This is a genomic window from Rhizobium sp. G187, assembly GCF_051549525.1.
GTDB lineage: Bacteria > Pseudomonadota > Alphaproteobacteria > Rhizobiales > Rhizobiaceae > Allorhizobium.
In genome coordinates this window covers 165,719-223,389 of the sequence record NZ_JBPUGM010000006.1, presented here as the reverse complement: position 1 = coordinate 223,389, position 57,671 = coordinate 165,719, and the positions used below count along the sequence as shown (strand labels likewise).

General features: G+C 59.6%; 50 protein-coding genes, 2 tRNA genes and 1 other annotated feature (2 of these 53 running past the window's edge). Of the genes, 18 read left to right on the top strand and 34 right to left on the bottom strand.

Annotation, left to right across the window (positions count from 1 at the left end; genetic code table 11):
- The 3 genes from ACSV9I_RS18005 to ACSV9I_RS17995 all read left to right on the top strand — a co-directional run.
- Nucleotides 1-48: the end of an O-succinylhomoserine sulfhydrylase gene (locus tag ACSV9I_RS18005; protein ID WP_054156176.1), read on the top strand. It extends 1,131 nt beyond the left edge of the window; only the last 48 of its 1,179 coding nucleotides appear in the window; its start codon lies off the left edge, out of view; its stop codon occupies nt 46-48.
- A 192-nt stretch (nt 49-240) separates the two neighbouring features.
- A complete protein-coding gene (gene apaG / locus ACSV9I_RS18000; RefSeq protein WP_054156177.1) occupies nt 241-633 on the top strand; it encodes a Co2+/Mg2+ efflux protein ApaG in 393 nt (130 codons plus the stop codon).
- 81 nt (nt 634-714) lie between these two features.
- Nucleotides 715-1,653, top strand: coding sequence for an MYG1 family protein (locus ACSV9I_RS17995; protein WP_438330177.1), 939 nt, complete (start codon nt 715-717; stop codon nt 1,651-1,653).
- Between the two features lie 86 nt (nt 1,654-1,739).
- Here ACSV9I_RS17995 and ACSV9I_RS17990 read toward each other — a convergent pair whose 3' ends face one another.
- From ACSV9I_RS17990 to ACSV9I_RS17970, 5 genes are all read right to left on the bottom strand, one after another.
- On the bottom strand, nt 1,740-3,209 hold the full coding sequence (locus ACSV9I_RS17990; RefSeq protein ID WP_438330176.1) for a SulP family inorganic anion transporter: 1,470 nt from the start codon (nt 3,207-3,209) through the stop codon (nt 1,740-1,742).
- A gap of 66 nt (nt 3,210-3,275) precedes the next feature.
- Nucleotides 3,276-3,331, bottom strand: a sequence feature (sul1 is cis-regulatory element that is thought to sense ions involved in sulfur or methionine metabolism; They are found in Alphaproteobacteria).
- Nucleotides 3,332-3,345: 14 nt separating this feature from the next.
- Nucleotides 3,346-5,361: a putative bifunctional diguanylate cyclase/phosphodiesterase gene (locus tag ACSV9I_RS17985; protein WP_438330175.1), complete on the bottom strand. Its 2,016-nt coding sequence runs from the start codon at nt 5,359-5,361 to the stop codon at nt 3,346-3,348.
- A gap of 191 nt (nt 5,362-5,552) precedes the next feature.
- Entirely contained in the window at nt 5,553-6,542 is a 990-nt protein-coding gene (locus ACSV9I_RS17980) for an Hsp33 family molecular chaperone (RefSeq protein ID WP_054156180.1), read from the bottom strand.
- 132 nt (nt 6,543-6,674) lie between these two features.
- The gene (argF, locus tag ACSV9I_RS17975; RefSeq protein ID WP_054156181.1) at nt 6,675-7,592 is read right to left on the bottom strand and encodes an ornithine carbamoyltransferase; all 918 of its coding nucleotides are present in this window, start codon (nt 7,590-7,592) and stop codon (nt 6,675-6,677) included.
- A gap of 46 nt (nt 7,593-7,638) precedes the next feature.
- Nucleotides 7,639-8,835, bottom strand: coding sequence for an aspartate aminotransferase family protein (locus tag ACSV9I_RS17970; RefSeq protein ID WP_438330174.1), 1,197 nt, complete (start codon nt 8,833-8,835; stop codon nt 7,639-7,641).
- Between the two features lie 422 nt (nt 8,836-9,257).
- Between ACSV9I_RS17970 and ACSV9I_RS17965 the strand changes: the two genes are divergently transcribed.
- On the top strand, nt 9,258-9,806 hold the full coding sequence (locus ACSV9I_RS17965; protein WP_054156183.1) for a GcrA family cell cycle regulator: 549 nt from the start codon (nt 9,258-9,260) through the stop codon (nt 9,804-9,806).
- A gap of 124 nt (nt 9,807-9,930) precedes the next feature.
- On the opposite strand, the gene phoB is transcribed toward ACSV9I_RS17965, so the two are convergent.
- From phoB to phoR, 7 genes are all read right to left on the bottom strand, one after another.
- Entirely contained in the window at nt 9,931-10,614 is a 684-nt protein-coding gene (phoB, locus tag ACSV9I_RS17960; protein ID WP_054156184.1) for a phosphate regulon transcriptional regulator PhoB, read from the bottom strand.
- Nucleotides 10,615-10,642: 28 nt separating this feature from the next.
- Nucleotides 10,643-11,356, bottom strand: coding sequence for a phosphate signaling complex protein PhoU (gene phoU, locus ACSV9I_RS17955; RefSeq protein ID WP_054156185.1), 714 nt, complete (start codon nt 11,354-11,356; stop codon nt 10,643-10,645).
- 46 nt (nt 11,357-11,402) lie between these two features.
- Nucleotides 11,403-12,188: a phosphate ABC transporter ATP-binding protein PstB gene (gene pstB, locus ACSV9I_RS17950; protein ID WP_438330240.1), complete on the bottom strand. Its 786-nt coding sequence runs from the start codon at nt 12,186-12,188 to the stop codon at nt 11,403-11,405.
- 35 nt (nt 12,189-12,223) lie between these two features.
- Entirely contained in the window at nt 12,224-13,579 is a 1,356-nt protein-coding gene (gene pstA, locus ACSV9I_RS17945; protein WP_438330173.1) for a phosphate ABC transporter permease PstA, read from the bottom strand.
- A complete protein-coding gene (gene pstC, locus ACSV9I_RS17940; RefSeq protein WP_054156418.1) occupies nt 13,576-15,036 on the bottom strand; it encodes a phosphate ABC transporter permease subunit PstC in 1,461 nt (486 codons plus the stop codon). Before pstC ends, pstA begins: the two co-directional genes overlap by 4 nt.
- Before the next feature lie 67 nt (nt 15,037-15,103).
- Nucleotides 15,104-16,144, bottom strand: a complete 1,041-nt coding sequence (locus ACSV9I_RS17935; RefSeq protein ID WP_054156419.1) for a substrate-binding domain-containing protein — start codon at nt 16,142-16,144, stop codon at nt 15,104-15,106.
- 186 nt (nt 16,145-16,330) lie between these two features.
- A complete protein-coding gene (phoR, locus tag ACSV9I_RS17930) occupies nt 16,331-17,587 on the bottom strand; it encodes a phosphate regulon sensor histidine kinase PhoR (RefSeq protein WP_438330172.1) in 1,257 nt (418 codons plus the stop codon).
- 201 nt (nt 17,588-17,788) lie between these two features.
- Between phoR and ppk2 the strand changes: the two genes are divergently transcribed.
- A complete protein-coding gene (gene ppk2, locus ACSV9I_RS17925; RefSeq protein WP_054156188.1) occupies nt 17,789-18,670 on the top strand; it encodes a polyphosphate kinase 2 in 882 nt (293 codons plus the stop codon).
- 60 nt (nt 18,671-18,730) lie between these two features.
- Here the strand turns inward: ppk2 and ACSV9I_RS17920 are convergent, their stop codons facing one another.
- The gene (locus ACSV9I_RS17920; RefSeq protein ID WP_438330171.1) at nt 18,731-19,936 is read right to left on the bottom strand and encodes a hypothetical protein; all 1,206 of its coding nucleotides are present in this window, start codon (nt 19,934-19,936) and stop codon (nt 18,731-18,733) included.
- A 240-nt stretch (nt 19,937-20,176) separates the two neighbouring features.
- Between ACSV9I_RS17920 and ACSV9I_RS17915 the strand changes: the two genes are divergently transcribed.
- The 3 genes from ACSV9I_RS17915 (at nt 20,177) to ACSV9I_RS17905 (ending at nt 22,458) form a co-directional block, all read left to right on the top strand.
- Nucleotides 20,177-21,136 (top strand): NAD(P)H-dependent flavin oxidoreductase, encoded by a 960-nt coding sequence (locus tag ACSV9I_RS17915; protein ID WP_438330170.1) that lies wholly within the window; start codon nt 20,177-20,179, stop codon nt 21,134-21,136.
- 47 nt (nt 21,137-21,183) lie between these two features.
- The gene (locus ACSV9I_RS17910; RefSeq protein WP_438330169.1) at nt 21,184-22,245 is read left to right on the top strand and encodes a DUF1176 domain-containing protein; all 1,062 of its coding nucleotides are present in this window, start codon (nt 21,184-21,186) and stop codon (nt 22,243-22,245) included.
- A 137-nt stretch (nt 22,246-22,382) separates the two neighbouring features.
- Nucleotides 22,383-22,458: transfer RNA gene (locus ACSV9I_RS17905), tRNA-Thr, on the top strand.
- Between the two features lie 1,338 nt (nt 22,459-23,796).
- Here the strand turns inward: ACSV9I_RS17905 and ACSV9I_RS17900 are convergent.
- Entirely contained in the window at nt 23,797-24,189 is a 393-nt protein-coding gene (locus ACSV9I_RS17900; RefSeq protein ID WP_438330168.1) for a PRC-barrel domain-containing protein, read from the bottom strand.
- Nucleotides 24,190-24,407: 218 nt separating this feature from the next.
- Between ACSV9I_RS17900 and ACSV9I_RS17895 the strand changes: the two genes are divergently transcribed.
- Both ACSV9I_RS17895 and pgi read left to right on the top strand, forming a co-directional pair.
- Nucleotides 24,408-26,114: a long-chain fatty acid--CoA ligase gene (locus ACSV9I_RS17895; protein ID WP_438330167.1), complete on the top strand. Its 1,707-nt coding sequence runs from the start codon at nt 24,408-24,410 to the stop codon at nt 26,112-26,114.
- Nucleotides 26,115-26,216: 102 nt separating this feature from the next.
- Nucleotides 26,217-27,845 carry a glucose-6-phosphate isomerase gene (pgi, locus tag ACSV9I_RS17890; RefSeq protein WP_438330166.1) on the top strand — a complete coding sequence of 543 codons (1,629 nt, stop codon included), beginning with the start codon at nt 26,217-26,219 and terminating at the stop codon, nt 27,843-27,845.
- An 80-nt stretch (nt 27,846-27,925) separates the two neighbouring features.
- Here pgi and ACSV9I_RS17885 read toward each other — a convergent pair whose 3' ends face one another.
- Together ACSV9I_RS17885 and ACSV9I_RS17880 are read right to left on the bottom strand one after the other, a co-directional pair.
- The gene (locus tag ACSV9I_RS17885; protein ID WP_438330165.1) at nt 27,926-28,852 is read right to left on the bottom strand and encodes a carbohydrate kinase family protein; all 927 of its coding nucleotides are present in this window, start codon (nt 28,850-28,852) and stop codon (nt 27,926-27,928) included.
- A 77-nt stretch (nt 28,853-28,929) separates the two neighbouring features.
- Nucleotides 28,930-29,622: an orotate phosphoribosyltransferase gene (locus ACSV9I_RS17880; RefSeq protein WP_438330164.1), complete on the bottom strand. Its 693-nt coding sequence runs from the start codon at nt 29,620-29,622 to the stop codon at nt 28,930-28,932.
- 179 nt (nt 29,623-29,801) lie between these two features.
- Here ACSV9I_RS17880 and ACSV9I_RS17875 point away from each other — a divergent pair, with 179 nt between their 5' ends.
- On the top strand, nt 29,802-29,957 hold the full coding sequence (locus tag ACSV9I_RS17875) for a DUF3096 domain-containing protein (protein WP_082352356.1): 156 nt from the start codon (nt 29,802-29,804) through the stop codon (nt 29,955-29,957).
- A gap of 57 nt (nt 29,958-30,014) precedes the next feature.
- Here the strand turns inward: ACSV9I_RS17875 and ACSV9I_RS17870 are convergent, their stop codons facing one another.
- The 10 genes from ACSV9I_RS17870 to ACSV9I_RS17825 form a co-directional block, all read right to left on the bottom strand.
- On the bottom strand, nt 30,015-31,184 hold the full coding sequence (locus ACSV9I_RS17870) for a hypothetical protein (RefSeq protein ID WP_438330163.1): 1,170 nt from the start codon (nt 31,182-31,184) through the stop codon (nt 30,015-30,017).
- A gap of 431 nt (nt 31,185-31,615) precedes the next feature.
- The gene (gene pyrC, locus ACSV9I_RS17865) at nt 31,616-32,653 is read right to left on the bottom strand and encodes a dihydroorotase (RefSeq protein WP_438330162.1); all 1,038 of its coding nucleotides are present in this window, start codon (nt 32,651-32,653) and stop codon (nt 31,616-31,618) included.
- Nucleotides 32,654-32,720: 67 nt separating this feature from the next.
- The gene (locus tag ACSV9I_RS17860) at nt 32,721-33,806 is read right to left on the bottom strand and encodes an HD domain-containing phosphohydrolase (protein WP_054156220.1); all 1,086 of its coding nucleotides are present in this window, start codon (nt 33,804-33,806) and stop codon (nt 32,721-32,723) included.
- Nucleotides 33,807-33,823: 17 nt separating this feature from the next.
- Complete coding sequence (locus tag ACSV9I_RS17855) at nt 33,824-36,070, bottom strand: ATP-binding protein (RefSeq protein ID WP_438330161.1); 2,247 nt, start codon at nt 36,068-36,070, stop codon at nt 33,824-33,826.
- A gap of 14 nt (nt 36,071-36,084) precedes the next feature.
- Complete coding sequence (locus ACSV9I_RS17850) at nt 36,085-36,603, bottom strand: molybdopterin-dependent oxidoreductase (protein ID WP_054156422.1); 519 nt, start codon at nt 36,601-36,603, stop codon at nt 36,085-36,087.
- Nucleotides 36,604-36,613: 10 nt separating this feature from the next.
- On the bottom strand, nt 36,614-37,003 hold the full coding sequence (locus tag ACSV9I_RS17845) for a response regulator (protein WP_438330160.1): 390 nt from the start codon (nt 37,001-37,003) through the stop codon (nt 36,614-36,616).
- Nucleotides 37,004-37,194: 191 nt separating this feature from the next.
- Nucleotides 37,195-37,818: a nucleoside triphosphate hydrolase gene (locus ACSV9I_RS17840; protein ID WP_438330159.1), complete on the bottom strand. Its 624-nt coding sequence runs from the start codon at nt 37,816-37,818 to the stop codon at nt 37,195-37,197.
- The gene (locus ACSV9I_RS17835; RefSeq protein WP_054156223.1) at nt 37,815-38,597 is read right to left on the bottom strand and encodes an ATP-binding cassette domain-containing protein; all 783 of its coding nucleotides are present in this window, start codon (nt 38,595-38,597) and stop codon (nt 37,815-37,817) included. Before ACSV9I_RS17835 ends, ACSV9I_RS17840 begins: the two co-directional genes overlap by 4 nt.
- Nucleotides 38,597-39,655: an ABC transporter permease gene (locus ACSV9I_RS17830; RefSeq protein ID WP_054156224.1), complete on the bottom strand. Its 1,059-nt coding sequence runs from the start codon at nt 39,653-39,655 to the stop codon at nt 38,597-38,599. The genes ACSV9I_RS17835 and ACSV9I_RS17830 overlap by 1 nt, the downstream gene beginning before the upstream one ends.
- A 107-nt stretch (nt 39,656-39,762) precedes the next feature.
- Entirely contained in the window at nt 39,763-40,788 is a 1,026-nt protein-coding gene (locus ACSV9I_RS17825) for a sugar ABC transporter substrate-binding protein (protein WP_438330158.1), read from the bottom strand.
- Nucleotides 40,789-41,021: 233 nt separating this feature from the next.
- On the opposite strand from ACSV9I_RS17825, the gene ACSV9I_RS17820 reads away from it, so the two are divergent.
- Together ACSV9I_RS17820 and ACSV9I_RS17815 are read left to right on the top strand one after the other, a co-directional pair.
- Nucleotides 41,022-42,266, top strand: coding sequence for an ROK family transcriptional regulator (locus ACSV9I_RS17820; protein WP_054156226.1), 1,245 nt, complete (start codon nt 41,022-41,024; stop codon nt 42,264-42,266).
- Nucleotides 42,250-42,684 (top strand): RbsD/FucU family protein, encoded by a 435-nt coding sequence (locus ACSV9I_RS17815; RefSeq protein ID WP_438330157.1) that lies wholly within the window; start codon nt 42,250-42,252, stop codon nt 42,682-42,684. The genes ACSV9I_RS17820 and ACSV9I_RS17815 overlap by 17 nt, the downstream gene beginning before the upstream one ends.
- Nucleotides 42,685-42,706: 22 nt before the next feature.
- Here the strand turns inward: ACSV9I_RS17815 and ACSV9I_RS17810 are convergent, their stop codons facing one another.
- The 6 genes from ACSV9I_RS17810 to ACSV9I_RS17785 form a co-directional block, all read right to left on the bottom strand.
- On the bottom strand, nt 42,707-43,411 hold the full coding sequence (locus ACSV9I_RS17810) for a Crp/Fnr family transcriptional regulator (protein ID WP_245281349.1): 705 nt from the start codon (nt 43,409-43,411) through the stop codon (nt 42,707-42,709).
- 198 nt (nt 43,412-43,609) lie between these two features.
- Nucleotides 43,610-44,650, bottom strand: coding sequence for a proline racemase family protein (locus ACSV9I_RS17805; protein ID WP_054156229.1), 1,041 nt, complete (start codon nt 44,648-44,650; stop codon nt 43,610-43,612).
- 210 nt (nt 44,651-44,860) lie between these two features.
- Nucleotides 44,861-47,656: a M10 family metallopeptidase gene (locus ACSV9I_RS17800; protein WP_438330156.1), complete on the bottom strand. Its 2,796-nt coding sequence runs from the start codon at nt 47,654-47,656 to the stop codon at nt 44,861-44,863.
- Between the two features lie 179 nt (nt 47,657-47,835).
- A tRNA-Arg gene (locus ACSV9I_RS17795) sits at nt 47,836-47,912 on the bottom strand.
- A gap of 127 nt (nt 47,913-48,039) precedes the next feature.
- The gene (locus ACSV9I_RS17790; protein ID WP_438330239.1) at nt 48,040-49,500 is read right to left on the bottom strand and encodes an ATP-binding protein; all 1,461 of its coding nucleotides are present in this window, start codon (nt 49,498-49,500) and stop codon (nt 48,040-48,042) included.
- Nucleotides 49,501-49,710: 210 nt separating this feature from the next.
- A complete protein-coding gene (locus tag ACSV9I_RS17785) occupies nt 49,711-51,723 on the bottom strand; it encodes a methyl-accepting chemotaxis protein (protein ID WP_438330155.1) in 2,013 nt (670 codons plus the stop codon).
- 385 nt (nt 51,724-52,108) lie between these two features.
- On the opposite strand from ACSV9I_RS17785, the gene rpmH reads away from it, so the two are divergent.
- Genes rpmH through yihA form a run of 5 tightly spaced genes read left to right on the top strand, consistent with a single transcriptional unit; the run spans nt 52,109 to nt 56,126 of the window.
- The gene (rpmH, locus tag ACSV9I_RS17780; RefSeq protein ID WP_054156232.1) at nt 52,109-52,246 is read left to right on the top strand and encodes a 50S ribosomal protein L34; all 138 of its coding nucleotides are present in this window, start codon (nt 52,109-52,111) and stop codon (nt 52,244-52,246) included.
- Between the two features lie 31 nt (nt 52,247-52,277).
- Nucleotides 52,278-52,667, top strand: coding sequence for a ribonuclease P protein component (gene rnpA, locus ACSV9I_RS17775; RefSeq protein ID WP_054156233.1), 390 nt, complete (start codon nt 52,278-52,280; stop codon nt 52,665-52,667).
- Nucleotides 52,667-54,451 (top strand): membrane protein insertase YidC, encoded by a 1,785-nt coding sequence (yidC, locus tag ACSV9I_RS17770; protein ID WP_438330154.1) that lies wholly within the window; start codon nt 52,667-52,669, stop codon nt 54,449-54,451. The genes rnpA and yidC overlap by 1 nt, the downstream gene beginning before the upstream one ends.
- A gap of 54 nt (nt 54,452-54,505) precedes the next feature.
- On the top strand, nt 54,506-55,417 hold the full coding sequence (locus ACSV9I_RS17765) for a DMT family transporter (protein ID WP_438330153.1): 912 nt from the start codon (nt 54,506-54,508) through the stop codon (nt 55,415-55,417).
- A gap of 49 nt (nt 55,418-55,466) precedes the next feature.
- On the top strand, nt 55,467-56,126 hold the full coding sequence (gene yihA / locus ACSV9I_RS17760) for a ribosome biogenesis GTP-binding protein YihA/YsxC (protein ID WP_438330152.1): 660 nt from the start codon (nt 55,467-55,469) through the stop codon (nt 56,124-56,126).
- Nucleotides 56,127-56,268: 142 nt separating this feature from the next.
- On the opposite strand, the gene ACSV9I_RS17755 is transcribed toward yihA, so the two are convergent.
- Both ACSV9I_RS17755 and ACSV9I_RS17750 read right to left on the bottom strand, forming a co-directional pair.
- A complete protein-coding gene (locus ACSV9I_RS17755; protein ID WP_054156236.1) occupies nt 56,269-56,826 on the bottom strand; it encodes a fasciclin domain-containing protein in 558 nt (185 codons plus the stop codon).
- Nucleotides 56,827-57,013: 187 nt separating this feature from the next.
- Nucleotides 57,014-57,671 carry the 3' portion of an anti-sigma factor gene (locus ACSV9I_RS17750; RefSeq protein ID WP_438330151.1) on the bottom strand. It continues 59 nt past the right edge of the window, so only the last 658 of its 717 coding nucleotides appear in the window; its start codon lies beyond the right edge, outside the window — the gene reads right to left on this strand; it ends in the stop codon at nt 57,014-57,016.

Sequence of the window (57,671 nt, the reverse complement as noted above, 5' to 3'; positions counted from 1 at the left end):
ACGCAGGACCTGCTCGACGACCTGGCTGCGGCAATCAAAGGGTTGTGATCAGCGCCGAATGAGCGCCAGAAACCAAAAAAAGCCGGTCGCGCCTCGAAGCGCGGCCGATCATATGCCCTTGACGGGAGCTGTCGCGTCGTTATCCCATGGCCGGATGATGAAATACGAGGGCCGGCCTTGCCGCCATCCGACAAAGACACATCTTGTGATGATCACAGGCCTTTTTCGCAGGATGCGGCCATGTATCGCGCGTTGACACGAGACATCGAGGTTCTTGTCGAACCGTTTTATCTCGAAGAACAATCAGACCCCGATGACAGCCGCTATGTCTGGGGCTACCGGATCGTGATTGCCAATCATTCGCGCCAGACCGTTCGCCTGACCCATCGCTATTGGCATATCACCGACCAGAATGGTCAGGTGGACGAAGTCAGCGGCCCTGGGGTGGTTGGAGAACAGCCGCAACTCCAGCCTGGTGACAGCTATGAATATTCCTCGGGCTGTCCGCTCGATACGCCCTCTGGCATGATGTACGGCACCTATCGCATGGAAACCGACGATGGCGAGGCTTTCGACGTCGACATTCCCGCCTTCTCGCTCGACAGCCCCGGCATGGTGCGCACGCTGAACTGACGGATGCGGGTTGAGTTCGGACGCTGCCAAGGCTATCTGGACCCATCGACCAGCGACACGTCAACAAAGGTGCATTCCGGCATGAGTCCAGATTATCTCGTCACCCACAATGGTGGCTTTCATGCCGATGAACTGCTGTCCAGCGTCATCCTGACACGCCTTTACCCGGAGGCGCGCATCGTGCGCAGCCGGGCACCGGAGTGGATCACGCCTGCCAGCGATCGCATCATCTATGATGTCGGCGGGGCCTATGACGCATCCGCGCAGATCTTCGACCACCACCAGCGCGGCGCGCCGCTGCGCGAAGACGGCCAGCCCTACAGCTCGTTCGGGCTGGTGTGGAAGCATTACGGCCGTGACTATCTCGCCGCATCCGGTGTGCCCTCCTCCGATATCGAGGCGGTGCATGAAGGCTTCGATGCGAAGTTCGTGCTGCCCGTGGACCTGATGGACAACGGGGCGCTCAGCCCCGCCAGCGCCGGCCCACTGGCCGGACTGACACTGCCGAGCCTGCTCGAGACCCTGAAGCCGGTGTTCGATGACAACGAACCAGGCGCCGACGATCGCGGCTTTCACGCTGCCCTTGCGATTGCGCGTGCCTTGGTCGAAGCCGGGATCTCCCAGCGTGCAGCCAAGCTTCGCGCCGAGGCACTTGTCGTCGATGCGATTGCAGCTACGGGCACGAGCCGCGTTCTCGAACTGCCGATGGGCATGCCATTTCGCCCGGCGATCGTGAAGACGGGTGCGTCACATCTGCTCTTCGTCGTGCATCCGCGCGACAAGGACTGGTGCGTCACTGGCATTCGCCGGGCTGACGAAGGCTTCGAGCTTCGGGCCAACCTGCCGGCCGCCTGGGCGGGCTTGAGCAATGGCGAGTTGGAAGCCGCCTGCGGTGTCGAAGGCGCCAGCTTCTGTCACAATGGCCGCTTCATTGCGGCGGCCCGGACACGCGAAGCCATCCTCGCCATGGCCGACCTTGCGGTCGAAGAGGCACTGAAGGATACGAATACCGCCGTCTGACATTGGATCAGCCGAGATTCACAACGACGAAAGCCGCCGCATCCTGAAGAGGTGCGGCGGCTTTTGCCTGAGGGGCTTGTGACCGTTCAGACTTCCCTCAGACGGCCGCTCGAATCGAGACTGCCGATGAGGGTGGAACTGGCTTCGTTGAGACCCAGCACGTCGACGGGAACGCCATGCGCCTTGAAGCGCTGAAGCACGCGGTCCAGTGCTGCCACTGCCGTAATGTCCCAGAAATGCGCATGGGTGAGATCGATGACGGCGTGCTTGCCGACAGCATCCTGATAGTCGAAGGCATCGATGAAGAGATCGGCCGAGGCGAAGAAGATCTGCCCGGACACACGGTAGGTGAGCCGCCCCCTCGCCTCGTCAGTATCGGCCTCGACGCGGAGCAGAGCCGAGACCTTGAAGGCGAAAAAGACACCGCTCAGCAGGACGCCGACGGCAACGCCGAGGGCAAGATTCGCAGTGAACACCGTGACGATGACGGTTGCGACCATCACGGCGCTCGACATCTTCGGATGGACGATCAGGCTGCGGAGCGACGACCAGTCGAAAGTGTCGATCGAGACCATGATCATGATGGCGACCAGCGCTGCTACCGGCACTTGCGAAACCCATGGCTTCAGAACCACCATCAAGACCAGGAGAAGCACGCCGGCGAACAGGGTGGAGAGGCGGCTGCGGCCACCGTATTTGACGTTGCTGACCGTCTGGCCAATCATGCCGCAACCGGCAATACCGCCAAACAGGCTGGCCGCGACATTGGCGATGCCAAGCCCGGTGCATTCCATGTTCTTCGGGCTTGGCGTGTCGGTGAGATCATCCACGACGCTCGCGGTCATCATCGATTCCAGGAGGCCTACCATGGCGATGGCGAGCGCTGGGCCTGCAATGATCGACAGGGTCTCAAGCGTCAACGGCACCGATGGCCATGCGAAGACCGGCAGGGAATCCGGCAGCCTGCCGAGATCGGCGACCGTCATGACCGGCAGTTTCAGGACGGTGGCACCCACGGTCAGCACGAGAATGCAGACGAGCGGCGAAGGCACAACCGTTGTCAGACGCGGCACCAGATAAATGATCGCGAGGCCTGCTGCGAGCATGGCGTAGTTCAACCAGCCTCCGTGGACGATATGCGGCACCTGCGCGGCAAAGATCAGAATTGCCAGCGCATTCACGAAGCCGGTGCGCACAGACTTTGACACGAAGCGCATCAAGACGCCGAGACGGAGGACACCGAAGAGGATCTGGAAAAGGCCGGCCAACAAGCCGGCAGCAAGCAAGTAGGACAGGCCATGGGCGGCCACCAGCGGGGCCACGACCAAGGCCACGGAACCGGCAGCAGCCGAGATCATCGCCGGGCGTCCACCGGTAAAGGCAATCACGATGCCGATGACGAAAGAGGCGAACAGGCCGACTTGCGGATCGACGCCGGCGACGAAGGAAAAGGCGATGACTTCGGGGATAAGTGCGAAGGTGGCGACGGCACCCGCGAGCAGTTCGCGCACGGGGTTGGCGGACCACTCGCGGCGGTAGGCTATGAAACGTGTCATGAAAAACCACAGAATTGGACAACGGGCCGATCCAGGGGATCGGTCGGGGGACGGTTGCGTTGCTGAGGTTGTCTGGCGGATTGGCGGCCAGAAGAGCCACCCGGAATTGCACCGGGTCCTTGTGGATGAAGGCGTTCTAACGCGGGCGGGTTTCCATGGCAAGCATAGGAGGCACAACGTTTGGGGCAGGCAGGCGAACTGTTTGCACCTCATCCAATTCCAGAAGCAGCGCCAGCACATCGCGTTGACTGATCGGCCTGCCGAACAGATAGCCCTGAATCATCTGCGGCTTTAGTGGTGCCAGTGTCTGCATCTGCTCATCCGTCTCGACGCCTTCGAGAACGCATTTGAGCTCGAGCTTATCGCACAAGGCGATAATGGCCGCGACGATTTCCCGGCAGGTGGGGTTATCGGAAACCTTGCGGACAAAACTCTTGTCGATCTTCACCTTGTTGAGCGGCAGTTGGTCGAGATATTCGAAGCTGGAATAGCCGGAGCCAAAATCGTCGAGGGCGATCTTGAAACCCGCAGCGGAAAGTTCCTGCAACACGCTGCGGGATGCGCCAACATCCTTGATCACGGCTGTTTCCGTGATTTCGAATTCCACGCGGGCGGGATCAACGCCGCGATCGCGGACCTCCGATACAAGTGACATGATAAACTGGCACTCAGCCAGGTCCTGGGCGGACAGATTGAAGGATATGCTGATATCCGCTGGCCAGAGGTCAAGCGCGTTCAGCGCCTTGCCGAACAGGACACGCGTGACACTCTGGATGAGACCGGCACGTTCAGCAGCACGAATGAAGCGATCCGGCGGGACCAGGCCGAGAGCCGGGCTCTGCCAGCGCGCCAACGCCTCGAAACTGACCACCCTGTTGCTGTTCAGATCGACTTGCGGCTGGAATAGCAGGTAGAGTTCATCTTCCAGCTTTGCCTCGCGCAGCGCCCGCTCAAGCGCGAGCGTCTCGCGCATCTCCTCATCCTGGCTGGTGGTGAAGACAGTGGTTTGCCGCCTTGCAAACTGCTTGCCGCGATAGAGTGCAAAATCCGCCTTTTCGTAGATTTCGCGGGCCGTCTTACCCATGGTCGGGAAATGCGCGAAGCCGATGGTTCCGCTGAGGTTCAGGCGGAGTGGATGCATGTCATAGGAGCGACTGATGTCTTTGATCAGGAAGTTTCCGTAGACTTCGATCTGGGTCGATTCGGTTTCACCCTGGATCAGGATGGCGAATTCATCCCCGCCAATCCGGCCGATTTCGATACCCTGCATTTCCCGGCGTCCGAGGCGCTCCACCACTTCACAGAGAACCTGATCGCCCACGGCATGGCCATAGATGTCGTTGATCGACTTGAAGCCATCCAGATCGAGGATACCGACCCAGAAAGGCCTCTGCTCCTGGACCAGCCTGTCGATATTGGCAAAGATCGACCGCCGGTTGGCGATGCCCGTCAGACTGTCCCGGGCGGCAAGCTGGTCGGCCAGCAGGCGTGCATCGATCTGGCGCAGGATCGCCTTGCGCAGCAATGTCGCCATGCCGAAGGAGGCGAAGGACGAAGCAACACCGATGAAGGCGAACTGATGGAGAACCTCTGGCGGGGCTTTGCTGGCAAACCAGAACATGGTGCCGATGGAGAGGGTGACGCTGAGCAAAGTCGCCCTCAGCGTGACGCCGGTCGTAGAAAATACGACGGCCATCAAAACGAAATAGATCAGTTTCTGTGGCTCTGAATGGGTCTGCATGTAGGCGACAACATTCAGATACATTAAAAGATTGGTGGCCAATCCAACCGTTTCCAGACGACGAAGCGGCGTGCGGCCCGCCGGCAGAAGCGCCCAACGGAACACCGCATAGGCAATTGCCGTGGCCAGGCTGAGACCGCCAAGAAAGTAAAAATTGAAGCCCGTTTCGTCCCGCCAGTGCCCCCAGGTGACAAAGAGATAATAGGCCCATCCCGGCAAGAGGAAACCGCGCATGATCGGGCGATAGGCTTCGGCCATCGCTCGGCGGCGCGTAGCACTCGTCCAGATGCCGTATTGCCGCTTCAACGCTTTGATCGGGGAAATTACCGTCCAGAGGCTCCCCTCTGCACCCCGATCGTCGGAGGCCCCTGAGGCATCGGCCCGGACACGATCTGTCGTGGTATTCTGCATTCAGGTCCCCAAGGCGCGTGGTCCGCAACCTATGAAATCCTTATTTAGAATAGATGAATACCGCGATAGGCGCGCCAGCGAGACTACCCCCCAATGCGCAAAAAAACATCATATGGGTGCTCAGGTCGACTGAGCACTGGAGCAGGTGAAGGCCGGCAAAAGCCGCCCATCACCGATATCGCCACAGCCCATCAGGCCGGCGTGAGCTCCGATGGCTCGAAATGGTAGTTCGTCGAGCAGAACTCGCAGCTGACGGTAACCTGCCCATTTTCCGTACTTGCTTCGATTTCCTCGGCCGAAAAACCCGAGAGTACGCTTTTCAAACGATCGCGCGAGCAACTGCAACGATCGTAGACAGGCTGTGGTTCGTAGGCGCGCACGCCCCGCTCGTGAAAGAGGCGGAACAAAAGCCGCTCAATCCCGATCTGCGGGTCGGTGAGTTCGTCGGCATCGATCGTATCGACCAGCATGCGCGCTTCCTGCCAGGCGTCGTCACCATGGAGATCGTGGTCGCGATTGTCGCCGTCGCCGCCGTGGAGATCAGGCTGTCGCATGCGGTCCGGTGCTTCAGGCAAAAACTGGGCAATCAGCCCCCCTGCCCGCCAGGTTCGCCGCGGCTTGCCATCCGCATCACGGTCGAAGAGTTCGGCAGCGCCCAAGCGCACGCGGGTTGGGATCTGCTCCGACTGGCGAAAATATACGCCTGCAATGTCTTCGAGCGAGGTGCCATCCAACGGAACGATACCCTGATAGGGTTGCATGAAGGTGCCCTGATCGATGGTGAAGGCAAGGAAGCCTTCGCCCAGCAACTCTTCCGGCGACGCGCGCCCCGAGGCGACGGCGTCTGCGACGGCCTGCTCGTCGAAGCGGGCATAGGCGCGAATGTTTTCCGGCGTCGTGAAATCGGCAACCAGCAGGTCGACCGGGCCATTGCCCTTGGTCTGGACGATGAACTTGCCCTCGAACTTCAGTGAAGTTCCGATCAGGACAGTCAGTACGATCGTCTCGGCCAGCAGTCGAGCGACCGGTTGCGGATAGGCATGACGGTCGAGGATGCTATTGATCAGTGGGCCGAGCTGAACGGCACGGCCTCGCACGTCGAGGCCCTCGACCTGAAAGGGGACCACGCGGTCATCGCCGGCGAAACCGAATTCGCCGAGTTCTGCTTGTCTCGTCGACATGAATGTACTCCCGGCGCAAACGGCGCCACATGCAGGGCCAGAGCGGCCCGATCAGAAAGCGCACAAGTGGTGTCACCCATGCAGAAGGTCAAGGGATCCACCTCTGCGGTGGTTCTGCGGTGGCGCTCGGTGTCAGATTGCGCCGAGGCACCAGGCCAGAATGGACTTTTGGGCGTGGAGACGATTTTCCGCCTCGTCGAACACCACGGACTGCGGACCATCGATCACCTCATCAGTGACTTCCTCGCCACGATGGGCTGGCAGGCAATGCAGGAACAGCGCCTCATCCTTTGCCTTCTTCATCAGGTCAGCATTGACCTGGAAGGGCTGGAAGACGTTGTGGCCACGCGCCTTGTGCTCCTGGTTCATCGACACCCAGGTATCGGTGATGACGGCATCCGCACCGTCGACTGCACGATCGGCATCATGGCACAGCAGGATCTCTCCGCCATTGTTGCGGGCCCAGTTGAGGATCTTGTCATCGGGTTCCGAGCCAAGCGGAACGGCCATGTTCATCCGGTAACCAAAGCGGGCAGAGCCCTCGACCAGGGAGTGCAACACGTTGTTGCCGTCACCCGTCCAGGCGAGCGTCTTGCCGGCAATCGGACCGCGATGCTCTTCGATCGTCATGATGTCAGCCATGATCTGGCAGGGATGCGTGAGGTCTGTCAGGGCGTTGATCACCGGCACAGTCGCATGCTCGGCCATCTCCAGAAGACGGGCGTGATCGGTGGTACGGATCATGATGGCATCGACGTAGCGCGACAGGACCTTGGCCGTATCGCCAATGGTTTCGGCGCGACCGAGCTGCATTTCGGTGCCGGACAGGAAAAGTGTTTCACCACCGAGCTGGCGCATGCCGACATCGAAGGAGACGCGGGTGCGCGTGGAGGGCTTTTCGAAGATCATCGCCAGCATCTTGCCAGCCAGCGGCTTGCCTGCGGTTCCAGCCTTGGTTGCCTGCTTCCGGGTCAACGCATCGTCCAGCATGGTGCGGAGGTCTGCTGCGGAGACTGCGGAAAGATCGAGGAAATGCTTCGGGGATGCCATCTAAACTACCTGTTCTCGGCTTTCTCGGTATTGTGGTCCGGTCGTATCACGCAGACTTGGCGAGGGTTTCACGCACGCGCTCTGCAGCGCGCTCGATGCGGGCGAGACCATCGCGCGCTTCTTCGGCCGTCACCGTCAGCGGCGGCAACAGGCGGATGACGTTGTCGCCGGCCGGAACGCCTAGCAAGTGCTCGGCGCGCATCGCCATGAGCAGCTCGACATTCGGAATCTTCGCCTTGATGCCGAGCATCAGGCCTTCGCCCCTGATATCCTCGATAACATCCGGGAAGCGATCCTTCAGCGATGCCAGCCCCTGGCGGAACACCAGCGCCGTGTCGCGAACATGCTCCAGGAAGCCGTCCGCAAGAACGACGTCGAGAACGGCATTGCCGACAGCCATGGCCAGCGGGTTGCCGCCATAGGTGGAGCCATGGGTTCCAGCCTTCATGCCTTCAGCTGCGTCATCCGTTGCAAGGCAAGCGCCGAGCGGAAAGCCGCCACCGATACCCTTGGCGACCGCCATGATATCGGGCGTGATGCCGGCCCATTCATAGGCGAAGAGCTTGCCGGTCCGGCCGACGCCGCACTGAACTTCATCAAGGATCAGGAGCAGTCCGTGTTCATCGCAGATGTCACGCAAGGCTCGCAGCATCTCGACCGGGATCGGACGAATACCGCCCTCACCCTGAACGGGCTCGACGAGAACAGCAGCCGTCGCATCCGTGATTGCAGCCTTGACCGCATCAAGATCACCGAAGGGGACCTGATCAAATCCTGGCGCCTTTGGACCGAAGCCTTCCAGGTATTTTTCCTGGCCGCCGGCCGCGATGGTGGCGATGGTGCGTCCGTGGAATGCGCCTTCCATCGTGATGATGTGGAACTTCTCCGGATGGCCTTTGGCGAAATGGTAGCGGCGCGCCGTCTTGATGGCGCATTCCAGCGCTTCGGCACCCGAATTGGTGAAAAAGACACGGTCGGCAAATGTGGCCTCTGTCAGCCGCCGACCGAGTTCTTCCTGGCCAGGCACTTCATAGAGGTTGGACACATGCCAGACCTTGTCGGCCTGCGCCTTCAGCGCGTCCACCAGATGCGGATGGGCGTGGCCCAATGAGTTCACCGCGACGCCAGCGGCAAAATCCAGATAGCGCTCGCCCTTTTCCGTGATCAGCCAGACGCCCTCACCTCGCTCGAAGCGCATCGGCGCCCGATTGTAGGTCTGGTAGAGCGGCGTCGCATCAGCCATCAGCGGAGATCCTTCCTGGAACGGCCCATCCACTCGCAAAGCAGAAGGGACAAATTGAAAATGCCGCCTTACGGCGGCGCCGGCACTATCCGCACTTCGCATTGCAATGTCAACGAAAGTCACGGCTACAAGGGCTTGCGGGGCGCATACACGGGCACCGCGACAGCAAACCATTCGAATATTTCGACCTGTTGCATACTTGACTCACTCGTCCAGCAAGTTGGGGAAAACCGCGAAATCGATTCCAGATGATTCTCCCGACTCTTGTCACGGAGTCACCCGGACACTAGGTTAACTTTCAATAAATCGAGTTGATGCGGCGGAATTGATCACCAAAAGTTACGAGGCGGGCTGCCGCGGATTCATCCGCGGCGACGGTGACGGATTCTGCCATGAACACGCTAGCGGCGGAGAGATATGGCATGAACGCAAACGCACAATGGTCAGATGACAGAGTTGAAAAACTGAAGCGTCTGTGGGCCGATGGCCTCAGCGCAAGTCAGATCGCAGCACAATTGGGTGGCGGCGTCAGCCGCAACGCCGTCATTGGCAAGGTCCATCGCCTGAACCTGCCCGGCCGCGCCAAGGCCGGCGGCAGCACAAGCACGCCGCGTCCGGCAAAGCGCCCGGCGCCGGCGCCGCGTCCCGCCGGTTTTCCGGCACGCCCGCAGGCTGCAACGGCACGCCCCGCAGCACGGGCATCCGGTTCGGTCGCGCTGAAGGAAGATGCGGCGATCGAGATTTTCGAGCAGGCCGCTCCGCGCCAGGCGCTCAACGTGGTGGTGCCGATTTCGCGCCGCCTCGCCCTGACGGAACTGACCGAGCGGACCTGCAAATGGCCGATCGGCGACCCGATGAAGGACGATTTCCACTTTTGCGGCTGCGAGATCAACGACGCGTCGCCCTATTGCACGTATCATGCGAAGCTCGCCTACCAGCCGGTCAGCGATCGTCGCCGGGCCGCTCGTTAAAACGAGTTCAGCGATCATCAGACAGGCCCTTCGGGGCCTGTTTTCGTTTGTGCATACCGCATGCATCAAAAGGCCGCCCGCGGTTTCCCGGGGCGGCCTTTTGCTGGAATAGATGGCGTTCGGATCAGGCTTCCATGGAATAGCCCGCGCCGCGTACAGTGCGGATCACATCCTGCATGTTGGAGAAGTTCAACGCCTTGCGCAGGCGTCCCACATGCACATCAACCGTGCGTTCGTCGACATAGATATCATGACCCCAGACGCCGTCGAGCAGCTGAGAGCGTGAAAAGACGCGACCCGGGGAAACCATCAAAAATTCCAGCAGGCGGAACTCGGTAGGCCCAAGCCGCACTTCGCGGCTCTTGCGGTGAACGCGATGGGTTTCGCGATCCAGCTCGATATCACCACAACGCAAGACGCTGGACAGGACTTCGGGCTTGGCACGGCGCAGCATGGCCTTGACCCGGGCCATGAGTTCCGGCGTGGAGAAGGGCTTGACGACATAGTCGTCAGCACCCGTGGCCAGACCGCGGACGCGCTCGCTCTCTTCACCCCGTGCCGTGAGCATGATGATCGGAAGCCGTTCGGTTTCCGGCCGCATGCGCAGGCGACGGCAGAGCTCGATTCCCGACACACCCGGGAGCATCCAATCGAGCAGAAGCAGATCGGGAACCCGCTCCTGAAGCCGAATTTCGGCTTCGTCGCCCCGCATGATGGTCTCGACCTCATAGCCTTCGGCTTCGAGATTGTAGCGCAGGAGAACGCTCAGCGCCTCCTCGTCTTCCACGACGGCAATCTTCGGCTGCATCAGAACGTCACCTCGTCTCGGGACCCGGTTACTCGGTTATCGCACCGACTGATGAGGTGAGGTCTTCCTTCGGACGCTCGCCCTCGGGTGCTGCCCCGGTGGTCATGTAGTAGATGGTCTCGGCGATGTTCGTGGCGTGGTCGCCGATACGCTCGATGTTCTTGGCGCAGAACAGGAGATGCGTGCAGCTGGTGATGTTGCGCGGATCTTCCATCATGTAGGTCAGCAGCTCGCGGAACAGCGAAGTATAGATCGAGTCGATCTCTTCGTCGCGGTCCCGGATCGACTTCGCCTTTTCGGCGGAGCGGGTCGTGTAGACGTCGAGCACTTCCTTGAGCTGAGCGAGCGCCAGATCCGAGAGATGCTCAAGGCCGCGGGCGAGCTTGCGCGGAACGCCCGTCGCCTGGATGGCAACCACGCGCTTGGAGTTGCTCTTGCCGAGGTCGCCGACGCGTTCCAAATCCGCTGCGATGCGCAGGGCGCCGATGATCTCGCGCAGGTCGGCGGCAACCGGCTGGCGCTTGGCAATGGTGATCACGGCCTTTTCGCCGATTTCCTTTTCCATCGCGTCCATCAGGACGTCGTCGGAAATGATCTTCTGAGCGAGAGCCGCATCGGAATTCACCAGGGCGCGTACGCTTTCGGCGACCATCTGCTCCGCGAGACCTCCCATTTCGGAGATGCGGCGCATCAGGAATTTCAGTTCTTCATCGAAAGCCGAATAGATATGGGTCGAAGCCATCGCGGATATTCCTTGAATTGGGTTGGGCCGTGGGTCTGTTTTCGGCTCAGCCGAAGCGGCCCATGATGTAATCCTGGGTGCGCTGGTCATCCGGGTTGGTGAACATCTTGTCGGTGTCGTTTTCTTCGACGAGTTCGCCGAGATGGAACATCGCCGTCCGCTGCGACACGCGGGCCGCCTGCTGCATGGAATGGGTGACGATCACGATGGTGAAGTTCTCGCGCAGTTCGTGGATCAGCTCCTCGACCTTGGCGGTCGCGATCGGGTCCAGTGCCGAGCAGGGTTCGTCCATGAGGATCACTTCCGGGCTGACGGCCACGGCGCGCGCGATGCACAGACGCTGCTGCTGACCACCGGAAAGGCCGGTGCCAGCGGCATCGAGACGATCCTTCACCTCGTTCCACAGGCCTGCCTTTTGCAGGGCAACGGACACGATCTCATCAAGGTCCGCCTTGTTCTTGGCCAGACCGTGGATGCGCGGGCCGTAGGCGACGTTCTCGTAGATCGACTTCGGGAACGGGTTCGGCTTCTGGAAGACCATGCCGACCTTGGCGCGCAGCTGTACGGGGTCAACCTTCGCGTCGTAGATATTCTCGGCGTCGATCAGGATATTGCCCTCGACGCGGCAGCTGGCGATCGTGTCGTTCATCCGGTTGATGCAACGCAGGAAGGTCGACTTGCCGCAGCCCGACGGGCCAATGAAGGCGGTGACAGAGCGCGGACGGATCTCGATGTTCACATCGCGCAGGGCCTGCTTCTCGCCGTAGTAAACCTGCACATCGCGTGCGGTGATCTTGGATTCAGTCATGATTGGCGCTTTCGTCGTGGTCATCTTAGTCGAGAGATTGTTCATCATCATACACCCCCTTACCAACGACGCTCAAACCGGCGACGCAGAATGATTGCTACCAAGTTCATCAGGATCAGGAAGACCAGCAGGACGATGATGGCGCCAGAGGCACGCTCAACAAAGGCCGGGTCGCCGCGCTGCGTCCAGTTGTAGACCTGGACCGGCAGCGCCGAGGCGGGCTGGAAGAAACCATCCGGCGGACCGGCTGGGAATTCCTTGACGAAAGCCACCATGCCAATGAGCAGGAGCGGCGCCGTTTCGCCGAGGGCGCGAGCAAGACCAATGATCGCACCGGTCAGGATGCCCGGCATGGCGAGCGGCAGGACGTGGTGGAAGATCGACTGCATCTTCGAGGCACCCACGCCGAGTGCCGCATCCCGGATCGACGGCGGCACTGCCTTCAGCGCCGAACGTGTGGCAATGATGATGGTCGGGAGCGTCATCAGGGTCAGAACGAGACCACCGACGACGGGCGCCGACTGCGGCAGGCCGACGAAGTTGATCAGAACGGCAAGGCCCAGGATCCCGAAGACGATGGAGGGCACGGCCGCCAGATTGGCGATGTTCACCTCGATCAGATCGGTAAACCAGTTCTGCGGCGCAAACTCCTCAAGATAGATCGAGGTGGCGACGCCGATTGGCAGCGACAGAACCAGGACGATCAGCATCATATAGGCCGATCCGATGATCGCGATGCCGAGGCCTGCGGCTTCCGGACGCGTGTCCGAAGCATCTGGCGAGGTGAAGAAGGACCAGTTGAACTTGGTCACCAGGATACCGGCCTGCTTCAACGTGTCGGCAAGCGCCAGCTGCTCTGGCGAGACATTCCTGTCCAGCTTCGCGCTGTCCATGGTCACACGGCCCTTGTAGTAGCCGTCGATGCGTCCAGCAGCGAGCAAGTCAAAGGAGATCGTCTGGCCGATGACCGAGGGGTCAGCGAGCACAAAGCCGCGCAGGTTGGCCGGGCCTTCCTTGGAGATGAGCTCGGCAACAGCCTTCGGCGTCAGCCCTCCGGCCGCGAGACCCTTTTCGGCAATTGCATCACCGAGCGCCTTTTCGATCAGCGGGGCGTAACCAAAGGTCGAAACCTTGGCCACGGCCGCCCGATCGCGGGTGCCGGCAGGGTCGAGCTTGGCCGGGTCGAGAAAGACGTCAATCGTGATGTAGGTCTGCTGGAAGGACGACAGGCCGTTCGACAGGATCGAGGTCAGAAGTCCGACCAACGCGATGATGCCGAATGCAACGGCGGCCTTGCCGAGAAGGCGGAACCGGGCTTCGGCCCGGTTGCGCCGGCGTGTCCGTTCGTCCAGGTTCAAAAGAGACTTGGTCTGCCCCTTTGCGACGGGGGCTCCGAATGCGGTGAGGTCGGTCATTCGTACTGCTCCCGGTACTTACGGACAATGTAAAGCGCCATCACGTTCAAAAGCAGGGTGATGACAAACAGGGTGAGGCCAAGCGCAAAGGCGACAAGCGTCTCAGGACTTGCAAATTCGGTGTCGCCCGTCAGCTGGCTGACGATCTTCACGGTCACCGTTGTCATGGCCTCGAAGGGATTGAGATCAAGCTTGGCGGAGGCGCCTGCCCCGAGCACGACGATCATGGTTTCACCGATCGCGCGGCTGGCGGCCAGCAGGACCGCACCGACGATGCCCGGAAGGGCGGCCGGCAGAACGACCTGCTTGATCGTCTCGGACTGGGTGGAGCCCAGTGCATAAGAACCGTCACGCAGGGCTTGAGGAACGGCATTGATAATGTCGTCCGAGAGCGACGACACGAAGGGTATGATCATCACACCCATGACGAGGCCGGCTGTCAGGACCGACGAGGACGAATTTCCGAGACCCATCGGCTGAGCCAGCCAATCGCGCAGGAAAGGACCGACGGTTATGAGGGCAAAGAGGCCATACACGATGGTCGGAATGCCTGCGAGCATTTCAATCGCTGGCTTGACGATGCTGCGCGTCTTCGGGCCTGCATATTCCGACAGGAAGACGGCGATCATCAGGCCGATCGGAACGGCGATCACGAGAGAGATCAGCGACACATAGAAGGTGCCCCAGAGCAGCGGCAGGATGCCGAGGTCAGAGCCGCCACGGAACTGCGGGTTCCAGACGGTTGAGAAGAAGAAATCCTGGGCTGGGTAGATCGTGAAGAAGACATAGGTCTCTACGACCAGAGACCCAACGATGCCGACGGTCGTCAGGATCGCGACGAGCGAGGAGATCATCAGGACAGCCTTGACGAAGCTCTCGCTGATGTTGCGAGCACGAAGCTCGGGATCGATGCGGATGTAAGCAAGCGGCAGCGCGCCAATGGCAAGCGCAAGAACCGCGATGGACATCAGCATCTGGCTGAAATCGATGTCCTGCCGATAGGCCTTTGCAGCTTCAAAAACTTCTGCCGGAACATCGGCGCCGAGCGCAATACCGGCTTCGGCGAGGCGGGCGCGAATGTTGTCGGCGTCGAGCGCCTTGATGTCGACATCTGCACCAGTTTTTGCGTCGGCGTCCTGTAGGACAGCCAGACCATCACCAATGCGACGGACATCCGCCATAACGAGGCTATGAGCGCCACCTTCGGGAACCGAAGCGTCTGTGATCATACCGCTGATACGGCTGTCGATGACAGGGTGCTGCAGGGTGAGCCAGATCATCAGCAGGATCAGGGCCGGAACAGCTGTAACCAGCGCGACGGTCTGACCGTAGAATCCGGGAAGAGAATGCAGCTTCATGCCACGCTCGGCCGACAGGGCTATCGCCCTCCGTCGTCCAAGGCCGTAGCCGATTGCCGCAAGGGCCAATACGCCCAGGATGATAATGCTCACGTCCATCTTGCCCGCCATGTCTCCTGGAAACGGAAACCGGCGGCACGATTGTGCCGCCGGTCATTCGTCAGACTTAGTTCAGCGGCGCCATCGGCGTGCGAGCCTTGACGGCTGCCTGCGTCTTGGCCAGTTCCGGATCCGATACGAGGCCGTAAGCGGCGAGCGGACCATTCGGGCCAGCGATTTCGTCGGAAACGAAGAACTCTACATATTCCTGGAGACCCGGGATTACGTCGAGGTGTGCGTTCTTGACGTAGAAGTAGAGCGGACGCGAAACCGGATATTCACCACCAGCGATCGTCTCAACCGACGGAACGACGCCTTCCATGGTGGCGACGCGCAGCTTGTCGGTGTTGTTCTGGTAGAAGGACAGGCCGAAGACGCCGATGGCGTTCTTGTTGGCTGCGATGCGAGCCAGCGTTTCCGGATAGTCGCCGTCGATGTCGACCGAGACGCCATCGGTACGCAGGGCGTTGCAGGCCTTCTTGGCAGCGTCCTTGTCGCCGCCGTTGGAAGCGAGGATGGCTTCCAGCGTGCCGTCCTTTTCGCAGCCAGCTTCGATGACCTTTACGTCAAAGACTTCGCGGGTGCCGTGCTTGGTGCCCGGGATGAAAGCGAGGATCGGCTGAGCCGGCAGGTCGGCGCGGATCTCGTTCCAGTTCTTGTAGGGGTTGTCGACGAGCTTGCCGTCCTTGACGACCTTAGCTGCAAGCGCGCTGTGCCAGTCGGCAGCCGTGAATGCATATTCCGGACCTGCGATTTCCGAAGCGAAGACGATGCCGTCGTAACCGATGCGGACTTCCTGGATGTCGGTCACGCCGTTGGTCTTGCAGAGCTCGATGTCCGACTTGCTGATGCGCGACGAAGAGTTGGCGATGTCGATGGTGTTTTCACCCACGCCTTCGCACATCTTCTTACGGCCAGCGCCAGAACCGCCGCCTTCAACGACCGGGGTCGCGAAATCGGTGTTTTCACCGAAAGCTTCAGCAACGATGGAAGCGTATGGCAGAACGGTGGAGGAACCAGCAATCTGGATCTGGTCGCGGGCAATGGCAGCGCCGGCGAAAGCCACGGTGGCCGCCAATGCAGCGACGGAAAGTTTCAGAGCGTTCATGATCTTCTCCCAGAAGGGCTTGTGTGTCTTTGCGGCCGTTGCGGCGTCTGCCAAGCTTCGGCAGCTGCGTTCTAGCGGCTCTTGGCTCACGCTTTTATGTCAGTTCGATGAAACATTTGTGACAGCCCAAGCGATTGAATTAAATGGCAAAATTTCAATCGCCCTTTTCAGATCGAGAGTTTCATGTCAAAATCTGACGGTGAAGTCGCTGCCCTTGCCAATTTCGGACTTCACAATCAGCCGGGCCCGATGGCGGGTGAGGATATGCTTGACGATGGCAAGTCCAAGACCCGTACCCTTTTTCGACCGGCTGTCCTCGACATTCACGCGGTAGAAGCGCTCCGTCAGTCGCGGCACATGTTCGGCCGGAATACCCGGCCCACTGTCACGAACACTCACTTCCGTCGCGCCGCCCGGCTCGCGGCGGACTGTCACATCGACCACCTTGCCTTCCTGTCCGTACTTGCAGGCATTCTCGATCAGGTTCTCGAAGACCTGAACCAGCTCGTCTCGATCTCCACTGACTTCAAGTCGCCCTTCCGGCAGGTGCAGTCGGATATCGACTCCGAGATCCCCGGCAAGAGGTGCAAGACTGTCTCGAACATGGCCAAGCACCGGGCCGAGATCGATCTTCTCGGCCGGTGGAACATGTGCCTTCAGCTCCAGCCGCGACAGGGACAGGAGGTCGTCCACCAGTCGGCTCATGCGATTGGCCTGATCCAGCATGATTGCGAGGAAGCGCTCACGCGCCTTGGGATCTTCGCGTGCGGGGCCCTGCATGGTTTCGATGAAACCGCGCAAGGAGGCCAGCGGCGTGCGCAATTCATGGCTGGCATTGGCGACAAAGTCACTGCGCATACGGTCAAGGCGGCGGAGTTCCGAGATATCGCTGAAGGACAAGAGAAATAGCTGCTCGGCGGCATCGCGCGGCTCAAGCGGAGCGACGCGCACAATGTAGGCGCGCTCGGACGGCAGACGCTCAGAATGTTCGAGCTGGTTCGGTGCACCCGTTTCGATCGTTTCGCTGATCATGTCGAGAATGCCCGGCGAGCGCCAGCGTGCAGAGACATGCTGTCCCGCAGCAAGGTCGCCGAACGTCCTTTGGGCGGCACTGTTTTGCGCCATCAGGTCGGCCCCTCGCCCGAGCACGAACACCGGAATATCGAGCGCATCGATCGTCGCCCGGATCATCGGCATGGGATCAGGCAGTGCGGCGTTTTGCGGCACGACCGGTACGGTCGATGCCGTATGGTCATCCGATGGGACGTTGCGAACAAGGACCAGGCCAAAAAGCAGCATGAAGAGCACCACCGCGTAGCCTGTCGCCGCACCTGCCATATAGGAAGCCAGCGCGAGCAAAGCAGCGGCAAGGATGTAAATCCAGCTCGCCAGCAAGTGCCTCAGATCGCGGCGCCAGCCGCCTGTCATGTCTTCATTCGTCACGCGCCCGGCCTCATGCTTGCAACACAGACTGCTGATAGCGCTGATTCATGACAGATGTATCCCGGCTCTGCCATGACGCTGAAAGAGATACCCCCGGTGATGCACGCAATTCACGTCAAACGAACGCAGAAGGCTTGAAAGCAAAGGGCGCTTGGGCTCATTTAGGCCGGTCGAATAATTGTGCATGAATGGGAGAGATGCATGGATTCAAAGAGCGAGAGCCGTGCTGTGACCGTATCGATCCGGGGCGAGAAGCTGCTTTTCGATATCGACGCTCCGGATCTGCCGGCGGCGATCGATGACAGGGCGCTTCGATCCGGTGACTTTCCCTACGACAAGAAGCTCTCCGAGAAGGACTACGTGAAGGAGCTGACGGCGCTCCAGATCGAGTTGGTCAAGGTTCAGTTCTGGATGCAGAAGACAGGCATGCGGGTGATGGCGCTGCTTGAGGGACGCGACGCGGCCGGCAAGGGCGGCGCGATCCATGCGACCCTCTCCTACATGAACCCCCGTTCAGCGCGGGTCGTGGCGCTGACGAAACCAACCGAGACCGAGAGGGGGCAGTGGTATTTCCAGCGCTACGTCTCGCATTTCCCGACCGCCGGCGAATTCGTGCTGTTCGACCGCTCCTGGTACAACCGCGCCGGCGTCGAGCCGGTCATGGGTTTCTGTACGCCGGATCAATATGAAAGCTTTCTCAAACAGACCCCGCGCTTTGAAAAGCTTATCGCGCAGGAGGGCATCCACTTCTTCAAATTCTGGCTGGATATTGGCCAGGAAATGCAGCTGAAGCGTTTTCACGACCGGCGACATGATCCACTGAAATGCTGGAAACTCTCGCCGATGGATATCGCAGCGCTGAACAAGTGGGACGACTACACCGCGAAGCGCGACCGGATGCTGAAGGAAACCCATACAGACCGCGCGCCCTGGACGGTTCTGCATGCCAATGACAAGCGGCGGGCGCGGCTCAACATGATCCGCCATATCCTTTTGTCGCTCGACTACGAAGGCAAAGACGAAGAGAAGATCGGCAAGCTCGACAAGAAAATCATCGGCAACGGCCCGGGCTTCCTCAAGTGAGAGACGACAGCGCGTGACGCCTTGCCTCACAAGGACAGGCGCCACGGCATGTTCGCCGGCTCACTGCCCCGGCAGGACCCGGATCGCGTAGATATTCACTCCACGACCCGTGCCAGCGATATCCCCGTTGATTACCAGGCTTCCCGGCGTCGACGGCGCCATGCCGTTTTCAAAGGAAACCCGGAAGAGCGCATCGATCTTCTGGGCATTGACGGTGAAGCGGTGGCGGGAGCAATCGCCCATGCGCGGGAATTCACAATCCACGGCAATCTGGACCGGATTGTCATCGACAGACTGCAAGGTGAGCGCGATGGTGGATGTGCGTCCCGCCAGTTCACGCAGCACTTCGGTCGGAACAGCAACCTCAACGGAACCCTGCTCATCGCCGCTGCGCGATACGAGGCGAACCGCTTCGCCATCGCTCGCGGTGACCACATCGACGAGCGCATTGGCTCGAGGGCGCAGCGCTGAGATCTGCGCCGGCGAAAAGACGTCAATCCAAGCGTCAGAAAAGCCACCGCGCGTGTCAATTGCCTGCGGCCCCTGCGGGGTCTGGCCAGCCGGATCTCCGGTAAAATCTTCGGATTCGACACGCGGCGGCGGATTGGGCACGCTGGTGTCACGCTCCGCATCCGTCAGCAGAAGCCCTGACGTATAGACCCACCATGCGCCAAGAGCGATGGCGGCAAGAAAGATCACGCTGATCATCAACCTTGCAACGGCACCGCGTTGGCGTCGTGGGGCCACGGCACGTTCGGAGCGCATGTCCGGTATCGGACCCTCATCTTCCAGGTGCCGATCCTGGCCTGCTCCGACAGGGGATGCGGAGAAATCATCGCCGAAGGCGGGATCGCGGTTCGTGCGATCTTCCGCCACGGGCGCGGGATTGAAGGCTGCAAATCCCGGCTCCTGGCGCGCGCCGCCCTGCTCTGCAGGCCGTGGTGCGGTCTGCCGCGCTGCCGGCTGCATATCGAGGGAAGGCTCGGGCCGCTCCGGCACAGATAGGGTGGCGGCCGCCTGCTGCAGACGTGCTGCCGCAGCTTCAGCCTCAAGCCGTCGCATGCGCTCTTCACGCTCGATGTCGTGAATGAGGGCTTCCAGCCTGCGGCGCTGAAAATTGATCGCCTCGGGATCGTCTATGTTCTGCTTGCGCAGCCCGGTCTCCAGCGCCTGGCGGGCAGACTGATAGATACGGGCGCGGGTTTCAGCGTTATCGCGATCCGACCGCTCAAGAGCGTTCCTGATGGCTGTTTCCAATCCACTCATTGGGTGCCATTCTCCTTGGGGGACCGCTCGTGACATGGCTCTCTCATACATGACTCGGTAAACCCTCGATATTTGCAGGGCAAGTGCGGAAACTTGCCGGGGCGCAGAATAAACACAGGGAATACGCCCACGGCGGGGCCGAAACCGGGCCAAAAGACGCCCGGCGAGATGACTTTCCACCGTGTCCACGATCTGCTATTTGACGTTTGCGTAAACGTAAACTTCCTGGGAGGTGAAGTGATGGCCTTACCGCCGATCCTGAAAGACACATTGAGGCTTCCTATCGTCGCCTCGCCACTCTTCATCATATCGCATCCGCAACTGACGCTCGCGCAGTGCAAGGCGGGCATTGTCGGCTCCTTCCCGGCCCTCAATGCCCGGCCAGAGGCACAACTCGACGAATGGCTGGCCGAGATCACCGAACACCTCGCATCCCACAATGCGAAGTACCCCGACCGCCCCGCCGCGCCCTTTGCGGTCAATCAGATCGTGCACATGTCGAACAAGCGGCTCGAGCACGACCTGACGATGTGCGTGAAGTACAAAGTGCCCATCGTCATTTCCTCGCTCGGCGCCGTGCCGGAGGTAAATGCCGCCGTGCATTCCTATGGGGGGATCGTGTTGCATGACGTGATCAACAACCGGCATGCAAATTCGGCAATCCGCAAGGGCGCGGACGGGCTGATTGCGGTTGCGACCGGGGCTGGCGGCCATGCCGGAACGCTCTCACCCTTCGCGCTTGTTCAGGAGATCCGGGAATGGTTCGATGGGCCGCTGCTGCTGGCGGGCGCCATCGCCAATGGCGGTGCCGTGCTCGCGGCCCAGGCCATGGGGGCCGACATGGCCTATATCGGTTCCCCCTTCATTGCCACCAACGAGGCTCGCGCCTCTGATGCTTACAAGCAGGCAATCGTTGATGCGCATGCCAATGACATTGTCTATTCGAACTACTTCACCGGCATTCACGGCAATTATCTGAAGCCCTCGATCGTTGCTGCGGGAATGGATCCGGACAATCTGCCGGAAGCCGACCCATCGAAAATGGACTTCGACAAGGCAACCACCGGGGCCAAGGCCTGGAAGGATATCTGGGGCTGCGGCCAGGGCATCGGCGCCGTGAAGGCGGTTGAGCCGGTTGCCGCTGTCGTCGACCGGCTGGAACGCGAATATATCAGCGCAAAAAAGGCCATTTGCGGCTGAGGCTCGCACTGCTAGCGTCCCCGCAGAATTCGATTTGCGGGGACCCCATGCGCCACCTGAAACTATCCCTTACGCTCGCCGCCCTCCTGGGAAGCGCTTTTTCCGGCCAAGCAGACGACGGAGCCTATAAGGACTTCAAGTCCTGGCAGGTCTCCTGCAGCCAGACCCGCTCGTGCACCATGCGGCAATTCCTCTCCGACAATCCGGTGTCCAGCTTCGAGCTGCAGCGCAGCGGCAAACCGGAATCGCCCGTGACGCTTGTGATCTCGCCAAACGACAATGCCGTGACCGAAAACGCGGGGGAAGCGCAAGTGACCATTACGGTCGACGGGGCTGAGCCGCTGGTCATGAAGGGGTCGTCTGTCGTGGCCGATGCCAGCGCTTATGCATTCAAAGTCAGTGGTGACCTCATCGGCAACGGGCTCATCGACAGCCTGAAGAACGGCACGATCGCCACCATAACCCTCAGGCGGGGCGACAAGAGTGCCAAGGGTGAGCTTCCGCTGGCCGGTGCGGCCGCGAGCCTCTTGTTCATCGACGAGTATCAAGACCGCATAGGACATGTGGACGCCATGACGGCCAAGGGGGACAAGGCACCCAACCCGCCTCTTCCTGTCACCGATCTCAAGACGATCGCCGAGCTGCCGGAGGCAATCCGCATCCATTTCGCTGAAGGCGCCGACTGCGCGGATACCGATCCCAGCATGTTCGATGGCAACGCGCTGTCGCACGCACTCGACGAAGACACGACGATCTATGTCACGCCTTGCGGCATGAGCGGCGCCTACAACATGCCCTATGTCGCCTTCGTCGATTCCTTCGACATGATCACGCCCCTTCCCTTCCCCGGCATGGTCGACGGCGCACCCAGTGCCAGCCTCCAGGCATTCAATCTTGCCTATGACTGGGAAAAGAAGCAGTTTTCATCCTTCTTCAAGGGTCGTGGCGTCGGCGACTGCGGCACCTACAGCCAGTGGCGCATTTCGGAAGGCTCCATGGGGCCGCAGCTTGTTCTGGTCGAGGAAACCTTCCGCGACTGCCCGGAGCAGTTCAGCGAGACCGACGAAATCGATCCTGGCAGCTGGCCGAAGACCTGGCCGCTGAAGTAGCGCTCCCAGTGCTGCATAACGGAATGCCTGATGCCGGGGAAATTTTCCCCGGCCATGGAAAACCGGCTTGAAATCGCCCGTCAATCCCTGTATCAGCGCCTCACCAATCGCAGCGGGCCATTCGCCCGATTGCCGATGCCGCTTTAGCTCAGGTGGTAGAGCACATCATTCGTAATGATGGGGTCGCAGGTTCGAGTCCTGCAAGCGGCACCATTTTTTCGTTTACAATTCAACGATTTGCGTACGGCCTCTGTTCCGGATTGCTACTGGCTATTTTACTTCTAGCCACACTGTAGCCAGCTTGACGCGCCGTTGGCGATGCACACTGAGGTGCATAGAATTGCAAATGTATTGGATTGCTCTCTAGTAAGTCCTAATCATAGGGAGCTAATTTCAGGCAACCGATTCGCAGGGCGTGTTGTGCAGAGGCTTATCGATTGGCTCCTTCCGCTAATATTTGCCACCGCTGTAGCGTTTGTTGCGTTAGCAAACCCGGACCCACTCGCCAGGGATTTGCTCTGCGCTCGCTTTTCAGTTTGCTTTTCTTCGCCTAACCCCGCCTTCTGGAACAACCTCATGTACGAGGCGGGTCTGGGTGCTGCCGTTAGCGTGATGTTTTACTGGCTGTTAGTGAAAGTTCCTGAACAGGCGAAGCGATCAAGGTTACGTAAGTATCTTCTTGCCAGCTATCGATCGTTTCGCGTCGACGCCACATATCAGTTTCTCTTTGCCTCTGGACATACCGCAGTAGATCCGGATCTGGTTGAGAGCCTAATTCGCCAATAGGCCTTCCGCGCTTTTTTCGAAATGCCAAGCACCAAGGTCCACGGCAACCGGTGGCATGACGTCGCTAATGGCCTGGAGGCGCATCACCGCCAGAACCTATTTCTAGTTATGTCGAACCTCCGAGATGATGTGATATACATTCTGAATAATACCGACGTGGCAGATCAAGAGTCTTTTGGATTCCTTCACCGCCTCACGAAGGCACTCGCCTCAAATGATCCCAGGTCCGAAGACTACGACGACGATAAAATGTTACTCCTTTTTTTCTGGAGCCTCATGACTGGCTGGAACCCCGTCAAGGGCTACGAAGCGGCCAATCAGGTAGAGCGCATTATAGGACGTATCTAAATCGCGTCGAATACGGAAGCCTGCGTGAGCATCCTGTCGGTCGGCGTGAGAGGCCGTGGCTAATTCCGGTACCGATGGCGTTTCCCCTCCCCTATGGTCGAGAATAATGATGGGGTCGCAGGTTCGAGTCCTGCAATCGGCACCATTTTTCCAATTCCACAACACAGTGCAATCATCGCATCAGTCGTATGTGTGTCACCTGGTTGTGCGTTGGCGCCGAATCGCACTTTCCGGATCGCTCAATTCGTGGCAGGAGAAGCCCGGGCGCGAGTGCCGTAGGTTCTAGTACGGGCTCGGGCGGGTTGATTGACGTCTCTCCTGCTGCAGCGCGATTACGCTGCCGTCCAAATCGCCATAACCTGTCGCTCATGAAAAAGGGCCCCGCAAAAGCGAGGCCCTGGGTCAGAAATTGTTGCCTCACATCCAATACGGCGGTACGCCGTAGTAGTCGTAAACCGAGCGCCCGTTGTTGCGATACCACTCTTCGCTGTCATCACGGTAGCGGGGTGCTGCCTCGATCTGGTCCTTGGTCATGTCGATCCGATAGCCATCAAGGCTTTCATCGTAGGTCAGCTTTTCCCACGGCAAGGGATAGTAATCATCACCGATACCCCAGATGCCGCCGAAACTCAGCACGGCATAGGCGACACGGCCACCGCGTTTTTCCAGTACGATGCGCTTGACCGAGCCGATCCGCTCGCCTTCGCGACCATAGACTGCCGTGCCCTCAACCTTGTCGCTGGCGATCAAGCTCGGCGTGTCCTTGGCGTAGGGGTCTTGACCGGCAACAGTCGGATTTTCCTGCAACATTAGCTTTCTCCCTTGGTGAACTCCTGTCGGGGGAATAACGACTTGGGCACGCCTTGGTTCCCCTACCAAGGGGGCAGCGCAGAATTGTTGACGTTTACGTCAAGGTTAGATAGCGTGATCTGACTTGCGCCGTAGCGGCGAAAGCTTAAGCTTTCGGGTCCTGGGGAGGAACTCGTGCTACACCGGGTGCAAAAGACAATTCGGTTCGGGAGGAATAAATGACAGAAACCATGGGCCGCCTGAGCGGACGCGCCGCCGAGAAGATCTGGCTGAACTCGTATCCTGATTCAGTGCCCGCAGAAATTGCGCCTCATGCGCATGCCTCGCTCGGCGCTCTGTTTGAAGCAAGCTGCGCACGCTATTCGGACCGCCTCGCCTTTTCCAGCATGGGCCGCAGCATGACCTTCCGCGAGTTGGAAGAGCAATCGCGCAAGGTTGGCGCCTGGTTGCAGTCGAAGGGTCTGGCCAAAGGTGACCGTGTCGCGGTGATGACGCCGAACATCCTGCAGAACCCGGTAACGGTTTACGGCATCCTTCGCGCCGGCATGATCGTGGTCAATGTCAATCCGCTCTACACGCCGCGCGAACTGGAACACCAGTTGAAAGACAGTGGCGCGAAGGCAATCCTTGTTCTGGAAAACTTCGCCCATACCGTCCAACAAGTGGTCGACCGCACCGGCATCAAGCATGTCGTTGTCTGCACCATGGGCGACATGCTTGGCCTTAAGGGACATATCGTCAACCTGGTCGTGCGCAAGGTAAAGAAGCTCGTCCCCGCCTGGACCATTCCCGGCCATACGAGCTTCAAGACGATGCTGGCTGAAGGCGCCAAAAGGACGCTGAAGCCAGTCGATGTCGCATCCAGCGACGTGGCTTTCCTGCAATATACCGGCGGCACCACCGGCGTCTCCAAGGGCGCCACGCTGACCCACGCCAATCTGCTGGCCAACAAGCAGCAGATTGCGCTGTGGCTGGAAGCAGCCTTTGCCAGCCAGTCGCGGCCAGATGTTCTGAACTTTGTCTGCGCCCTGCCGCTTTACCACATCTTTGCGCTGACAGTGAACTCGCTCATGGGCGTGGCGTTGGGCGGCCATAACCTGCTGATTGCCAATCCGCGTGACATTCCGGGCTTTATCAAGGAATTGCAGGGCTTCAAGTCGCATATCTTCCCCGGCCTCAACACGCTGTTCAATGCGATGATGAACAATCCGGAGTTCAAGAAGCTCGACTTTTCATCCCTGATGCTGGTGCTGGGCGGTGGCATGGCGATCCAGCGACCTGTTGCCGAACGCTGGCTGCAGATGACAGGACGCCCGATTACTGAAGGCTACGGCTTGTCCGAAACCTCGCCGGTCGCCACTGTCAATCGGCTGGACGCGCGTGAATTCAGTGGGATGATAGGCCTGCCCCTGCCCTCAACCGATATCGAAATCCGCGACGAGGACGGCAATACACTGCCACTCGGCGAGGTGGGAGAAATCTGCATTCGCGGACCACAGGTCATGGCAGGCTACTGGGAACGGCCGGAAGAAACGGCCAAGGTCATGAGCGCAGACGGCTTCTTCCGCTCCGGCGACATGGGCCTGATGGATGAACGCGGCTATACCAAGATCGTCGACCGGAAGAAGGACATGATCCTCGTCTCCGGCTTCAACGTTTATCCAAACGAGATCGAGGAAGTGGCCGCGATGCATGCCGGCGTGATGGAATGCGCAGCGGTTGGCGTGCCGGATGGTCATTCAGGCGAAGCGGTCAAGCTTTTCGTGGTCAAGAAGGATCCGGCGCTGACCATCGAGGATCTGAAGGCGCATTGCGCGGCCAACCTGACCAACTACAAGCGCCCACGCTTTATCGAGTTTCGTGACGAACTGCCAAAGACCAATGTCGGCAAGATCCTGCGACGCGAATTGCGAGACGGAAAATAAATCGATTTAAATTTGGGGAGGCGCAAGCCTCCCCTTAGTCTTGATCCCGTCTCAAGCTGCTAATAAGGTCCCCGGCATCATCGTCGAACCAGGGACATTCCGATGCAATCTATCATCGACAAGCTGACAAGCGCGGCCGCCGCCACCCATGCCGAAGACCTGCGCGCGGCTTTCGCCGCCGATCCCGGACGGTTTTCGCGGTTTTCCGCATCGCTCGATGATCTGCTGATGGATTATTCCAAATGCGCGGTGAACGACGAAGTGCTCGACCTGCTGGAGGAACTTCTGCAGGCCGCCGGCGTGGCCGACAAGCGCGACGCCATGTTTGCCGGCGAACCGATCAACTTCACCGAAGGCCGCGCCGTTCTGCATACGGCACTGCGCAATCGCTCCAACCGCCCGGTGATGGTCGATGGCCGGGACGTAATGCCCGACGTCAATGGCGTGCTCGCGGCCATGGGTACGTTCGCCGAGGGTATCCGCTCGGGCGCGATCAAAGGCGCGACCGGTAAGGCAATTACCGACGTGGTCAATATCGGCATTGGCGGCTCTGACCTTGGGCCTGTTATGGCAACCCTGGCGCTCGCCCCCTTCCATGACGGCCCGAATGCACATTTCGTCTCCAATATTGATGGCGCACATATCGCCGACACGCTGAAGACGCTCAACGCCGAGACCACCCTTTTCATCGTTGCATCCAAAACCTTCACGACCATCGAGACGATGACGAATGCGCAGACGGCGCGCAAATTCATTGCAGACACTTTGGGCGAGGCCGCCGTCGGGCATCATTTCTGCGCCGTCTCAACCGCGCTCGACAAGGTCGCCGCCTTTGGTATCGACCAGTCCCGCGTCTTCGGCTTCTGGGATTGGGTCGGCGGACGTTATTCCATCTGGTCGGCGATCGGCCTGCCGCTGATGATCGCGGTCGGACCGGAAAACTTTGGCCAGTTTCTCGACGGCGCGCATGCGATGGACGAGCATTTCCGCACCGCCCCATTCCGCACCAACTTGCCGATGCTGCTCGGCGCGCTCGGCGCCTATCACCGCAAGGCCCTGAACTATCCGACGCGGGCGATCCTGCCCTATGACCAGCGCCTGTCGCGGTTCCCGGCCTATCTGCAGCAGCTCGATATGGAATCAAACGGCAAGAGCGTCACCATCGACGGCAAGCCGGTTCAGGGTGCCTCGGGCCCCGTCGTCTGGGGCGAGCCCGGCACCAATGGCCAGCACGCCTTCTACCAGCTGATCCACCAGGGCACGAGCGTGATCCCGGCCGAGTTCCTGATCGCCGCCAATGGCTTCGAGCCGGAACTGCGCCACCAGCATGAACTCCTGATCGCCAATTGCCTGGCGCAGTCGGAAGCGCTGATGAAGGGCCGCACACTTGCAGAAGCCAAAAGCCAGCTGACGGCGAAGGGCGTGCCCGACGAAGAGGCAGATTTCCTCGCCCCGCACCGCGTCTTCTCCGGCAATCGCCCGTCGATCACCTTCGTCTACGAGCAGCTGACCCCCTTCACGCTGGGACGCCTGATCGCGCTTTACGAACACCGCGTCTTCGTCGAAGGCGTCGTCTTCCGCATCAATTCCTTCGACCAGTGGGGCGTGGAGCTCGGCAAAGAACTGGCGACGGGCCTCTTGCCGGTGGTGCAGGGCAAGGTTGCGGCAACCGGTCATGACAGCTCGACGGTCGGGCTGGTCTCGGCGCTTGCAGATCGGCGACAGGGTTAAGCTGTTGCCAAGTGTGAGCACATCAACAAAAGGCCGGGAAGTTCCCGGCCTTTTTCGTTTACCACCATTGAAGGCTTAACTCAGAACCCGATCTCGGCCGCCGTCGGCGGGTTGGCCCCTGCCCGCGACACCGTCACGGCCGCAGCCTTCGCCCCGACCGTCAGCGCCTCGCGCACGGCTTCTTCCGACAGCGTCGCGACCTTCTCCTTGGTCAGCAATCCCTGACGCTTCAGAGACGCCAGAATGCCCGCGTCAAACGTGTCGCCTGCGCCGACCGTGTCGACGACTTCGACCTTGTTCGAGGGGACCGAGACCTTGAAATTGGCGGTATAGGCGGTCGCACCTTCCGCGCCCTTGGTCAGCACAACGAGCTTGGCGCCGCGTGTCAGCCAGTAGGCGGCGCGTTCGTCCTGTGTGCCGGGGAGGTCGAACCAGTCGAGGTCTTCATCGGAGAATTTCAGGATGTCGGACATGTCGGCCATCCGCGCGATGCGGGCCTGGTGGGCGGCTTTGTCCTTGATGAAGCCGGGGCGGATATTGGGGTCGAGCGAGATCACGCGGGTCTTGTGCTCGCGGGTCATCAGCGCCTCGTAGGTGGAGCCGCAGGGTTCCGGGATCAGGCTGATCGCGCCGAAATGCAGAGCCTCGCAGGTGTCGTCGAGTGTGGGCAGATCGGCTTCGGTGATCATCCGGCCTGCGGTGTTCTCGTCATAGAAAGCATAGGATGCCTGGCCATTGGTCAGCTTGACCAACGCGATCGTGCAGGGGCGCGAAAGCGTGGCGCAATAGCTGTAATCGACGCCCGAGGATTTCAGCGTGTCACGCAGGATGTCGCCCAGCATGTCGTCAGAGAGGCCGGTGAAGAAGCCCGTTTCGATGCCCAAGCGTCCAAGTGCAATCGCGGTGTTGAAGATCGCGCCACCGGCATATGGCGAAAAGGCGCGCTCGCCGAGCGTGGTTTCGCGTGGCAACATGTCAATCAGCGCTTCGCCGCAACACAGGATCATCTCGACCTCCCAGTCATCTGTTTCAATCGATTTAAACCAAGTCGCATCAGATTTCCAGTGCGACAGTGAGCATTTGCTCAGGCGAGAGACGAAATCCCACCATTGCGGCCCGACCATTCGAGCGGCGCATCAAGGAAGGCCTCGACTTCCGACAGGGTCTTTTCGTCGAACAGTTTTTGCTCGCGAGCGACGGCAAGCACGTTCCGCCATGTGGCAATGTAGTGCAGCTTCACCTTGCCGTCGTCAAAGCGCTGCTGAGCCTCGGGGAAGATGCCGTAGAAGAAGAGTGCGATGCCGTGATCAACTACGCCGCCGGCAGCGCGGATGGCATCGATGAACTTGAACATGCTGCCGCCGGCTGTCGTCAGGTCCTCGATCACGAGAACGCGCGAACCTTCCGGCATATTGCCCTCTATCTGGGCATTGCGACCATGGCCCTTGGGGGCCTTGCGCACATAGATCATTGGCAGGCCGAGACGATCGGCGAGCAGGGCTGCGAAGGGAATACCCGCCGTTTCGCCACCGGCGATGCAATCAAACTGCTCGAAGCCGGCATTGCGCATCAAGGTCGCGGCGGCAAAATCCATGACGGTGGAGCGCACGCGCGGATAAGACAGAAGCTTGCGGCAATCGATATAGACCGGGCTCTTCATGCCGGAGGAGAGCTTGTAGGGTTCGGCTGCATTAAAATGCACCGCCTTGATCTCCCAGAGCATCTTCGCCACGAGATCTGCCTGGACGGCGGGGTCTGTGAAGGAAATCCGGGTCATCGCTTGCTCCTATCGGTCACGGTCCAAGCGCAATAGCAGCAAGCGGTGAAACTGACCAGCGTTTGCGGGCGCTTCCAGCATTGTTGTGCGGGCCGACACACAGCCCATATGCGCCGTGGAACAATCGCGGTCTTCAGGGTTTTACCCGGCGCTTGCGATTACAGGAAGGTCAATCGAACATGGACAACTATCTCGTCATTCAGCCGCTCGTCGCCCTGATCGCCGGCGTGCTGATCCTCGTCATGCCGCGCCTGCTCAACTATGTGGTTGCCATCTATCTGATCATTGTCGGCCTGACGGGTCTCTGGCCGCAGTTGTCGACGATGACACCCTGACACAGATGAGGCCCGCATTGCTGCGGGCCTCATGCATTTTGGCGTTCTGAAATCGACTTACTTGCTCTTTGGCAGTTCGCAATCCGGACGGAAGGTCTTCAGATACCAGACCGGACGGGCGCAGCTGTTCGATTCCTTGGTCATACGCACCTTGGTCGGATTGGTCGTCGGGCTGGGCTCCGCCGGGGTGGTCGGGGTAGGCACAGTCGGAGCCGGTTCTGTTGGGACAGTCGGAGTCGGTTCTGCCGGTTCTGTCGGCTCTGTTGGAACAGCAGGTGTCGGGCCTGTGGGAGCTGTCGGCACAGTGGGCGTCGGGTCCGTTGGGACAGTGGGGGTCGGGTCCGTTGGCTCAACCGGGTCCGGCTTCGGATGGTGCGGCTTGTGTGGCTTGTCATGGCCATGGCCGGGCTTAGTCTTGCCGGGACCCTTGCCAGGCTTTTCGCCGTGTTCCTTGCCAGGCTTGTGCTTGCCCTTACCGCGCGGCTTTTCGGCCTCGTGCTTTTTGCCCTTCTTGTCCCGCTCGCCCTTTACCTTGCCGTCACGCTCTTTCTTGCCGCCGCGCTCATTTGCGGGCTTCTCATCCTGCTTGACGTCGGGACGAGCCTGGTCTTCTTCAGTGGAGCGGGGCTTGTCGCCAGTGGTTGGCTGCGGCCGTTCGTCGTCATTCTTCTTGTCTTCGCCGCCATTCTGTTCGCGCTCAGAAGGCTTGCTTGCCTCTTCTTCGTCACGCCCCTTGGGTGAAGCGTCGTTGCCGCGACTGTTGTTGGTATTCTCGTTGCTGCCGGCGTCATTCCCGCTATCGGCCTTTTCCTTGGCCTTGCCATCATTCTGGTTCTCGGACTCTTCCTTGGAAACGTCCTTTGTCTTATCGGCAGACTTTTCTTCCTTCTTTCCGCCGGCCCTGTCGTCGGAGTTCTTCTCCTTCGACGTCTTGTCGCCAGATTTTTCTTCACCCTTTTCGTTCTTCTGACCACCAACATCGGTATCGCGCTCGTTATCGCGTTCCTGCTGCTGGTTGCCGCCCTTCGAGCGATCGTTGTTGCTGTTGGAGTTGCCACGCTCGCTTTGGTTCTGCGGCGCCGCATAGGCAATCGAACCAGACAGAACGGTCGGCAATCCAACCGAGGTAGATGCGAACAGTGCCGAAAGCAAAACTACTGCGCTCTTGTTAACACTTTTCGAGAAAAGGTTAATGCCGCCGCCGGATGTATTCTTGGAAGTACGCACTACAGAACTCCTCACAAAACTTTTGGACGACCATTTCGTCCTTGAGGAGATGTATATTCACGGAATTACTTTATTGAAACTGAAAATTTACAAATTCTAAACCATAGTAAATTTAACCAAATTCGTTCATAAATCTATTTTTATTAAAATTTTAGGAATTAATACTATAATTATTGAGGGGTATTAAAAGCTCGACGCCCGCGCGCGCCTTCCGGCGGAAGCATACTTTAGGATTCTCTATTGTTTTTCAGAGAGATGAGGGGCGGCGGCTATTGGCCCACCGTCGCCAGGCGTGAGCGACGATCATGGAGTTCGCTCTCGAACTGCTCCGCCATCGGCATCGGTCTCGCGCATAGGATAGTCTGCCAGACACACAAATCGCCGCCGTCGGGGGACGTGCGGCGATCATGGACGAAAAGATGGAGGTGAGGTCAGACGACATCCCAATAGAGCGGGAACATCGGATCGAAGACGGTGACCGTGCCTGCACCCGTGACGATCTTTGCCGGAAACTCAACCGGCTCTTCACGCCGAACAAGGGTGACCGTCTCATCGTTCGGGAGCAGTCCATACCAGGCGGGACCGTTCAGCGAAGTAAAGGCTTCAAGCTTGTCGAGCGCCTCGTCCTGCTCGAAGACATGGGCAAGGCAGCTCATGGTGTTGATCGAGGTATAGATGCCGGCGCAGCCGCAGCCGCATTCCTTAAGCGGATCGACATGGGGGGCGGAATCCGTGCCGAGGAAGAAACGGGCATCGCCGGACGTCGCCGCACTGCGCAGCGCCAGCCGGTGACTTTCGCGCTTGGCAACCGGCAGGCAGTAATAATGTGGGCGGATACCGCCAACAAGAATGGCGTTGCGGTTGATGATCAGGTGATGGGTCGTGATTGAGCCTGCAAGGTTTTCATCGGCAGACCGGATATAATCGATCCCGTCAGACGTGGTCACATGCTCCATCGTGATCTTGAGTTCCGGCAGACGCTTGCGCAGCGGGTCGAGCACGGTGTCGATGAAGACCTTCTCGCGGTCGAAGATATCGACCTCCGGCGTCGTTACCTCACCATGGACGCAAAGCGGCAAGCCGATCTTCGCCATGCGCTCCAGGACCGGCATGGCCTTATCCATATCGCGGACGCCGCCATGGGAATTCGTGGTCGCACCTGCCGGGTAGAGCTTTACCGCCGTGATCAGGCCGGAGCGCTTGCCCTCCTCGACGTCGTCTGGATTGGTGTGCTCGGTAAGGTACAGCGTCATCAATGGTTCGAAGCGGTGGCCAGCCGGAATGGCATTGACGATCCGCTCGCGATAAGCCCGCGCATCCATCGTGGTGACGACCGGCGGCACGAGGTTCGGCATGATGATCGCACGACCAAAATGGCGGCTGGTGTCGCCGATTACACCCTCCAGCATCGCGCCATCGCGCAGATGCAGATGCCAGTCGTCGGGGCGGCGGATGGTGAGTGAGCGCATGACAAGGGATCTCCGGCGGCTTTTGTTCGACCGGCCTTAGCATGTTCACCGATGCGATCAAAGGCCATCAGGCCACCCGGTCACCCGCAGTTTTCATCGCCTTCGCCGCCTCTTCCGCTTGCTCACGGCGGTCCTGCTCCATGATGAGCCGGATGCGCGGCAATGCACGGCTGAATGCGGCGACACATTCCGGATCAAACTGCGTGCCGGCCCTTCCCAGGATGTGTTCTACCGTACGCTCGAAAGTCCATGCCGGCTTGTAGGGACGCTCCGTGGTCAGCGCATCGAAGTTATCCGCAATGCAGACAATACGCCCTGATAGCGGAATAGCGGTACCTGCCAAGCGGTTCGGATATCCCTGCCCGTCCCAGCGTTCGTGATGGCTGACCGCAATTTCAGAAGCAAGCTGAAGCAGGGAAGAATGGGAGCGACCGAGAATTTCGCTGCCGATCTGCGCGTGGGCCTGCATCTGGCGGAACTCCGCTTCCGTCAAACGGCCCTGCTTGAGCAGGACCGTATCCGGCATCGCGACCTTGCCGACATCATGCATGGGCGCTGCCAGCTTCATGTCATGGCAGAACTGCGACGGCAGGCCAAGCTCGATAGCGATTGCCTCGGAATAGGCCGCGACCCTGATCGTGTGGCGGGCCACATCCGGATCCTTGTAGTTTGCGGCCAGCGTCAGCCGGTAGATGATTTCCTGCTCGCGCTCGCGCAACTCGCCAACGGCACGCTCCACTTCCCGCCTCAGCCATTCCGCCTGGTCGGCCAATTGGCGACGGGCGCGTGCGAGACTGACAATGTTGTGCATGCGGGCGTGGAATTCGACCGGGTCGATCGGCTTGGTCAGAAAATCAATCGCACCGGCATCGAGCGCCGCCATACGGGTCGTCATATCCTTGTCGGCAGTGATGAAGATCACAGGGATCTGCGCGTATTTGTCGAAGCGCACGATCTCCGTATAGAGTTCGACACCGTTATAGACCGGCATCTGGTAGTCGATGATGGCAATGTCGAATTCGAGATCGGGCAATGCTGACAGCACCGCATCCGGGCTTGAGAAGGGCAAGGCCTCGCAATTGTCGAGTTTTCCGACCAGTTTGGTCAGCAGCTTGAGGTTCGTGCCGTTGTCATCGACCAACAGAATACGCATGGTGACTTTCTCCGTGCTCAAGCAACAAGCTTGAATTTAAGGGCGCGGATTTCCTCGCCCAGCGTTTCAATGTCTGCAGGTCCAGGAAGCGGGCTCCGCAGAGCATTCGCCTTTACAGCCAGATCGTTCAAGCCGACGTTATAGGCCGCGCCTTTGATGGTGTGCAGTGCCCGGTCGATCCGCTCAGCGTCCTTACCGGCCAGTGCCGCCTTCAGTTCTTCGAGCAGGTCCGTCGCATCATCAAAGAAGGATATGACGAGCTCCTGGAAGACATCGGCACCGAGGGCATCGACGAGCTCGGTATATCGGGCGTCGTCCAGACCTTCGATGCCAAGACCCGGAAGCCCGTCGATCGGCAAGACATTGGAGACATCGGGGTGCGGCAATTCCATAAAGACACTCTGTTCGGTCACAGTTTGAGATACGGGACGGTCGGTTCGACCGGTCGTGGCCTTGGCAATCATTTTCTTCAATCGATCCATGGTGACCGGTTTTGACTCGAACCCCGTCATCCCCGCTTCCAGGCATTTCCGCCGATCGTCGTCGGACGCGTTGGCAGTCATCGCGATGATCGGCGTCGCCGCTGAGGGGCCGCCTTCTGCAATGATACGGCGGGTCGATTCAATGCCATCCATCACAGGCATCTGCATGTCCATGAGGATCACGTCGAACTTGTTTTCGCGCGCGATAGACACAGCTTCGGCACCGTCATTGGCCACGACGACATCCTGTCCGAGCAGGGCAAGGAACCGGCAGGCGACGATCTGGTTCACCTTGTTGTCCTCGACCAGCAGGATCCGGCTGCGTTTCAAAGGCGCGTCCATCCCCGCACGCGCTGCAGCTGCGGCATTTTCCTGACGCTCGGCCACGGTCACGGGAAGTTCGAACCAGAAGATGCTTCCCACGCCGACGGTCGAGCTCATGCCCAGTTCACCGCCGAGCTTCTCCACGATCTGCTTGCAGATCGTCAGACCCAGTCCGGTACCGCCATAGCGACGGCTGATCGAAGCATCGACCTGCGAGAAGGGTTTGAAGAGCTTGTCGAGACCAGCCTCGTCGATGCCAATACCGGTGTCTTCGACCTCGAAGCGGATCATCAACTTACCTTCGCGATAGAAGTCTCGCAGACGCAGCGTGACGGTTCCCTGGTCGGTGAATTTGACCGCATTGGACAGCAGGTTGAGCAGAACTTGGCGCAGGCGGGTCGGGTCTGTCTTCACATAGAGCTGACGCAGGGAGTCGGGCAGATCGAGAATGATCGCGTTGCCATGCTCGTCGGCGCGACCGCGAATGATGCTCGCCGTGGTTTCCGCCAGGCTTTCGATCTCGAATACGCGTTCCTCGATCTCGAGCTTGCCATGCTCGATCTTGGAAAAATCGAGGATCTCGTTGATGATTTCGAGCAGGGCTTCACCCGACGTCCGGATAGTCTTGACGCTTGAAAGAGCCTCGTCCGGAAGCTCGGTCAGTTCCAGCAGTTCCGACATTCCAAGGATGGCATTCAGCGGCGTCCGGATCTCATGCCCCATCGTCGCCATGAACTGCGACTTCGTGCGGTTGCCTGCATCTGCGGCTTCATACGCCTCAGTAAGCTTGGTCGCCATGTCCTGCAGTTCACGGCTGGCTTTGCGAACCGAGCGGAGCTGCCTGTTCAGTGTGATCACGAGGAAGATGACCGAGATCATCAGCAGGCCGAGCATGACCGCAGAGGTTCGCTCCAGGCGCTGGATGTGGGTCGCAAGATCGGCGCGTTCGTTGCTGACGCGCATGTTGGTGTAAAGAAGAAACTCATCGGTCACGCGCCCGAGCCCTGTGAGCGAATGCTCAAGCTCGCCCAATTGCGCAACCGACGGCGTTTGTCCCGCGGCATAAGCATCAAACAGGTTTTGATGACCGTAGATAACATTCCCCACCTGATCGATGAAGTTCCGGACCTTTCCGTCTTCACTGAAATAGGCGCCAAACTTCGTCTGGTCGATCAGGTTGATGCGGGAGTAGATGATGTCGTAGCGCAGCGAGAGCTCGTTGAGAGCGTCCGGCGTCGCTTCCCTGCCGCTCAGCCGAGCAAGCGAGTGGTTAATCTGCCGGACCTCACGGTCGAGCTGGTATACGGACCAGATGGCGTTCTCGCGAACGCCATCTTCAAGAATCTTGTATTGGCGGGCAATGTCGATGACCAGCAGGATCAAGACCGCCAGGAGAACGGACGAGACGATCTGCAGAACCAGGGCTATACCGCCCCGATCCTTGGTCTTTCGAAGCATTGCGCCCACTGCAATCACTGGCCAACCTCAATTGCCTTGATCTGCCAAACCGAGCGGGCAAAGTATTTCTCGTTTAGGAGGCCCTTATCCTGATCAAAGGGATAAACCAGCATCAGCGGGCCCTTGTCGCGGACGGACATCAGCTTGCCGTCGAGATGGGTCGCAAGCATCGTCGCCATCTCGGCGTCTTCCGCCGGCACATCGGCGGCGTAGTCGTTGATGGCGCGGACCTTCAGCTGCGAGCCTGTCGCACCCACTGCCTCCAGGACTGATTTCAGCAAGGGGCCCTTGAAGGTGACGACACCCTTGGTCCACGGTGTTTCCATCTTGGCTTCACGACCGGCCAGCTTCTCCAGCATGGCAAGATCGAACTGTGCGGTATCGCCGACATTGGTCTCGCTGATTTCGCCCTGAACAGTCAGAACGACAGGACCCGTCGGGGCATCCAGCGCCAGAGCCGGGAAAACAACGCCGGCACTCATTACGACTGCAAGGGCTATGGACTTCACATGCGATGCACTAGATCGAGACATGAGGCGCTCCTTAAGCGTATTTTTGCACGCCCCCGGCGGCGCCGAGATGTGCGTTGAGCAATTGACGAAATGCGACGGCTTCGACCGGCTTGTTCAGGAAATCCGTCACACCGGCTGCGGACGCTTCTTCCTTCAGACGCGGTTCGGTTTCGGCGGTGATCATGACGACTGGAACATGGGCATAGCGGTCCATCAGCCGAATGGCCTTGATGAGCTGGAGGCCCGACATGCCCGGCAGAAGATGATCAACGATCAACATCGAGAAAACTTGCGTATGGCACAAGGCGAGCGCGGACGCCCCGTCATTCGCCACCTGGATTTCCTCGTCCGTTACCTTCTTCGCAAGATGCTTGATGATCATTGCGTTGGTAGGATTGTCCTCGACAATCAGAATGCCCATGAGCTTGTTTCCTCGACATCAACTGTTCGGTCTCGCCGCCGAGTTTCCATGCGGCAGTTAACTTTTGATGGAGGATGTGTACCAGTAAGAGGCTGAGATTGGCTGAAACGGACTGATAGAATTTTATCTATCGTGATTCTTTATTAGATTTTCTGAATTTCTGGACCGTTGTTTTTCGCGCCATACGCGCATTAGAAGCCTTCAAGCACGAAATCAGCCTTCTGGCTTTGCTCGATCACCAGACGGCCATTTGGCAGATCATTGCCCACCACTTTTGCCGTGATTGCTTCCGGTGACAGCCCGTAAAAGCGCCAACGCTCAATCAATCGGCGCTCCAATTCTTCAATCGGTGGCGCAACCATGACCGTCAGATCGAAGTTATCAGCGATGCCCGCCCAGTTGCCCTGTGCCAACAAGAGATAGTTGCCTTCGGCAATGATGATATCGACATCCGGCGCGATGCAACGCGCTGCACAGATCGCAAGCTCCCGAGATCTGTCGAATACGGGAACGAAGACTTCGCCCCCCTCACGCACGGCGCGCAGCACGGCGCTCAAACCCCGCACGTCGAACGTCTCGGGCGCTCCCTTACGAGCAAGCTGGCCTCGTTGTTCAAGGATGGCATTGTCGAGGTGGAACCCATCCATGGGCAAGACGGCACTTCGATGCCCGCGTGTGGACAATGCCTCATGAAGACGGTCTGCGAGTGTGGATTTGCCGGCACCCGGTGGTCCCGCCACCCCCACGACACAGCGGGCGCCCTTCAGCGCCCGCCTTTCGATCTCGTCAACCAGTATGTCCAAGTCGCGGTTCACGCAGCGATATCCGCATCGGGCGCTGCGCGCGCACCGGTCATGAAAGCGACCGCGTCGGACATGGTGTAGTCCTTCGGGTTGATGACGCAGAGGCGCTTGCCGAGACGATGGACATGGATACGGTCCGCCACTTCGAAGACATGCGGCATGTTGTGCGAAATCAGGACAATCGGCATGCCGCGCGAACGCACGTCGAGGATCAGTTCCAGAACCTTGCGGCTCTCCTTGACGCCGAGGGCTGCCGTCGGCTCATCGAGGATGATGACCTTGGACCCAAAGGCTGCAGCCCGGGCAACCGCCACACCCTGACGCTGCCCGCCCGAAAGCGTCTCCACCGCCTGGTTGATGTTCTGGATGGTCATCAGACCGAGTTCTGACAACTTGTCGCGAGCAAACTTCTCCATCGCCGGACGGTCGAGCTTGCGGAAGACGGAGCCCATAACGCCCGGCTTGCGGATTTCGCGACCGAGGAACATGTTGTCGGCGATCGAGAGCGCCGGCGACAACGCAAGGTTCTGGTACACGGTCTCGATGCCAGCCCTGCGCGCCTCGATCGGCGAACGGAAGTTGATCGTCTTGCCTTCGAGCTTGATCTCGCCTTCATCCGGCGTGACCGCGCCAGAGATCGCCTTGATCAACGAGGACTTGCCGGCACCGTTGTCGCCGATGACGGCGAGGATTTCGCCCGGATAGAGGTCGAAGTCTGCATTGTCGAGGGCGGTGACACGGCCGTAACGCTTGACCAGGCCACGGGCGGTGAGAATGGGTTCCTGGGTCATCAGCCTGCTACCTTTCTGATCCACTGGTCGATTGCGACGGCGGCGATGATCAGCACGCCCGTCAGGAGCACCTTCCATTGCGGATCGGCACCGAGCATGTTGAGCCCCATGGAGACCACGCCGACGATGAGGGCACCGAAGAGTGTCCCGAGGATCGAGCCGCGTCCGCCGAAGAGCGAGATGCCGCCGACCACCGCTGCGGTGATGGCCTGAAGATTGTAATCCGTCACCGCAGCAGACGGCGAGATCGAGCCATTGCGGCCGATCGAGACCCAGGCGGCCAGGCCTGCGATGACACCGGCAAGCGTGTAGGTGCCGAGCAGAACGCGGTCGGTGCGGATGCCGGCGAGTTCAGCCGCCTCGGGATCGTCGCCCACCGCATAGAGGTGGCGGCCCCAGGCCGTGTGGTTGAGTGCGTACCAGAGCCCGAATACCAGAAGCAGCATGAAGACGACGCCGAGGGTGAACACGGCCTTGCCGACTTTGAAGCTTTCGCCGAAGACCTGGAGGAAAGGCGCGATCGCCTCTACGTCGGCATCACGCAGCGTCTCGTTGGCCGAGTAGATGAAATTGGTGGCCATGACGATGTACCAGGTGCCCAGCGTCACGATGAAGGGCGGAAGCTTGACCTTCGCAACGAGCACACCGTTGAGCAGACCACACAGTCCGCCAACAGCCAGGCCGATCATCACCGAAATACCGGACGGAATACCGTAGTTGATGGCGCAGTTGCCCATTACGACAGCCGAGATGACCATCACAACACCGATCGAGAGATCGATGCCGGCGGTCAGAATGACCAGCGTCTGGGCCGCGCCGAGAATGCCGACGACGGCAATCTGCTGGAGAATAAGCGTCAGCGTGTAGCTTGAGAAGAACTTGCCGCCAATCGTCATGCCGAAGATGATGATCGACATCACGAGAACGATCAGTGGCACAGCCGCCGGCGTTGAGTGTAGAAAGTGCTGTATCTTGCGCAGAGTGGAGCGGTCCTCAAAGGCAGCCACGCTCGTGTCACTCTGGGTCAGCACCTTCTCGAATTCCTGGGCTCCCGCCATCTAACTCTCCTCCCGATGTGTTTCTCGCGCCGGTCGCCGGGCACGTATCGACACGGGGCGGCCAAAGCCGCCCCGATCCTTGGTGGTCCGCCATCAAGCGCCGGGGATCAACCCCAGCACTTGTCCGTGCCTTCCTTGACGCTGATCGATTCGACGCCGGCAGCCGGCTTGTCGGTGACGAGGGCGACGCCGGTGTCGAAGAAGTCCTTGCCTTCGGTCGGCTTCGGCTTTTCACCGGTCTCAGCGAACTTCTTGATCGCTTCCACGCCGAGCGATGCCATCAGCAGCGGATACTGCTGTGAGGTGGCGCCGATCTGGCCATCAGCAACCGCCTTGACGCCCGGGCAACCGCCGTCGACGGAGACGATCAGAACATCGTTTTCCTTGCCGACTGCCTTGAGAGCCTGGTAGGCGCCGACAGCGGCCGGTTCGTTGATGGTGTGGATGACGTTGATATCAGGATCCTTCTGGAGAAGGTTTTCCATGGCCTTGCGGCCGCCTTCTTCGTTGCCGTTGGTCACGTCGTGGCCGACGATGCGCGCATCGTCTTCGTCACCGATCTTGTTCGGGTCCTTCGGGTCGATGCCGAAGCCGATCATGAAGCCCTGGTCGCGCAGTACGTCAACGGTCGGCTGCGACGGGACGAGGTCGAGGAAGCCGATCTTGGCGTCCTTGGCCTTGTCGCCGAGGGTGGCTGCAGCCCACTGACCGATCAGCTTACCGGCAAGCAGGTTGTCGGTGGCGAAGGTGGCGTCGGCAGCAGTTGCCGGATCGAGCGGCGTGTCGAGAGCGATCACGAGCAGGCCGGCTTCCTGGGCCTTCTTGACCTGGTCAACGATGGCCTTGGTGTCGGAAGCGGCGATCAGGATGCCCTTGGCGCCGTCAGCGATGCAGGATTCGATAGCTGCAACCTGGCTATCATGGTCGCCATCGACCTTGCCGGCATAGGCCTTCAGGTTAACGCCGAGTTCGGCGGCCTTGGCGGTCGCGCCTTCCTTCATCTTGACAAAGAAGGGGTTGGTATCGGTCTTGGTGATGAGGCAGGCCGAAACGTCGGCAGCCTGGACCGGAGCAGCGAAGACGACGCCCAGAGCGAGGGTCGACAGGGCGGCGGTGATCAGAGATTTCTTCATTTGGTATCCTCCCGAGATGGTTCGGCCAGCTCCTCCGGCCGCAACGTGTCGGCACGGATCGCGAGCCTCGCAATCCGATCCGGATCCTGTCGGACCCGCTCCTCCACGAGCACAGTTAGAACATCAGAATATTTCGTCTGTCAATAAATAAATCCAGTTGAATTAATAATCGGCTGTGACATTGTGGTATTGCCTTTTCGAGACTGGAAAGGCGGTCGGGAGGAGCGACCCAATTGGTACATGACGACCTTGCACATGCGGCCGAACAGCCACTGCGGGTGAGCGCCGGCGGCGGCTCCAACCAGGTGCGCGTGCGCGCCTACAACGAGCGACTCGTGCTTTCGCTTGTCCGTCAGCATCCCGGCTGCTCCAAGGCTGACATTACCCGCATGACAGGGCTTTCCGCGCAAACCGTTTCCGTCATCATGCGTGCGTTGGAGAGCGAGCAACTCCTTTTGCGCGGCGAGCCGATCCGCGGACGCGTCGGACAGCCGTCCGTTCCCATGTCGATCAATCCGGATGCGGTCTTTTCTTTCGGCGTCAAAATTGGTCGGCGCAGCGCGGATCTCGTCCTGATGGATTTCCTCGGGCAGATCCGCGAGCAGAGACATCAGACCTATCCGTTTCCCCATCCGCACCACCTTCTTCCCTTCATCTGTGAGGGGATCGCCGAGCTCGAGGCCTCGATGGGCGAGGCTGAACGTAGCCATATCGCCGGCGTTGGCATCGCGGCTCCGTTCGAACTGTGGAACTGGGCGGAAGAGGTCGGAGCCCCCGAAGGTGCAATGGACATCTGGCGCAGTGTTGACTTGCAGGCAGAGGTGCAGGCGCGCACCACCTACCCTGTTTATCTCAGAAATGACGCGACCAGCGCCTGCGGTGCGGAGTTGGTGTTCGGCGCTGGCCAGCGCTACCCGGATTTCGTCTATTTCTACATCGGTTCGTTCATCGGCGGCGGCATCGTGGTCAATTCCGCGCTTTTTGTCGGGCGCACCGGAACAGCCGGTGCCATCGGCCCCCTGCCCGTCCGCGACAAGCATGGCGAGACACGGCAGCTGCTCGACATCGCCTCGATCTTCGTTCTCGAAAACCTGCTGCGCGAGCGCGGCATAGACCCGCAGCCCTTGTGGTATCAGGCTGAAAGCTGGATTGATTTCGGCGAACCCTTGGAATTGTGGATACAAGATACGGCAGCAGCCCTCGCCCAAGCTGTGATTGCTGCCGCATCGATCATCGACTTTGCCGCCGCCATCATTGAAGGCGGCTTCCCCGATTGGGTTCGACGGCGCCTCGTGGCTGCCACGATCGCAGCCGTGAACCGGCTGGACCTGCAGGGCGTCGTGATGCCCGACATCGTTGAAGGCGAAGTGGGTGCGCAAGCGCGCGCCATCGGAGGCGCCAGCCTCCCGATCTTCGACCGCTACCTCATAGACCAAACAGTGCTATTCAAGGATACCAAGCATGCTGAAGGCCATTGACCCGCTACTCTCGCCCGAGCTTCTCTCGACCTTGCGCGCCATGGGACACGGCGACGAGATTGCTATCGTGGACGGAAACTACCCGGGGCTGGAACACGCCCGGCGCCTAGTTCGGCTCGACGGGCACCATTTGATTCCTGTTCTCAATGCAGTGCTGAGCGTCCTGCCAATCGACGACTTCGTACCTGAGGCAATCTTTCGATCGACGGTCGGCGGCAAGCCGGAGCAGATCGACCCGATCCATCAGCAGATCATCGACTGCTGCGGGATGCACGAGCCAAAGGTTGCCGTCACGCCGCTGGTTGGGCAGGATTTCTACATGCGCGTGAAGGCAGCCCATACAATCGTGCAGACGGGCGAGCCGAAGCTTTATGCCAATGTCATTCTGCGCAAAGGCGTCATCTATCCGCCGGCTTGACCCCGGCGGATCCTCTTTTGGATCAACCCTCAAGGGCGCGCGAGATGCGGCGGGAAAGTTCCAGCGGGTTCTTCAGGATGATGGCCCTGTTGGTGCGCTCGACCAGCTCCTCGCGTGCCAGGCGCGACATTTCACGCGACACCGTCTCGCGGCTCGAGCCAATGTGCTCTGCCAGTTCCGCATGAACCAGCGGTGGCGAGATAATGCGCTCGCGGCCGCCGTCATTGCGCACCCGCGAGAGACGCAAGAGCGTGTTGTAGAGGCGATGCTTGGTGTCGAGGAACGAGAGTTCGGACAGCCGGTCGTTCATCGCGCGGATACGACGGGACAGGAGCTGCATCAGCGACAGCGACACGTCCGGACGTTGTCTCAGAATATCGTGGAAGACTGCGTAGGGAATGACGGTCACGGTGGAGTCATTCACTGCCATGAGACTGGCTGAACGTGCGAGATCGTCGATTGCCGCCTGCTCACCAAGCACATCGCCCCGCTTGAACGAGCCCAGGATTGCTTCCTTGCCGACAGTGAAGCGCAGTACGGCACGGATCTCACCCGACTGGACCACAAACACATCCTTCGACATGTCTTCGAAATCGACGAGACTTTCGCCGGCTGACAGCGTGCGGGAGTGACACCGCGTAAGCCATTCACGGTCCTCTTCCGGCGACAGAGCGGAAAAGATAGCGCAACCGCGCAAGGTCGGCGGAATGATGTGAACTGAGGTCAAGCCAGAGCCTGGCAGAGGTTGTGGTTTCATCTGTACAATACTTGTTCGTTGGGCCTGTATCGAGCCCGTTGGACACAGTTCGTCAGCGCCGCCGCCCCGAGGCGACAAACAACCGACCATGAATTTTTGTTTCGACTGCCAGTAGTTTAACTGTTTTTACAAGAGTTTGTGCATCGTGGCAGTATTAAGGCGAAGCGGTCATCCGATAGACCCGGAAGACGGTCCCCACACATCTGTCAGTGAAAAACCACGTTCAAACGGATCGAACGGGTCCAAAGCGACCTGATGAAGCCCGAACGTGAAGCCCCGCCCGCTGATCGTCGGGATGACGGCTGGCCGGCCAGCGACCTCCGTGAGCCCGGACAGACCGACCTGAAACTCCGAACCGATGATCGAACGTGACAGCCGCATTTCTCCAACGGCGATCTGCCCTCTAGCATGTAAGGCAGCAAGGTTTGCCGAATTGCCGGTGCCGCAGGGCGAGCGATCAACACGACCTGGCCACATGGTGGTGCAGGTGCGGATCGCCCCATCGGGATCGATATCGCGGAACATGACATAGGCCACGCCAGAGATTGCCGGGATCTCGGGATGGACAACATTGATCCGGCGGTTGATTTCTTCCTTGAGGATCATGCCGGCCTCAACGAGAGCACGCGCATTGGCCTTGTCGATTGTCAGCCCGACCTGGGCAACATCGACGAGGGCATAGAAGATACCGCCATAGCTGAGATCGAAAGTAATCTGGCCGAAGGCTTCGGTGTCCAGCACCACATCAAGCTCATGGACGAAAGACGGCACCATGGTGAGTTCGACGCGTTCGCACCGCCCGTCGTGGCAGGTGGCCTTTGCCCTCACGAGGCCCGCTGCCGTTTCCAGCACGACCACGGTTTCCGGCTCCTTCATCTCGACCATGCCGCTTTCGAGAAGGGCCGTCGTGACGCAGATCGAATTCGAGCCGGAACTAGCATGGGCCTGATCAGGCTGCAGGATGACAAAGGCCGCATCAGCGTCGGGATGGCGCGGCGGCAGAAGGAGATTGACCGAACCGATCGGAGCTCCACGCGGCTCCAATACCAGCATCCGCCTCAATTCTTCGCCTTTCGGATCCGTATTGAGCCAGAAGAGCTGGTCCGCAATCGTATCACCGGGGATTTTCGGGACACCCCCAACCGCGACCTTGCCGATCTCGCCCTCGGCGTGAACGTCAAGAAGCTGCAGTGTGCGTTTCCATCTCATGTGATCAATCCGACGTGCTCGCCGCGTATCCCCTCAGATGGGACAGCTTGTTTTCACCATGCACCAGACGCGATCAGCAGTTCTTGCAATGCAAGATCGCTGCCATGTCCGATACATTGTATGTGATATAACACACCGGCCGTATCACCAAGATCTTATTCGCACATGCAGCATGAACTGTAAGAAAAGGTTAACTGAGAAACCGCTGATTTATGCGTGCTCTACCGTGAAGTGTTCTGCCTCAAGCAACACACCTGTGCGGACATGTGCAAAGATTACAGCGGCTGCCGCGCCGTTGCCATCAGCATCATAGTAGAGCGCGCCTGATGCCTGATCATGCAGAATGCGCTGATCAGCCGTGGTCGCCTGACTGCCGGTGCCAAAGGCCGATTCCAGCAATGCTCCGAGGTCGATTTCGGAAAAGACGAGATCATCCAGCACGATGCGATCAGCGTTCACATCGAAATCCATGATCTGATCGGCATTGCCTGCACCGGTTTCGGCAAAGAAGAACCTGTCGGCACCGGCACCACCGGTCAGTGTATCGTTGCCAAGGCCCCCTGCCAGCCAATCATTACCGGTCCCGCCGATCAGCGTATCGTTACCGCCGAGGCCATGAAGGCGATCATTACCGAGGCCGCCGTCGAGACGGTCGTTACCGGCGCCGCCAGTCATGACATTATCCAAGGCATTGCCCGTGCCGGCGAAGCTCGAAGAACCGGAATAGGACAGGTTTTCAACGTTGTTGCCCAGCTTGTAGGAAACAAGCGACGTCTGGATCGTGTCGATACCGGCGCCACCCGCCTCGACCACTGCATCTTTGACGTGGTCCACGATATAGAGATCGTTGCCAGCACCACCTTCCAGACGGTCGGTGCCTGTGCCCCCGATCAAAGTGTCATTGCCGAGGCCACCGATCAGGCGATCGTTGCCGGCACCGCCAGACAAGAGGTCGTTTGCGGCACCGCCGGTCAGCGTGTTGGCAAGCTCATTGCCGTAGCCGGCAAAATCGCTCGAACCGTCATAGACAAGGTTTTCAACCCAAGCCGCGAGACTGAGGCTGGCCAGCGTGGTTCTGGCAGTGTCCGTGCCGCCGGTGCGCGTTTCGATCAAAACGTCCTCGACGTTGTCGACATAGTAAGTGTCGTTACCCGCGCCGCCGTCCATACGGTCAGCACCGATGCCACCGTGCATGACGTCATTTCCAGCACCGCCACTCAGAGTGTCGTTGTCAGCGCCTCCGTAGAGTACGTCATTGCCAGCCTCACCCACGAGAATGTCGTTGCCGGCATTACCGGACAGGGTGTCATTACCCTTGCCGCCCTCAATGCGATCCATCATCTCTCCACCCGAGAGGGCGTCCGCGCGGGCCGTGCCGCGCAGAAGGACGGGAGTGGTCTGGGCATCATCGTTGACGACGGTTACGACGGCAGTTGCGGCATCCAGCACCAGACCGGACGACGGCGCAGACAAGGTCAGCTTGAAGGTCTCGTTGCCTTCGAATGTCGAGTCTGCCGCCACATAGATCGTGACCAGCTTGGATGTTTCGCCGGCTGCAAAGGTGACCGTGCCGGACATCGGACCTGAGAAATCACTGCTGCTCGCCGCATTGGTTCCCGTGCCTGCGACCTGCCAGGACACGGTTTCGCCAGCGGCTGCCGCCTTGCTGAGAGAGACGGTAAAGGTCACGGCGGTTGCGGTTCCCGTACCCTCCTGAACCTGCGCCTGCGCCGTTGCGACAGAGACCTGTGCCGGCAGATAGGACGGATCGATCAGTGAAGCGACCGAACGCTCGACATTCATCGAGTCGATGAAGCGCTCGACTGCGAAGATCGTATCGCGTCCGATCAGGGCACCCATGAAGGTGAAGGTTGCCGTGGCGACAGAGTATGTCCAGGTAATGTTTGACCAGATGTCATTGAAGAAGACCGCGTCAGTGCCATCACCACCATCAACAGTGTCATTGCCGGCGCCAGCGGCGATGCTGTCATTGCCACCAAGAGCCGCGATCACGTCATTGCCACCATTCGTGGTGATGGCGTTGTTGGCAGAGTTGCCCTGGACGGAGTCGTTGCCATTGCCGGTAACCGCATTCTCGATCCACGCACCGCGGGCAATCGAGATGTTCATGGTCATGCTGTTGGCGGAGGAGAAAGATCCGGGCGCCAGATCGACGGTGCTCGCGGTGCTCCAGCCCGACAGGTTCAGCGTGTCGATGCCGCTGGCGTCCCAGATGCAGATGATCGGATTGAGGTTCTGGGCGAAGTTGTAGATGGCAGCCGTGGCACCGCTGATGTTAGACTGGAAGCCGTAGACCGTGTCGCCAGTGCGTGTCGTGGTGTCGACACCATACATGGTCTGCATAGCCATGATGTCATTCATCATCGGTGTCTGGGGCGCATAGAGCCTACCATCGGCGCCGACCCAATCCGCCCAGGCAACCTGGCCCTCGCCGTTCGAGGCGCCACCACCCCAGGAGGGACCAAAATAGGACATGACAGAATAGACAGTCGAGTCCTGATAAGACGACGGGGTATCGGCACTGCCGTTGTATTCGCCCATATGCTCCAGACCGAGCGCATGGCCGATCTCGTGAACAAAGGTGAGGAAACCGTGCGAACCGATCTTCGGCGTCATCAGGTCATTGGTGCCCTGACTGGAATTGTAAGCGCTGTTGAACCAAACACTGCCGACCGTTGGGAAATAGGCATGCGCATAACTCACGCCCGAGGTGGCATTGCCAAATTCGATGTTGGACGATGTTGAGGTCGTTCCAGCCGCGACCTTCTGGATGGAGGATGCAATCACATCGTCCCAAAGCATCAGGGAAAGCTCAGCCTGCGCCTGCTGCGTCGAATTGAGTGCGGTGAAGCCGTTTTCGCTTGAATAGCGGGCCATGGCCGTGACCACAGTCGGGAACGAATAGGTGATCGTTGAGCCGGACCAGCGTGAACCGGAATTGAGTTGGTCGATAACCTGCTGATCGGTCCAGACAGAAAGCGCCATTACATTCCCTCATTGTGCAAACGGGCCATCAGGCCTTCGAGGCACAGGTCTATCAGGGAAAGCTTTTGTTCGAGTTAGGAGACGCGGTTACCGATCACTGCAGACATTCCGTCAAAGTTTATCGATCTACGCTGACATAGCGAAGACTTGCAAAACAATCGTGATTTCAGAGAGGAGAATGGCGCACCCGAAGAGATTCGAACTCCTGACCCCCAGATTCGTAGTCTGGTGCTCTATCCAGCTGAGCTACGGGTGCGTGCCGTGCCGACCTGTCGTCGGCGTGTGGCGATCCTCTAAAGCGTGCCGATCAGGATTGCAAGCACCTTTCCGAAAAAAGAGTCATTTTGATTTCACAAACCTCGGCGTAGAGGCTGGATGCGCCCTCAAGCGCGGGCGCGAAAATCATCCAGAGCGACTGGCCTGTCAGGGATTTCGACCCTGAACATCGTGCCGGCACCGGGCTTTTCCACAAGCGCAATCGTTCCGCCATGGGCGATTACCAGTTCTCTGGCGATGGCAAGGCCGAGACCGGTGCCCCCGGAGCGCGCCGAGCCCCGGAAGGCGAGGAAAAGGTTCTCCCGCGCCTTTCGCGGCATGCCCGGACCTGTGTCGTCGATGGTGATGGAGACCACCGATCCGGTGCGCTGTGCGGATACGGTGATTCGTCTCGGATGTTCGGGGTCTTCCGGCACGAATGTCGACAATGCCTGCATGGCGTTGCGGCAGATGTTGTGAACAATGCGGAACATCTGCTCGCTGTCAGCATCGATCTCGACATCAGCAGCAACCAGTTCGACGAACTCGATCCGGCTGTCTGGCGTTAGATGCAATAGCTCGCGAACCTCGCGACACACATCGACAAGGGGAAAACGGCGACGGCGCGGGGCGGCTTCGGCCGTCTGGCCATAGGCAAGCACTTCGTTGGTGTAGCCGACCGCTCGATCGATGGTACGCAGCAGTTTCGGCGCAAAACTCTTGACCAAAGGATCCTCCACATCGACGAGCCGGTCGGACATCAGCTGCGCCGATGCGAGGATATTGCGCATGTCGTGATTGATCTTTGAGACGGCGAGGCCAAGATCGGCCAATGTCTTTTGCTGACGAAGGGTTTTCTGCAGCTGGTCCTGCATGCGGGCCAAGTGTCGCCCGGCCACCGCCACCTCATCGCGACCTTCGCTCGTTGGCAGGATGCCGGCCGGATCCTGCGGGTTTTCCGCGAATGCCTGCATGCTTCGGGCAAGTCGGCGTACCGGCACGACCATGGTCCGATTGATGGCGAGGAACAACAGCAGGCCCGTGATGACGGAAATCGCCAGAGAGATAACTAGGATGTTCCGGGAATATCCGAGCATCGCCTTGCGAAGCCCGTACTCCTGCATGACGATCTCAATGATCATGTCGCTATCCGCAACCGGACCATAGACGCGCAGCATGCGATCACCACCGAAGAACAGGGTGTAGAACGCATCCCGGACCGACTGAAGGCCGGAATAATCGGCAAGATCGAAGGCCGCGTCTACTTCACTGGGGATTTCAGCGACGGCCAGCAGGCGTGACGTTCCTTCCTTCCGCAACACGATCGCCTGCGTTCCCGTGCTGGCCAGCGTGTCATCCTGTACATGACGGGGAAGCTCGAGCGGTTGAAGGCCATCGATGACGACGGCAGCGGCAGCGGCCGTGTTCAGCCGATCTTCAAGCCAGCGAAGCCGCATGGTCGCAATGGATGGGGCGAAGATTAGAATTTCGGCAAGCATGACAAAAGCGATCGTCAGCCATAGCAACTTGCCCGAAAGCCCACGAATGCGCGGCGGCATCTGATAGCCTTCGGATAGTCCAGACTGCATCTCGTTGTCCTGCGGGTCGAGCATGCCGCCTCTTTCCTTGCCGTGTTTCATCCTTTTTAGGGACGCCGTCCCTCTGAGACATGACTCTAGTGCAGTGCGAAAGTCTTGACCATGCGCAAGACCGCCGCAAACATGAAACTTTGTTCATGTAAACGAAAAGGCCGCGGCATCGGATGCTGCGGCCCTTCTTTTTTACTTGAATACTCTGGATCAGAGTTCTTCCCAGCTTTCCGCCTTGGCAGCGGTGGCCGTGGCGCGTGACGAACCGCCGAACGCTCGAGCGACGGATCCCATCATCTGGCGCGCCGGAGAGGCAGCAGGCTTGTGGCCCGAATGGGCGCCAACAGGCTGCGGCGCAGCGCCCTCATTGCCCAGACGGAACTGGGATACGATGCTCGCAAGATTGCTCGCCTCGGCCGAAAGCTTGTGGGTGGATGCGGATGTTTCCTCAACCATGGCGGCATTCTTCTGCGTAACCTGATCCATCTGGGCGATGGCGGTGTTCACTTCCACAAGCCCAGTGGCCTGCTCCTGAGCCGCAGACGCGATCGAGTGGATATGATCATTGATCTGCAGTACCCGCGTTTCGATCTCCGACAGAGTTTCGCCGGTACGCTGGACGAGCTTGACGCCGCCTGCCACTTCGTCGCCCGACTTGGTGATCAGGGCCTTGATGTCTTTCGCGGCATTCGCCGAACGCTGTGCAAGTTCCCGCACTTCCTGGGCAACGACTGCAAAACCCTTGCCCGCCTCACCGGCGCGGGCTGCCTCAACACCCGCATTCAGCGCCAACAGGTTCGTCTGGAAGGCGATCTCGTCGATCACATTGATGATCTGCGAGATTTCACGCGAAGCCTGCTCGATCCGGCCCATGGCATCAACGGCTTCGTTGACGACGATGGCAGATTGGGCCGCACTCTGCTTGGCTTCCGTCACCATGTGACTGGCTTCCTGAGCCCGCTCACTGGACTGGCGGACGACCGTCGTGATCTGATCAAGGGCGGCCGACGTCTCTTCAAGGGCGGCAGCCTGCTGTTCTGTGCGACGCGACAGATCGTTGGTCGCGGACGTCATTTCGCCGGTGCTGCCATTGATCAGGTCGGTCCTCCCCCTGATATCTGACATCATCTGACGCAGACGGCCGATCGAGCTGTTCACATTGGATTGCAGCTCAGCAAAGACCCCCCGGAAATTGCCGCTCATCTGCTGGGTCAGGTCGTTTGCGGCCAGACTTGTCAGCACACGATTGGTCTCGGAGACGCCGGTCTCGACGGAAATGAGCAGTTCATTGATTGTTGCGGCGAAGCGATTGAGGTTCGCGTCTTCATAATCCTTGTCGATGCGACGGGAGAAATCACCGGCTGCGGCAGCGCTGACAACAGAGGCCATGCTTGACTGGAGGTCATCGCTCTTGGCGCGCATCGCGGTTTCCTGCGCATTCAGGCGCTGGACGGACAACCCATTCTCCTTGAAGACCGCAACCGCAGCGGCCATTTCGCCAATTTCGTCAGCCCGGCCATGATAGGGGATCTCGGCATCATAGTTGCCGGCGGCAATCGCATTCATCGATTCCGTTACCCGACGGATCGGGACGCTGAGGTGATTGACACCAATGTGAATACCGAGACCCGCGCCGATGGCGAGCGCGACGATGGTTACACCTGAGATCATCGTCAGCATCAATTGCTCAAAGCTTGCAAGGCTTGCAGTCAATGTCTCGAGCTCAGCCTTGTCGATCTCGACGATGGCATCGATTTCAGCCTGGAAGGCCTTGCGGTTCGCACGGTTGGCATCCGTATTGCCCTGAGCATTCGCCTCGGCGGGGCCAACCTCGACGCCTAAACGAGCCGTCTCGCTTCGGAAGTTTCGGAATTCGGATGCCCTTTGCACCATGGCCTCGAACCCAGCGCTCTGGCTTTGCGGAACAAGCGGACGCCACTTCGCAAGCGCTGCATCCATCTTATCCAGATTCTTGCCGATGCTTTCCGCAAATGGCTTGGATTTTTCAGTCGAGGCCGCCGCATAAATGCCTCGGGCCTCCATCACCACTGCCGTAACCAGGCGATTGAGATGCTCACCGAGATAGGTACGCTGCGAAATCTGATGCAGCGCCTGGGATTTCACACTGTATTGGTAGGTGACGAAGATTCCCATGGCGCCGATAATGATCGAGGCTGCCCCGAGTATGCCGACCAGCGTATAGATCTTGCCGCTGACTTTCACGATACGAACTCTCCCCTTGCAGGCTCTCACCCCTGAGAGACCCCTAAAATGATAGTGGGAGAATACACTCAATCCTTAACTATAACGGCGCCGACCTCACTCCCTTGCTTGTCATATCTGCTACCCGGAGGAGCTTTTGCGCGCCGGCTTTCTCCCCGAAGACTGCGGTTTGCAAGGAAGCTGCGCTCTTTTCGCTCAATGGTCGGGCCACAGAGGCCTCGCGCTATACTCGACAGCGTCGGGTATGATTGACTCTTTCGAAACCCGCCACTATAAGCCGCGCACGTTCGGTTAAGGCCAAGCGCCGCAGAGCCGTGCGACAAATCCAACGCTCTTGCAATTCGTTGCAAACCCAAGAAGGGCCGCACACCGCGGTATTAAATAAATGTCGAAGCGTACTTTCCAACCTTCCAAGCTTGTTCGCAAGCGTCGCCACGGCTTTCGTGCGCGCATGGCAACCAAGGGTGGCCGTCAGGTCCTCAACGCTCGCCGCGGTCGCGGTCGCGCGAAGCTTTCGGCCTAAGGGCCGATGCGCCCGACGAGATGACGGGCGCATGACGTCCCAAGACAACAAGACATCTGTCGGCCGGCTGAAACGCCGGCCCCAGTTTCTCGCCGTGAGACACGGCGAAGCGCGCAAGGGTCGACTCTTCCTTCTCGAGGTTCTCGATCGCAAAGATGATGCGCAGCCCCGCGTGGGCTTCACAGTTACCAAAAAACACGGCAATGCAGTGGAACGCAACCGCATGCGTCGCAGGCTGAAAGAAGCAGTGCGACTGAATGCAGCGTTTGCAATGAAGCCGGGACACGACTATGTCATTGTCGCCCGGCGCGAGGTGCTCGAAGCGCCGTTCGAACAGTTGTCCAAACAGCTCGTTCACCGCATTGAAAACCGCCAGACCAACAACGGTCGACCGCAGAAGACCGGTTCCAGGAAAGAGTGATGCAGAACAATCGCAACTATTTCATCGCGATCGGCCTATCGGTGCTGATCGTCCTTGCCTGGCAGTTCTTCTACATGAACCCGCGCATCGAAGCGGAACGCCGCGCCCAGGAAGCTCAGGTCGCCCAGCAGCAGGCGCAGACCGAACAGCAGGCGGCAACGAGCCCGGCCGCGACCGTGGAAGGCACGCTTCCCGCCGGGGCCGCGGCCCCGAATGCTGAGGCCGCTGCTCCGAGCGCGCCGCGCGTGGCCATTGAGACGCAGGATCTGGTCGGCTCGATCAATCTTGCTGGCGCTCGCTTTGACGAGCTCAAGCTCAAGCAGTATCGCGAGACCGTTGATCCAAACAGCCCGATCGTGACGCTGTTCAATCCGGCCAACACTGCCGACGCCTATTTCGCTGAACTCGGCTTCATTGCCGGAGACAATGCTGGCACGGTTCCCGGTCCGAACACGATCTGGACGGCCCCGGCAGGCGCCAAGCTGACCGAAACGACGCCGGTGACGCTGACTTTCACCAATGAAGCCGGCCTGACCTTTGCCCGCACCATCTCCGTCGACGAACACTACATGTTCACGATCGAAGACAAGATCCAGAACAACGGAACCGCTTCTGCAAGCGTGGCGCCCTACGGCCGCATCACGCGCTACAACAAGCCCACCACACCTTCGATCTTCGTGCTCCATGAAGGCTTCCTCGGCGTCATCGGCGCGGACGGCAGCCTGACCGAGCAGAAGTACAAAGATATCGAAGATGAGAACGTGACCCATGCATCCGCCACCGGCGGCTGGCTCGGGATCACCGACAAGTACTGGGCGGCGTCGCTTATTCCGCAGCAGACCCTTCCGTATGAATCGCGCTTCTCGCACTTCACTGACGGTCAATCGCGCTATCAGGCCGACTACAAGAATGACGCTGTGAGCATCGCGGCCGGCCAGAGCGCCTCGGTCAAGACACTTCTCTTTGCCGGTGCCAAGCAGGTTCCCGTCATCGGCGGCTACGAGGAAAGCCTCGGCATTCCGAAGTTCGACCTGATGATCGACTGGGGCTGGTTCTATTTCTTCACCAAGCCGATGTTCAAGATGATGGACTACTTCTACCATCTCGTCGGCAACTTCGGCGTGGCCATCCTATTGACAACGATCGTCGTCAAGGCCCTGTTCTTCCCCTTGGCCAGCAAGCAGTATGCGTCCATGGCCAACATGAAGCGCGTGCAGCCGAAGCTTGAGGAGTTGAAGGCGAAATATGCCGACGACCGCATGGGCCTGCAGCAGGCGATGATGGCGCTCTACAAGGAAGAAAAGATCAATCCGGTGGCCGGCTGCTGGCCGATCCTTCTGCAGATCCCGGTCTTCTTCGCGCTCTACAAGGTCATCTACGTGACCATCGAGATGCGCCATGCCCCGTTCTTCGGCTGGATCCAGGACCTTTCGGCGCCCGATCCGACCACCTTCATCAACCTGTTTGGTCTTCTGCCCTTCGAAGCCCCGACCTTCCTGCATCTTGGCGTCTGGCCGATCATCATGGGGATCACCATGTGGCTGCAGATGCGCATGAACCCGACGCCGCCGGATCCGACTCAGGCAATGCTGTTCAACTGGATGCCTGTGATCTTCACGTTCATGCTCGGCAGCTTCCCGGCCGGTCTCGTTATCTACTGGGCCTGGAACAATACCCTGTCGATCACGCAGCAGGCCCTGATCATGAAGCGTCACGGCGTAGAGATCGAGTTGTTCAAAAACATCCGGAACACCTTCAGGCGCAAACCCGCGCAGACGAAGTGACCCTCCCAGCCCCGGCATTAAGCCGGGGCTTTTTCTTATCCGGTAAACATGACGATGACTGCACCCAGCGCCACTTCCCCCGCCCGATCGTGGATCGGCATCGCCCTTGTCTTCGGCGCAGCCGTTGCCTGGAGCTATGGCGGGGCCATACAGCGGTTCATCGGGGTGGACGACGGCTGGACCATCGTCTTCTGGCGCTGTCTGTTCGCCGGCCTGTTTCTGATGGCCTTCATGCTGCTGCGGGACGGCCCCAGAGGCACCGTCCGGCTGTTCCAGGCGATGGGGTGGCCAGGTGCGGCCATTGCTGCCGGTTTCGCCCTTGTATCGACCTGCTTCGTGCTGGCCGTGACCATGACGCCCGTTGCCAATGTCGTGCTCTTCATGGCGTCGATTCCGCTGTTTGCCGCGCTTCTGGCGCGTATCGCGCTTGGCGAGCCGATCACACCGCTTACCTGGACATCCATCGCTGCGGTGATCGCGGGCGTTGCCGTAATGGTCTCTGCATCGATTGGTGAGGGCGGGTCGGCTCTTGGCCTCGCCCTTGCCGCGACCATTGCCGTTACCTTTGCCGGCATGACCGTTCTGACAAGACGCTTCCCGGGCATCCGGATGACACCGGCGGCATCTCTCGGGTGTTTCATCGCCTCATTCTTTGCCGCAACCCAGGCCGGTAGCTTTGCAGTGGGCCTGCAGGACCTTGCGCTGCTCTTTGCCTTCGGCGCGCTGAATCTTGGTCTTGGCATGGCGCTTTACGTGACCGGTGCGCGGATGATCCCCTCTGCGCTGGCAGCCCTGCTCGGCACCACGGAGATGATACTGGCGCCAATCTGGATGGTTCTGCTGCATGCCGAGGTGCCATCCGCCCGCATTCTTCTTGGCGGCGGCATCGTGATGGCGGCGCTGTTTACCTACCTAATCAGCCACTTCATGGCCGAGCGGCGCAACCGTTTCCGCGCTGCGGCTTGACTTTCCGGCTTAAAACCCGGATTCCACCGGGCTTACGAAAGGCCAAGCCATGCGCGACCCAAATCAGAGAAGTGACCATCCGTTGTTTGTTCGTCCGTGGATCTTCATCCGCGGCGTGCCGTCCATGGACTTCCTGCCGCCCGAGGGACCGCTGGAAGTCGCTTTTGCCGGTCGCTCGAATGTCGGCAAGTCGTCATTGATCAATGCCTTGGTTGGACAGAACGGGCTCGCGCGCACGTCCAACACGCCTGGCCGTACCCAGGAACTCAACTACTTCGTACCCGACGGCTATTCCGGTCAGGGCGATGACCTGCCACCGATGGCTCTGGTCGACATGCCCGGCTACGGCTACGCGCAGGCACCGAAGGAACAGGTCGATGCCTGGACCAAGCTGGTCTTCGATTATCTGCGGGGGCGTTCTACGCTGAAGCGTGTCTACGTTCTGATCGATAGCCGCCACGGCATCAAGAAGAATGACGACGAGGTGCTGACGCTTCTCGACAAGGCTGCGGTGTCCTACCAGATCGTACTGACCAAAACCGACAAGATCAAGGTTGCCGGCGTGCCGCGGCTGATTGCCGAAACGCTTGAGAAGATCAAGAAGCACCCTGCCGCCTTCCCTGAGGTCCTGTCGACCTCGTCGGAAAAAGGTGACGGCCTTGAGGACTTGCGGGCTGCCATCTCAGTGGCTGTCGGCCAGTCCTCGTGACAAACAGGCGTTTCGACTAAAACGCGCTCGGTGATTTCCTCACCGAGCGCGCTTTTTTTGCATCATCGATATGCGTGATGCAGGGCCATTCCCGTAGCTTACTGAGAACGCCCCAGCATCCGGGCTTTCGAGCCCGTTTCCATTACATCTTCGGCAGGATGACCGTGTCGACGACGTGGATGACACCGTTCGACTGCTTGACGTCAGCGATGGTGACGGTCGAAACGCCGCCGTTCTCATCCGTCAGGGTGACCTTGCCGTCAGCGGCCTTTGCCTTCAGCGTGCAGCCGCCGACGGTCGGGACGTCATGCGAACCGCCGTCATCGGCGATCATCTTGACGAGGGCTTCTGCCATCACGCTCTTGGCAACGACGTGGCAGGTCAGAACCTTGGTGAGCTGCGCCTTGTTCTCAGGCTTCAGCAGCGTGTCGACAGTGCCAGCCGGAAGCTTGGCGAAGGCATCATTGGTCGGCGCGAAGACGGTGAACGGGCCTGCACCCTGGAGTGTCTCAACGAGGCCTGCGGCCTGGACAGCAGCAACCAGCGTGGTGTGATCCTTCGAGTTGACGGCATTTTCGACGATGTTCTTGGTTTCGAACATTTCGCCACCGCCGACCATCGGATTGGCGGCGAAGGCGGATACGGTGCCAGCGAGAAGGGCGGCGGTGATTGCGAGCGGGCGAAGGGCGATCTTGAACATTACGGTTTCCTCTGTCCTTGGTGTTCTTGAAAGCGTCCTTGCGATTTCGGCCGCTGGACGCCTGAGTGGGATCCCTCTACTGGGGACACCACTAAGGACGGACGGCTTCGAATAGAAGTTTCAAAGGCGACGAGATTTTTTCTCGCCGCCTTCTCATGTCTTTGATAATTCTTGTGAAATTATAAATTCAGGGGCGAATTGCGCCAAGTGCCAAGACCGGACCGGTGGCTTTTCCGGTCGGAGATCCGCCAAATGGCTCAAGGCTGACAGCGAGGACCACGCCATCGGTCAGGCGCGCCCGCAGGTCTTCAGGCACTGCAATCTCGCCCTGCCCGGTCTGCGGCAATACGCCAAGCGATATCGGCGACTGCTCGCCTTCAACCAGCCAGAGCTCCAGCGATTTCTGCTCATTGCCTCCGGCCGCGACCGGGGTAACTGCCAACTGGCCGGAGCGTGAATCGTAACTTGCGAGAAGCGCAATGGCGCTATTGTCGCCCGCAAGCTCCGCGGTGAGTGGTGCAACGTCTTTCTGCGGCCGCAGCTGCGGCGCCCATTGCAGGCCCACGACGAGGGCAAGCCCACCAATCGCAGCAAAGGAGATACCCCGCCATAGCCAGAGGGCATTCCACAGCCCGCGCGTCGCCCTCACTTCAGCAACAGCCGGAAAGAGCCGCTGCTCGATCTTCGCAAACAGCGGGTCCGGCGGTGACGTTTCGGCAAAATCGTCGTTGAACTGGGTGAGATTGTCTTCCCAACGGCGCACAACAGCGGCGAACTGCCGGTCGTGGAGCAGACGTGCCTCGACCTCGGCTCTTTCAGGCATGCCGAGAACGCCGAGAACATAT

Coding starts and splice junctions, on each gene's coding strand:
- ACSV9I_RS17835 (WP_054156223.1), bottom strand. CDS start 38,597: ATGACCCAGGAACCCATTCTCACCGCCCGTGGCCTGGTCAAGCGTTAC.
- ACSV9I_RS17995 (WP_438330177.1), top strand. CDS start 715: ATGAGTCCAGATTATCTCGTCACCCACAATGGTGGCTTTCATGCCGAT.
- ACSV9I_RS17800 (WP_438330156.1), bottom strand. CDS start 47,656: ATGGCGCTTTCTGTCTGGACCGATCAGCAGGTTATCGACCAACTCAAT.
- pstC (WP_054156418.1), bottom strand. CDS start 15,036: ATGGACGTGAGCATTATCATCCTGGGCGTATTGGCCCTTGCGGCAATC.
- ACSV9I_RS17900 (WP_438330168.1), bottom strand. CDS start 24,189: ATGTTGCAGGAAAATCCGACTGTTGCCGGTCAAGACCCCTACGCCAAG.
- ACSV9I_RS17755 (WP_054156236.1), bottom strand. CDS start 56,826: ATGTTCAAGATCGCCCTTCGCCCGCTCGCAATCACCGCCGCCCTTCTC.
- ACSV9I_RS17880 (WP_438330164.1), bottom strand. CDS start 29,622: ATGACCCGGATTTCCTTCACAGACCCCGCCGTCCAGGCAGATCTCGTG.
- argF (WP_054156181.1), bottom strand. CDS start 7,592: ATGGCATCCCCGAAGCATTTCCTCGATCTTTCCGCAGTCTCCGCAGCA.
- pgi (WP_438330166.1), top strand. CDS start 26,217: ATGCAATCTATCATCGACAAGCTGACAAGCGCGGCCGCCGCCACCCAT.
- ACSV9I_RS17850 (WP_054156422.1), bottom strand. CDS start 36,603: ATGTCTCGATCTAGTGCATCGCATGTGAAGTCCATAGCCCTTGCAGTC.
- ACSV9I_RS17885 (WP_438330165.1), bottom strand. CDS start 28,852: ATGATCCTGTGTTGCGGCGAAGCGCTGATTGACATGTTGCCACGCGAA.
- ACSV9I_RS17830 (WP_054156224.1), bottom strand. CDS start 39,655: ATGGCGGGAGCCCAGGAATTCGAGAAGGTGCTGACCCAGAGTGACACG.
- ACSV9I_RS17990 (WP_438330176.1), bottom strand. CDS start 3,209: ATGACACGTTTCATAGCCTACCGCCGCGAGTGGTCCGCCAACCCCGTG.
- ACSV9I_RS17765 (WP_438330153.1), top strand. CDS start 54,506: ATGACTGCACCCAGCGCCACTTCCCCCGCCCGATCGTGGATCGGCATC.
- pstA (WP_438330173.1), bottom strand. CDS start 13,579: ATGACCGACCTCACCGCATTCGGAGCCCCCGTCGCAAAGGGGCAGACC.
- ACSV9I_RS17985 (WP_438330175.1), bottom strand. CDS start 5,361: ATGCAGAATACCACGACAGATCGTGTCCGGGCCGATGCCTCAGGGGCC.
- ACSV9I_RS17860 (WP_054156220.1), bottom strand. CDS start 33,806: ATGCGTATTCTGTTGGTCGATGACAACGGCACGAACCTCAAGCTGCTG.
- phoU (WP_054156185.1), bottom strand. CDS start 11,356: ATGGCTTCGACCCATATCTATTCGGCTTTCGATGAAGAACTGAAATTC.
- rnpA (WP_054156233.1), top strand. CDS start 52,278: ATGACGTCCCAAGACAACAAGACATCTGTCGGCCGGCTGAAACGCCGG.
- ACSV9I_RS17815 (WP_438330157.1), top strand. CDS start 42,250: ATGCTGAAGGCCATTGACCCGCTACTCTCGCCCGAGCTTCTCTCGACC.
- ACSV9I_RS17935 (WP_054156419.1), bottom strand. CDS start 16,144: ATGAACGCTCTGAAACTTTCCGTCGCTGCATTGGCGGCCACCGTGGCT.
- ACSV9I_RS17790 (WP_438330239.1), bottom strand. CDS start 49,500: ATGCAGTCTGGACTATCCGAAGGCTATCAGATGCCGCCGCGCATTCGT.
- ACSV9I_RS17970 (WP_438330174.1), bottom strand. CDS start 8,835: ATGGCTGATGCGACGCCGCTCTACCAGACCTACAATCGGGCGCCGATG.
- ACSV9I_RS17915 (WP_438330170.1), top strand. CDS start 20,177: ATGGCCTTACCGCCGATCCTGAAAGACACATTGAGGCTTCCTATCGTC.
- phoB (WP_054156184.1), bottom strand. CDS start 10,614: ATGCAGCCGAAGATTGCCGTCGTGGAAGACGAGGAGGCGCTGAGCGTT.
- yihA (WP_438330152.1), top strand. CDS start 55,467: ATGCGCGACCCAAATCAGAGAAGTGACCATCCGTTGTTTGTTCGTCCG.
- ACSV9I_RS17910 (WP_438330169.1), top strand. CDS start 21,184: ATGCGCCACCTGAAACTATCCCTTACGCTCGCCGCCCTCCTGGGAAGC.
- ACSV9I_RS17965 (WP_054156183.1), top strand. CDS start 9,258: ATGAACGCAAACGCACAATGGTCAGATGACAGAGTTGAAAAACTGAAG.
- ACSV9I_RS17895 (WP_438330167.1), top strand. CDS start 24,408: ATGACAGAAACCATGGGCCGCCTGAGCGGACGCGCCGCCGAGAAGATC.
- ACSV9I_RS17805 (WP_054156229.1), bottom strand. CDS start 44,650: ATGAGATGGAAACGCACACTGCAGCTTCTTGACGTTCACGCCGAGGGC.
- ACSV9I_RS17920 (WP_438330171.1), bottom strand. CDS start 19,936: ATGAGTGGATTGGAAACAGCCATCAGGAACGCTCTTGAGCGGTCGGAT.
- ACSV9I_RS17825 (WP_438330158.1), bottom strand. CDS start 40,788: ATGAAGAAATCTCTGATCACCGCCGCCCTGTCGACCCTCGCTCTGGGC.
- ACSV9I_RS17845 (WP_438330160.1), bottom strand. CDS start 37,003: ATGGGCATTCTGATTGTCGAGGACAATCCTACCAACGCAATGATCATC.
- ACSV9I_RS17980 (WP_054156180.1), bottom strand. CDS start 6,542: ATGTCGACGAGACAAGCAGAACTCGGCGAATTCGGTTTCGCCGGCGAT.
- rpmH (WP_054156232.1), top strand. CDS start 52,109: ATGTCGAAGCGTACTTTCCAACCTTCCAAGCTTGTTCGCAAGCGTCGC.
- ppk2 (WP_054156188.1), top strand. CDS start 17,789: ATGGATTCAAAGAGCGAGAGCCGTGCTGTGACCGTATCGATCCGGGGC.
- yidC (WP_438330154.1), top strand. CDS start 52,667: ATGCAGAACAATCGCAACTATTTCATCGCGATCGGCCTATCGGTGCTG.
- ACSV9I_RS17855 (WP_438330161.1), bottom strand. CDS start 36,070: ATGCTTCGAAAGACCAAGGATCGGGGCGGTATAGCCCTGGTTCTGCAG.
- ACSV9I_RS17875 (WP_082352356.1), top strand. CDS start 29,802: ATGGACAACTATCTCGTCATTCAGCCGCTCGTCGCCCTGATCGCCGGC.
- pyrC (WP_438330162.1), bottom strand. CDS start 32,653: ATGCGCTCACTCACCATCCGCCGCCCCGACGACTGGCATCTGCATCTG.
- pstB (WP_438330240.1), bottom strand. CDS start 12,188: ATGACCACGACGAAAGCGCCAATCATGACTGAATCCAAGATCACCGCA.
- apaG (WP_054156177.1), top strand. CDS start 241: ATGTATCGCGCGTTGACACGAGACATCGAGGTTCTTGTCGAACCGTTT.